At 58.3% G+C, this 54,565-nt stretch carries 60 protein-coding genes (2 of these 60 only partly in view); 31 read left to right on the top strand and 29 right to left on the bottom strand.

The features are described from left to right. From RUE5091_RS13090 to RUE5091_RS13100, 3 genes are all read right to left on the bottom strand, one after another. Nucleotides 1-57, bottom strand: partial view of a DnaJ family domain-containing protein gene (locus RUE5091_RS13090; protein WP_058282552.1) — the 5' end (the start) only. 276 nt of this gene lie to the left of the window's left edge; 57 of the gene's 333 nt are visible here — the first part of the coding sequence; it begins with the start codon at nucleotides 55-57; its stop codon lies off the left edge, out of view. A gap of 33 nt (nucleotides 58-90) precedes the next feature. Further along, nucleotides 91-1,254, bottom strand: coding sequence for a benzoate/H(+) symporter BenE family transporter (locus RUE5091_RS13095; RefSeq protein ID WP_058282381.1), 1,164 nt, complete (start codon nucleotides 1,252-1,254; stop codon nucleotides 91-93). Between the two features lie 131 nt (nucleotides 1,255-1,385). Next, entirely contained in the window at nucleotides 1,386-4,544 is a 3,159-nt protein-coding gene (locus tag RUE5091_RS13100) for a valine--tRNA ligase (protein WP_058282382.1), read from the bottom strand. Between the two features lie 141 nt (nucleotides 4,545-4,685). Here RUE5091_RS13100 and RUE5091_RS13105 point away from each other — a divergent pair, with 141 nt between their 5' ends. Together RUE5091_RS13105 and RUE5091_RS13110 are read left to right on the top strand one after the other, a co-directional pair. Next, complete coding sequence (locus RUE5091_RS13105; protein WP_058282383.1) at nucleotides 4,686-6,977, top strand: xanthine dehydrogenase family protein molybdopterin-binding subunit; 2,292 nt, start codon at nucleotides 4,686-4,688, stop codon at nucleotides 6,975-6,977. After that, on the top strand, nucleotides 6,955-8,031 hold the full coding sequence (locus RUE5091_RS13110; protein ID WP_058282553.1) for a T6SS phospholipase effector Tle1-like catalytic domain-containing protein: 1,077 nt from the start codon (nucleotides 6,955-6,957) through the stop codon (nucleotides 8,029-8,031). The genes RUE5091_RS13105 and RUE5091_RS13110 overlap by 23 nt, the downstream gene beginning before the upstream one ends. 1 nt (nucleotide 8,032) lies before the next feature. Here the strand turns inward: RUE5091_RS13110 and RUE5091_RS13115 are convergent, their stop codons facing one another. After that, nucleotides 8,033-8,677: an NUDIX hydrolase gene (locus tag RUE5091_RS13115; RefSeq protein ID WP_207383738.1), complete on the bottom strand. Its 645-nt coding sequence runs from the start codon at nucleotides 8,675-8,677 to the stop codon at nucleotides 8,033-8,035. A 5-nt stretch (nucleotides 8,678-8,682) separates the two neighbouring features. Then, entirely contained in the window at nucleotides 8,683-9,258 is a 576-nt protein-coding gene (locus RUE5091_RS13120; protein WP_058282555.1) for a GcrA family cell cycle regulator, read from the bottom strand. A gap of 126 nt (nucleotides 9,259-9,384) precedes the next feature. Here RUE5091_RS13120 and RUE5091_RS13125 point away from each other — a divergent pair, with 126 nt between their 5' ends. Beyond that, nucleotides 9,385-10,188: an ABC transporter permease gene (locus RUE5091_RS13125; RefSeq protein WP_058282556.1), complete on the top strand. Its 804-nt coding sequence runs from the start codon at nucleotides 9,385-9,387 to the stop codon at nucleotides 10,186-10,188. 52 nt (nucleotides 10,189-10,240) lie between these two features. Here the strand turns inward: RUE5091_RS13125 and RUE5091_RS13130 are convergent, their stop codons facing one another. Continuing rightward, nucleotides 10,241-11,122: a DMT family transporter gene (locus tag RUE5091_RS13130; protein ID WP_058282557.1), complete on the bottom strand. Its 882-nt coding sequence runs from the start codon at nucleotides 11,120-11,122 to the stop codon at nucleotides 10,241-10,243. A 293-nt stretch (nucleotides 11,123-11,415) separates the two neighbouring features. On the opposite strand from RUE5091_RS13130, the gene RUE5091_RS13135 reads away from it, so the two are divergent. Both RUE5091_RS13135 and argF read left to right on the top strand, forming a co-directional pair. Continuing rightward, nucleotides 11,416-12,603, top strand: a complete 1,188-nt coding sequence (locus tag RUE5091_RS13135; RefSeq protein WP_058282384.1) for an aspartate aminotransferase family protein — start codon at nucleotides 11,416-11,418, stop codon at nucleotides 12,601-12,603. Nucleotides 12,604-12,677: 74 nt separating this feature from the next. Continuing rightward, a complete protein-coding gene (argF, locus tag RUE5091_RS13140; protein WP_058282558.1) occupies nucleotides 12,678-13,604 on the top strand; it encodes an ornithine carbamoyltransferase in 927 nt (308 codons plus the stop codon). Here argF and RUE5091_RS13145 read toward each other — a convergent pair. Beyond that, on the bottom strand, nucleotides 13,601-14,197 hold the full coding sequence (locus RUE5091_RS13145) for a ferric reductase-like transmembrane domain-containing protein (protein ID WP_370732302.1): 597 nt from the start codon (nucleotides 14,195-14,197) through the stop codon (nucleotides 13,601-13,603). The two genes, argF and RUE5091_RS13145, sit on opposite strands and share 4 nt — an antisense overlap. Nucleotides 14,198-14,205: 8 nt before the next feature. Continuing rightward, nucleotides 14,206-14,694: a peptidase associated/transthyretin-like domain-containing protein gene (locus tag RUE5091_RS13150; RefSeq protein WP_058282386.1), complete on the bottom strand. Its 489-nt coding sequence runs from the start codon at nucleotides 14,692-14,694 to the stop codon at nucleotides 14,206-14,208. 345 nt (nucleotides 14,695-15,039) lie between these two features. Here RUE5091_RS13150 and RUE5091_RS13155 point away from each other — a divergent pair, with 345 nt between their 5' ends. Both RUE5091_RS13155 and RUE5091_RS13160 read left to right on the top strand, forming a co-directional pair. Continuing rightward, nucleotides 15,040-16,005 carry a pirin family protein gene (locus RUE5091_RS13155; RefSeq protein ID WP_058282387.1) on the top strand — a complete coding sequence of 322 codons (966 nt, stop codon included), beginning with the start codon at nucleotides 15,040-15,042 and terminating at the stop codon, nucleotides 16,003-16,005. Between the two features lie 66 nt (nucleotides 16,006-16,071). Continuing rightward, the gene (locus tag RUE5091_RS13160) at nucleotides 16,072-17,046 is read left to right on the top strand and encodes a 2-dehydropantoate 2-reductase (RefSeq protein ID WP_058282388.1); all 975 of its coding nucleotides are present in this window, start codon (nucleotides 16,072-16,074) and stop codon (nucleotides 17,044-17,046) included. 6 nt (nucleotides 17,047-17,052) lie between these two features. On the opposite strand, the gene RUE5091_RS13165 is transcribed toward RUE5091_RS13160, so the two are convergent. From RUE5091_RS13165 to hrpB, 3 genes are all read right to left on the bottom strand, one after another. Continuing rightward, nucleotides 17,053-18,531, bottom strand: coding sequence for an inorganic phosphate transporter (locus tag RUE5091_RS13165; RefSeq protein ID WP_058282389.1), 1,479 nt, complete (start codon nucleotides 18,529-18,531; stop codon nucleotides 17,053-17,055). A 94-nt stretch (nucleotides 18,532-18,625) separates the two neighbouring features. Further along, a complete protein-coding gene (locus RUE5091_RS13170; RefSeq protein ID WP_058282390.1) occupies nucleotides 18,626-19,084 on the bottom strand; it encodes an NUDIX hydrolase in 459 nt (152 codons plus the stop codon). 112 nt (nucleotides 19,085-19,196) lie between these two features. Beyond that, nucleotides 19,197-21,638, bottom strand: a complete 2,442-nt coding sequence (hrpB, locus tag RUE5091_RS13175; RefSeq protein ID WP_058282559.1) for an ATP-dependent helicase HrpB — start codon at nucleotides 21,636-21,638, stop codon at nucleotides 19,197-19,199. A gap of 130 nt (nucleotides 21,639-21,768) precedes the next feature. On the opposite strand from hrpB, the gene meaB reads away from it, so the two are divergent. From meaB to RUE5091_RS13205, 5 genes are all read left to right on the top strand, one after another. Next, nucleotides 21,769-22,746 (top strand): methylmalonyl Co-A mutase-associated GTPase MeaB, encoded by a 978-nt coding sequence (gene meaB, locus RUE5091_RS13180; RefSeq protein ID WP_058282391.1) that lies wholly within the window; start codon nucleotides 21,769-21,771, stop codon nucleotides 22,744-22,746. Nucleotides 22,747-22,858: 112 nt separating this feature from the next. Continuing rightward, a complete protein-coding gene (locus RUE5091_RS13185; protein WP_058282392.1) occupies nucleotides 22,859-24,043 on the top strand; it encodes a Hint domain-containing protein in 1,185 nt (394 codons plus the stop codon). A 119-nt stretch (nucleotides 24,044-24,162) separates the two neighbouring features. Beyond that, entirely contained in the window at nucleotides 24,163-24,450 is a 288-nt protein-coding gene (gene rpmB / locus RUE5091_RS13190) for a 50S ribosomal protein L28 (RefSeq protein ID WP_050603240.1), read from the top strand. A 400-nt stretch (nucleotides 24,451-24,850) separates the two neighbouring features. Continuing rightward, nucleotides 24,851-25,201, top strand: coding sequence for a hypothetical protein (locus RUE5091_RS13200; RefSeq protein ID WP_058282394.1), 351 nt, complete (start codon nucleotides 24,851-24,853; stop codon nucleotides 25,199-25,201). Between the two features lie 42 nt (nucleotides 25,202-25,243). Then, nucleotides 25,244-25,717 (top strand): copper chaperone PCu(A)C, encoded by a 474-nt coding sequence (locus RUE5091_RS13205; protein WP_058282395.1) that lies wholly within the window; start codon nucleotides 25,244-25,246, stop codon nucleotides 25,715-25,717. 87 nt (nucleotides 25,718-25,804) lie between these two features. Here RUE5091_RS13205 and RUE5091_RS13210 read toward each other — a convergent pair whose 3' ends face one another. Both RUE5091_RS13210 and RUE5091_RS13215 read right to left on the bottom strand, forming a co-directional pair. Then, nucleotides 25,805-26,413 carry an HdeD family acid-resistance protein gene (locus RUE5091_RS13210; protein ID WP_058282396.1) on the bottom strand — a complete coding sequence of 203 codons (609 nt, stop codon included), beginning with the start codon at nucleotides 26,411-26,413 and terminating at the stop codon, nucleotides 25,805-25,807. A gap of 60 nt (nucleotides 26,414-26,473) precedes the next feature. Beyond that, complete coding sequence (locus tag RUE5091_RS13215; protein WP_058282560.1) at nucleotides 26,474-27,169, bottom strand: NAD-dependent deacylase; 696 nt, start codon at nucleotides 27,167-27,169, stop codon at nucleotides 26,474-26,476. A 28-nt stretch (nucleotides 27,170-27,197) separates the two neighbouring features. On the opposite strand from RUE5091_RS13215, the gene RUE5091_RS13220 reads away from it, so the two are divergent. Continuing rightward, complete coding sequence (locus RUE5091_RS13220) at nucleotides 27,198-27,641, top strand: low molecular weight protein-tyrosine-phosphatase (RefSeq protein WP_058282397.1); 444 nt, start codon at nucleotides 27,198-27,200, stop codon at nucleotides 27,639-27,641. Here the strand turns inward: RUE5091_RS13220 and RUE5091_RS13225 are convergent. The 3 genes from RUE5091_RS13225 to RUE5091_RS13235 form a co-directional block, all read right to left on the bottom strand. Then, nucleotides 27,638-28,579 (bottom strand): LysR family transcriptional regulator, encoded by a 942-nt coding sequence (locus tag RUE5091_RS13225; RefSeq protein WP_058282398.1) that lies wholly within the window; start codon nucleotides 28,577-28,579, stop codon nucleotides 27,638-27,640. The genes RUE5091_RS13220 and RUE5091_RS13225 overlap by 4 nt on opposite strands. A 66-nt stretch (nucleotides 28,580-28,645) precedes the next feature. Then, nucleotides 28,646-28,954, bottom strand: a complete 309-nt coding sequence (locus RUE5091_RS13230; RefSeq protein WP_058282399.1) for a hypothetical protein — start codon at nucleotides 28,952-28,954, stop codon at nucleotides 28,646-28,648. Nucleotides 28,955-28,956: 2 nt separating this feature from the next. Further along, nucleotides 28,957-30,057 carry a Hint domain-containing protein gene (locus RUE5091_RS13235; protein WP_058282400.1) on the bottom strand — a complete coding sequence of 367 codons (1,101 nt, stop codon included), beginning with the start codon at nucleotides 30,055-30,057 and terminating at the stop codon, nucleotides 28,957-28,959. Between the two features lie 162 nt (nucleotides 30,058-30,219). Between RUE5091_RS13235 and lepA the strand changes: the two genes are divergently transcribed. The 6 genes from lepA to RUE5091_RS13265 all read left to right on the top strand — a co-directional run bounded on the left by lepA (nucleotide 30,220) and on the right by RUE5091_RS13265 (nucleotide 34,616). Then, nucleotides 30,220-32,019 carry a translation elongation factor 4 gene (lepA, locus tag RUE5091_RS13240; RefSeq protein ID WP_058282401.1) on the top strand — a complete coding sequence of 600 codons (1,800 nt, stop codon included), beginning with the start codon at nucleotides 30,220-30,222 and terminating at the stop codon, nucleotides 32,017-32,019. Beyond that, complete coding sequence (locus RUE5091_RS13245) at nucleotides 32,012-32,500, top strand: hypothetical protein (protein WP_058282402.1); 489 nt, start codon at nucleotides 32,012-32,014, stop codon at nucleotides 32,498-32,500. The genes lepA and RUE5091_RS13245 overlap by 8 nt, the downstream gene beginning before the upstream one ends. 232 nt (nucleotides 32,501-32,732) lie before the next feature. After that, the gene (locus RUE5091_RS13250) at nucleotides 32,733-32,975 is read left to right on the top strand and encodes a PA2433 domain-containing protein (RefSeq protein ID WP_058282561.1); all 243 of its coding nucleotides are present in this window, start codon (nucleotides 32,733-32,735) and stop codon (nucleotides 32,973-32,975) included. 196 nt (nucleotides 32,976-33,171) lie between these two features. After that, nucleotides 33,172-33,354 (top strand): hypothetical protein, encoded by a 183-nt coding sequence (locus RUE5091_RS13255; RefSeq protein ID WP_058282403.1) that lies wholly within the window; start codon nucleotides 33,172-33,174, stop codon nucleotides 33,352-33,354. 148 nt (nucleotides 33,355-33,502) lie between these two features. Beyond that, nucleotides 33,503-33,988 (top strand): hypothetical protein, encoded by a 486-nt coding sequence (locus tag RUE5091_RS13260; protein ID WP_058282404.1) that lies wholly within the window; start codon nucleotides 33,503-33,505, stop codon nucleotides 33,986-33,988. Between the two features lie 178 nt (nucleotides 33,989-34,166). Further along, nucleotides 34,167-34,616: a hypothetical protein gene (locus RUE5091_RS13265; protein WP_058282405.1), complete on the top strand. Its 450-nt coding sequence runs from the start codon at nucleotides 34,167-34,169 to the stop codon at nucleotides 34,614-34,616. A gap of 1,109 nt (nucleotides 34,617-35,725) precedes the next feature. On the opposite strand, the gene RUE5091_RS22670 is transcribed toward RUE5091_RS13265, so the two are convergent. From RUE5091_RS22670 to RUE5091_RS13285, 4 genes are all read right to left on the bottom strand, one after another. Then, nucleotides 35,726-35,863, bottom strand: a complete 138-nt coding sequence (locus RUE5091_RS22670; protein WP_082643663.1) for an entericidin A/B family lipoprotein — start codon at nucleotides 35,861-35,863, stop codon at nucleotides 35,726-35,728. A gap of 75 nt (nucleotides 35,864-35,938) precedes the next feature. Beyond that, on the bottom strand, nucleotides 35,939-36,733 hold the full coding sequence (locus tag RUE5091_RS13275; RefSeq protein ID WP_058282407.1) for an iron chelate uptake ABC transporter family permease subunit: 795 nt from the start codon (nucleotides 36,731-36,733) through the stop codon (nucleotides 35,939-35,941). Continuing rightward, complete coding sequence (locus RUE5091_RS13280) at nucleotides 36,733-37,482, bottom strand: ATP-binding cassette domain-containing protein (RefSeq protein WP_058282408.1); 750 nt, start codon at nucleotides 37,480-37,482, stop codon at nucleotides 36,733-36,735. Before RUE5091_RS13280 ends, RUE5091_RS13275 begins: the two co-directional genes overlap by 1 nt. After that, complete coding sequence (locus RUE5091_RS13285) at nucleotides 37,479-37,958, bottom strand: transcriptional repressor (RefSeq protein ID WP_058282409.1); 480 nt, start codon at nucleotides 37,956-37,958, stop codon at nucleotides 37,479-37,481. The genes RUE5091_RS13280 and RUE5091_RS13285 overlap by 4 nt, the downstream gene beginning before the upstream one ends. A gap of 93 nt (nucleotides 37,959-38,051) precedes the next feature. Here RUE5091_RS13285 and RUE5091_RS13290 point away from each other — a divergent pair, with 93 nt between their 5' ends. Then, a complete protein-coding gene (locus tag RUE5091_RS13290) occupies nucleotides 38,052-39,113 on the top strand; it encodes a zinc ABC transporter substrate-binding protein (RefSeq protein ID WP_058282410.1) in 1,062 nt (353 codons plus the stop codon). Between the two features lie 12 nt (nucleotides 39,114-39,125). On the opposite strand, the gene RUE5091_RS13295 is transcribed toward RUE5091_RS13290, so the two are convergent. Next, nucleotides 39,126-39,467, bottom strand: a complete 342-nt coding sequence (locus RUE5091_RS13295) for an ArsR/SmtB family transcription factor (RefSeq protein ID WP_058282411.1) — start codon at nucleotides 39,465-39,467, stop codon at nucleotides 39,126-39,128. 312 nt (nucleotides 39,468-39,779) lie between these two features. Here RUE5091_RS13295 and RUE5091_RS13300 point away from each other — a divergent pair, with 312 nt between their 5' ends. The 6 genes from RUE5091_RS13300 to RUE5091_RS13325 all read left to right on the top strand — a co-directional run bounded on the left by RUE5091_RS13300 (nucleotide 39,780) and on the right by RUE5091_RS13325 (nucleotide 43,529). After that, on the top strand, nucleotides 39,780-40,412 hold the full coding sequence (locus RUE5091_RS13300; RefSeq protein WP_058282412.1) for an ATP-dependent Clp protease proteolytic subunit: 633 nt from the start codon (nucleotides 39,780-39,782) through the stop codon (nucleotides 40,410-40,412). Between the two features lie 134 nt (nucleotides 40,413-40,546). Then, complete coding sequence (gene clpX / locus RUE5091_RS13305; protein ID WP_058282413.1) at nucleotides 40,547-41,812, top strand: ATP-dependent Clp protease ATP-binding subunit ClpX; 1,266 nt, start codon at nucleotides 40,547-40,549, stop codon at nucleotides 41,810-41,812. A gap of 61 nt (nucleotides 41,813-41,873) precedes the next feature. Further along, nucleotides 41,874-42,236: a RidA family protein gene (locus RUE5091_RS13310; protein ID WP_058282414.1), complete on the top strand. Its 363-nt coding sequence runs from the start codon at nucleotides 41,874-41,876 to the stop codon at nucleotides 42,234-42,236. 79 nt (nucleotides 42,237-42,315) lie between these two features. Beyond that, nucleotides 42,316-42,699 carry an NADH:ubiquinone oxidoreductase subunit NDUFA12 gene (locus RUE5091_RS13315; protein ID WP_058282415.1) on the top strand — a complete coding sequence of 128 codons (384 nt, stop codon included), beginning with the start codon at nucleotides 42,316-42,318 and terminating at the stop codon, nucleotides 42,697-42,699. 12 nt (nucleotides 42,700-42,711) lie between these two features. Then, a complete protein-coding gene (gene mlaD, locus RUE5091_RS13320) occupies nucleotides 42,712-43,164 on the top strand; it encodes an outer membrane lipid asymmetry maintenance protein MlaD (RefSeq protein ID WP_058282416.1) in 453 nt (150 codons plus the stop codon). Then, a complete protein-coding gene (locus RUE5091_RS13325) occupies nucleotides 43,161-43,529 on the top strand; it encodes a DUF2155 domain-containing protein (RefSeq protein ID WP_058282417.1) in 369 nt (122 codons plus the stop codon). The genes mlaD and RUE5091_RS13325 overlap by 4 nt, the downstream gene beginning before the upstream one ends. On the opposite strand, the gene aat is transcribed toward RUE5091_RS13325, so the two are convergent. The 4 genes from aat to RUE5091_RS13345 form a co-directional block, all read right to left on the bottom strand. Then, nucleotides 43,484-44,116, bottom strand: a complete 633-nt coding sequence (gene aat, locus RUE5091_RS13330) for a leucyl/phenylalanyl-tRNA--protein transferase (protein ID WP_058282418.1) — start codon at nucleotides 44,114-44,116, stop codon at nucleotides 43,484-43,486. The genes RUE5091_RS13325 and aat overlap by 46 nt on opposite strands. Nucleotides 44,117-44,163: 47 nt before the next feature. After that, complete coding sequence (gene accC, locus RUE5091_RS13335) at nucleotides 44,164-45,513, bottom strand: acetyl-CoA carboxylase biotin carboxylase subunit (RefSeq protein WP_058282419.1); 1,350 nt, start codon at nucleotides 45,511-45,513, stop codon at nucleotides 44,164-44,166. 9 nt (nucleotides 45,514-45,522) lie between these two features. Continuing rightward, the gene (gene accB / locus RUE5091_RS13340; RefSeq protein ID WP_058282420.1) at nucleotides 45,523-46,026 is read right to left on the bottom strand and encodes an acetyl-CoA carboxylase biotin carboxyl carrier protein; all 504 of its coding nucleotides are present in this window, start codon (nucleotides 46,024-46,026) and stop codon (nucleotides 45,523-45,525) included. 151 nt (nucleotides 46,027-46,177) lie between these two features. Continuing rightward, complete coding sequence (locus RUE5091_RS13345) at nucleotides 46,178-46,714, bottom strand: LuxR C-terminal-related transcriptional regulator (protein WP_058282421.1); 537 nt, start codon at nucleotides 46,712-46,714, stop codon at nucleotides 46,178-46,180. A 206-nt stretch (nucleotides 46,715-46,920) separates the two neighbouring features. On the opposite strand from RUE5091_RS13345, the gene RUE5091_RS13350 reads away from it, so the two are divergent. From RUE5091_RS13350 to RUE5091_RS13370, 5 genes are all read left to right on the top strand, one after another. Continuing rightward, complete coding sequence (locus tag RUE5091_RS13350) at nucleotides 46,921-48,216, top strand: helix-turn-helix transcriptional regulator (RefSeq protein ID WP_058282422.1); 1,296 nt, start codon at nucleotides 46,921-46,923, stop codon at nucleotides 48,214-48,216. A gap of 75 nt (nucleotides 48,217-48,291) precedes the next feature. Continuing rightward, complete coding sequence (locus tag RUE5091_RS13355) at nucleotides 48,292-48,672, top strand: response regulator transcription factor (RefSeq protein ID WP_058282423.1); 381 nt, start codon at nucleotides 48,292-48,294, stop codon at nucleotides 48,670-48,672. Next, on the top strand, nucleotides 48,669-48,983 hold the full coding sequence (locus RUE5091_RS13360) for a hypothetical protein (protein WP_058282424.1): 315 nt from the start codon (nucleotides 48,669-48,671) through the stop codon (nucleotides 48,981-48,983). The genes RUE5091_RS13355 and RUE5091_RS13360 overlap by 4 nt, the downstream gene beginning before the upstream one ends. Then, complete coding sequence (locus RUE5091_RS13365; protein WP_058282425.1) at nucleotides 48,971-51,649, top strand: sensor histidine kinase; 2,679 nt, start codon at nucleotides 48,971-48,973, stop codon at nucleotides 51,647-51,649. The genes RUE5091_RS13360 and RUE5091_RS13365 overlap by 13 nt, the downstream gene beginning before the upstream one ends. Before the next feature lie 76 nt (nucleotides 51,650-51,725). Then, nucleotides 51,726-52,832, top strand: a complete 1,107-nt coding sequence (locus tag RUE5091_RS13370; RefSeq protein WP_058282426.1) for a FliM/FliN family flagellar motor C-terminal domain-containing protein — start codon at nucleotides 51,726-51,728, stop codon at nucleotides 52,830-52,832. A 1-nt stretch (nucleotide 52,833) separates the two neighbouring features. Here the strand turns inward: RUE5091_RS13370 and RUE5091_RS13375 are convergent, their stop codons facing one another. The 4 genes in view from RUE5091_RS13375 to RUE5091_RS13390 are tightly spaced (at most 32 nt apart) and all read right to left on the bottom strand, a layout consistent with a single transcriptional unit that may run on beyond the window. Further along, nucleotides 52,834-53,265 (bottom strand): protein tyrosine phosphatase family protein, encoded by a 432-nt coding sequence (locus tag RUE5091_RS13375; RefSeq protein ID WP_058282427.1) that lies wholly within the window; start codon nucleotides 53,263-53,265, stop codon nucleotides 52,834-52,836. A 9-nt stretch (nucleotides 53,266-53,274) separates the two neighbouring features. Next, complete coding sequence (locus RUE5091_RS13380; protein ID WP_058282428.1) at nucleotides 53,275-53,706, bottom strand: DUF6691 family protein; 432 nt, start codon at nucleotides 53,704-53,706, stop codon at nucleotides 53,275-53,277. Then, complete coding sequence (locus RUE5091_RS13385; protein ID WP_058282429.1) at nucleotides 53,706-54,128, bottom strand: YeeE/YedE family protein; 423 nt, start codon at nucleotides 54,126-54,128, stop codon at nucleotides 53,706-53,708. Before RUE5091_RS13385 ends, RUE5091_RS13380 begins: the two co-directional genes overlap by 1 nt. A gap of 32 nt (nucleotides 54,129-54,160) precedes the next feature. Beyond that, nucleotides 54,161-54,565 carry the end of an MBL fold metallo-hydrolase gene (locus tag RUE5091_RS13390; protein WP_058282430.1) on the bottom strand. 459 nt of this gene lie beyond the right edge of the window, so only the last 405 of its 864 coding nucleotides appear in the window; the start codon falls outside the window, past its right edge; the stop codon is at nucleotides 54,161-54,163.

The raw sequence follows: 54,565 nt of genomic DNA on the forward strand, positions 1-54,565 counted from the left end.
TTCGGCCTGTGCCTTTTTGATCTGACGTTCGATCAGTTTTGCAAGCGATCCAAGCATGGTCAGACTATATCCCATCCCCAGTAAGTGCTGCTAGCGAATTCGGTTTGTGACCAGATATGCAATACCACCGGCCAACAGCCCCCAGACGGCAGCACCCAGTCCAAAGACCGAAATGCCCGATGCGGTGATAGCAAATGTCAGGATGGCGGCTTCTCTTTCTGCCGGAACATCAAGCGCCGCATGGGTGGCGTTGGCCAGTACTCCGATCAATGCAATCCCCGTGAGGGCACCCATCAACAGCGGGTCGGCATGCACCGCAAACCCGGTGATGGCTACGGCGAAGATGCCAAACAGGCAATAGAACACGCCGGCCATTACGGCGGACCAATAACGTTGGGCCGGATTCGGGTGGCTGTCCTCATTCGAACACATCGCGGCGGTGATCGCGGCAAGGCAGGTTGCTGGTGCTCCGAACGGCGCCGATAGGATGCTGGCTGCGCCGACCGATGAGAACAACCTGCCGGAAGCGGGCGTGTAGCCAAAGCTGCGCATCACTGCGATTCCGGGGATGTTCTGCGTGGCCATGGTGACGATAAATAGTGGCAGACCGATACCGACTGCTGAGGCCAGCGAGAAACTCGGCATAGTCCAGACCGGTGCGGCTACCAGATGGGTTGGCGTAACCGAGGCGTCACCTGCGTTCAAAACGACGACAATTGCCGCGGCGACGACCGCCGCCGGAACCGCAAACAGCCGGTTCAACCGCCCGGCAATGAACCAGGTCAGGATCACTGGCAAAGCCTGCCATGGCAGTTCAACGGCTGCCTTGAAGGGCAGAATGCACAGCGGCAGCAGAACGCCGCCAAGCATTGCCTGGGCCAGCGTTGTCGGGATGGCGGCCGCCAGCCGTCCAAGGGGCCGCCAGAGACCGGCTAGCACGGTTAGCGCGCCTGCACATAGGAACGCGCCGACCGCGTCAGAAAATCCGGCGGCGGGTGTTGCAGATACGGCCAGAAGGGCGACGCCGGGGGTCGACCACGCGACGCTGATGGGTTGGCGGTACCACAGGCTAAGACCGATGGCAGTCAGCCCCATGGCAATGGCCGCCATCATCAGGCCCGAAGCGGATTCCTGCGCCGAGGCCCCCATGGCCGCCAGTCCCTGCAATACGATAGGGAAAGAGCTGAAGAACCCGACAATGGCTACGACCAGCCCGGTCGAGACAGTTTGGATCGGAGGGAGTGCGCGTGCCATTTTGACCTCGGGGGGGTGGTAACCTGCACTTGCTAACAAGGGTCAGGCTTTGGGCGCAAGTGCTTTGGGTCAAAAGAAAACCCCAACGCCGGTTTGGCGATGGGGTCAAAATTCAGGTGTTCAAAAAAGGATCAGGCGATTTCGGCCAAACGGGCCAGTGCCTCGTTCAGCTTTGCCTCTTCCTCTTCGCGGGCAGCGAGGTTGGCCTTGGCCTCGGCGACAACCTCCTCCGGGGCCGAGGCCACGAATTTCGGGTTGTTCAGACGCCCGCGCAGGCCGCCGAGTTCCTTGGCCAGTTTGCCTTTGGCTTTCTCCAGCCGTTCCTTTTCTGCACCGATGTCGATGATATCAGCCAGTGGCAGGCCAAAGGTGGCACCGGGGGCGGCGATGGAAATCGTCCCTTTGGGCAGTTCATTTACCTTGGTCAGGCTGTCGATCCGCGCCAGACGTTTGATCAGCGCCTCGTTGGGATCCCACGCGGCCTGTCCATGGCCATCAATCTCGGTCACCAGCATCGGCACATAGAGGCCAGCCGGAACCCGCATTTGAGCACGGGCGGAACGCGTGTTTTCGATTACCGAGATCACCCAGTTCATCTCGCGATCCGCATCCGCATCAACCAGTTCAGTGCCGTAGTTGGGCCAGTCGGCATGCACGACCATTTTGGCGCGGTTGCCGGTCAGGCCCCAGAGTTCCTCGGTGATGAAAGGCATGATCGGGTGCAACAGGACCATGCACTGATCCAGAACCCAGCGCATGGTGGCGCGTGTCTCGGCCTGTGCCTCGGCGTCATCGCCCTGCAGCAGCGGTTTGGACAGTTCGACGTACCAGTCGCAGACCTTTCCCCAGACAAAGGCATAGAGCCCGTTGGCCGCGTCGTTGAAACGATAGCTTTCCAGTGCCGCGTCGACCTCGGCCCGGACGCGGGCGGTTTCGCCGATGATCCAGCGGTTGACCGCGGCCTTGGGTTTCAGGTCGGCCACGTCAAGTCGCGGCACGGCATCGGTGAAAACCTCGTTCATTTCGGCAAAGCGGACGGCATTCCAAAGTTTGGTGCCGAAGTTGCGATAGCCGGTGATACGCTCCTTGGACAGTTTCAACACACCGCCAATCGCTGCCATTGAGGCGTTGGTAAAGCGCAGCGCGTCGGCGCCGAATTCGTCCACGATTTCCAGCGGGTCGATGACGTTGCCGGTGGTCTTGGACATCTTCTTGCCCTTCTCGTCGCGGACGAGCTGGTGCAGGTAGACGGTGTGGAACGGGATCTCGTTCACTACGGCCAGTTGCATCATCATCATCCGGGCGACCCAGAAGAACAGGATGTCAAATCCGGTGATCAGTACGTCCGTGGGGAAGTAGCGTTTCAACTCCTCGGTCTGCTCGGGCCAACCCAGCGTGCCGATGGGCCAGAGGCCGGAAGAGAACCACGTGTCGAGCACGTCGGGATCGCGCCAGACCGGGTAGACCAGCTTGGTTGGGTCTTGTTCGACAGCATATTGAGCAAGGCCTTCAGCGAACTGATGGATCGCTTCCTGCTTGTCGGTGACTTCGATGACCGTCGCGTGGCTCAACGGGCTTGGAATGTTGGCGTTGTCATCGAAGAATTTTTCGGTAACGGCCTCAAGGTTTGCTGCGCACTCCATGACATTGCCACGGTGAAGCATGCCGCCTTCGTTCAGCAAACGACCCAATTCGACCAGATCAAGGTCGCCGTCGTTCTCTTCGTCGATGAAGTCATCGGCGGACAGATCGAGGCCATACCAAACCGGAATCTGATGCCCCCACCACAGCTGGCGCGAGATGCACCAGGGCTCGATGTTTTCCAGCCAGTGGTAATAGGTCTTTTCGCCCGACTCGGGGATGATCTTGACCGTGCCGTCCTTGACCGCATCCAGCGCAGGGCCGACGACCTTTTCGGCATCGACGAACCACTGGTCGGTGAACATCGGTTCGATGACGACTTTCGAGCGGTCGCCGAAGGGCTGCATGATCGGTTTGCTCTCGATCAGCGGCACCAGCTTGTCCGCGCCTTCATGTTCGGGTTTCAGAGCAGTCGAGCCCAGACGTGCGTCGTCGGCCCGACACATGACGGCCAGACCATCGGCAGTGATTTCTTCAACCACCTTCGCCCGCGCCTCGAACCGGTCGAGCCCGCGAAGGTGATCGGGGACGAGGTTGATCGCATCGATCTCGTTTTCAGTGAACTCACGTCCACGCGCATATTCCTGCGCCTTGCCCGCCTCATCGGCGTAGGGCGCGCCATCGGCCCGCATCGCGCCACGCGTATCCATCAGGCGGTACATCGGGATGCCGCCGCGCTTGGCCACCATGTTGTCGTTGAAGTCATGCGCGCCAGTAATTTTCACTGCGCCCGAGCCGAAATCGGGATCGGGGTAGTCATCGGTGATGATCGGAATCTGACGGCGATGCTCTTTCGGGCCAACCGGGATTTCGCAGAGTTTCCCGACGATTGGCGCGTAACGCTCATCTGAGGGGTGAACCGCAACCGCGCCGTCGCCTAGCATGGTTTCGGGCCGCGTGGTAGCGATTGAGATATAATCGCGCTCTTCCTCGAGAATGATGTTCCCGTCCTCGTCTTTTTCGACGTAGGTATAGGTCTCACCCCCGGCCAGCGGGTATTTGAAATGCCACATATGGCCCGCGACTTCGATATTCTCGACCTCAAGGTCCGAGATCGCGGTCTCAAAGTGCGGGTCCCAGTTGACCAGACGCTTACCGCGATAGATCAGGCTCTTCTCGTACATGTCGACGAAGACCTTGATGACGGCGTCATGAAAATTCGCAGAATTTTCGTGCCCCGTGCGCGGATCACCCGCCGCACCCGCCATAGTGAAGGCGTTGCGCGACCAGTCGCAGGAGGAGCCGAGGCGTTTCAACTGCTCGATGATCGTGCCGCCGTATTCGCCCTTCCATTCCCAGACTTTCTCAAGGAATTTCTCGCGGCCCAGTTCCCGGCGACCGGGCTGTTGGGTGGCGGCCAGCATCTTTTCCACCTGCATCTGCGTGGCGATACCGGCGTGGTCCTGTCCAGGCTGCCACAGCGTGTCGAAGCCACGCATGCGGTGCCAGCGGATCAGGATGTCCTGCAGCGTGTTGTTGAATGCGTGGCCCACATGCAGCGCGCCCGTCACGTTGGGCGGCGGGATCATGATGGTAAAGCTTTCTTCGCGCGATTTGTTCGCGCCTGCCTTGAAGGCTCCGGCCTGTTCCCAGGCCTCATAGATGCGGGCCTCGGCCTCAGCCGCGTTGAATGTCTTTTCCATCGCCATTGGATGCGTCCTGCGTCAACAAATTCGGGTCAGCGCCTGCAATAGCGAATGCGCAGGGGAAGGGGAAGGGTTTGTGCGTGATCTGGACAACGAACCGGTGCAGCCTAAAGTCGCCCCTACAGGCTGTGGCAAGAGGACCCAATGGACAAGTTCGGAAAAAGTCAGCCGGTGAAACGGACCGAGGATCATCGGTTTCTAACCGGGCAGGGGCAATACATTGATGACGCGGTGCCTGATGATGCACTTTTCGCTGCCTTCTTTCGCAGTCCGGTTGCGCATGGGCGGATCACCGCGCTGGATCTGGATGTTGCGCGTGAGGCTGAAGGCGTGCGGCTGGTTATGGCGCTGGACGATCTGACTGAGGCCGGGATCGACACGGTCTTGAACGCAGTTATTGTGTCGAACCGGGATGGCTCGAAAGCGGCAGCGCCGGATCGCCACATGCTGGCCAAAGACCGCGTGCGCTTTGTGGGTGAGCCGGTTGCGGTGGTGATCGCAGAAGCGCAGATGCAGGCCCGTGATGCGGCCGAACTGATCTGGATGGAAACCGACGACCTGCCCGCCAAGCTGAATCTGGACGCAGGCGGTGAGCCGCTGCACACTGAGGCCCCTGACAACCGCGCCTTTGACTGGGGTATGGGCGATGAGGCCGCGACCGAGGCCGCCTTTCAAGCCGCGGCGCATACAGTGCAACTGAACGTTGCGGACAATCGGGTGATCATCACGTCAATCGAACCGCGTGGGTGTCAGGCCAGTTGGTTCGAGGGACGGTTGCACTTTGCCTATGGTGGGCAGGGCGTCTGGGCCATGCGCGGGCAGTTGGCACAGAAACTGAAGCTGAAGTCCGATGCGATCCGCGTCACCACTCCGGATGTGGGCGGCGGATTTGGCATGAAGGTGATGCCTTATCCCGAATACTTCTGTGTCGCCGTTGCTGCAATGAAGCTGGGTGAGCCGGTTCACTGGATGTCGGACCGGTCCGAGGCGATGCTATCGGACCATCATGGTCGCGATTTGGCCTCGCTGGCGGAACTGGCCTTTGATACCGATTACAGGATCACCGCTTACCGGGTGAACAGCAAAGTGAACCTTGGCGCCCATAACAGCCATTTCGGGCAGGCCATCCAGACCAACCTGTTCAGCAAAGTGCTGATGGGTGCCTATGACGTGCAGACCACCTATCTGCGGGTTGAGGGGTTTTACACCAATACAACGCAGGTCGATGCTTATCGCGGTGCGGGCCGGCCCGAGGCGATCTATGTGCTGGAACGCGTCATGGACCGCGCCGCGCGGGAACTGGGTGTCGATCCGTGGGAACTGCGGCGCAAGAATTTCATCCGACCCGAAGCGTTTCCTTACAAATCCGCGACTGGTGAAATTTATGACGTCGGCGATTTCGACATGGTACTGAGCCGTGCGCGCGAACAGACGCAAGGGTTCGCCGCCCGTAAAGCCGCCGATGCCGAACGTGGTCGGTTCCGGGGGCAGGGGCTTTGTTACTATATCGAAAGTATTTTGGGTGACCCTTCCGAGAACGCAAAGATTGCTTTCTGCGAGGATGGCACCGTGAACCTCTATGTAGGCACTCAATCGAACGGACAGGGCCATGACACCGCCTATGAACAGTTTCTGTCGGACCAGCTTGGCGTCCCGATGAACCAGATTACCGTCATCCAAGGAGACAGCGATCAGCTTCCCAATGGCGGCGGAACCGGAGGGTCGCGATCCGTCACAGTCCAAAACACGGCCACACTGGCCACAATCGATGTCATGATCGCCGCATTCACGCCCTATCTGGCCGATAAGATGGGGGTCGAGGAGGCTGACGTGAGCTTTGATCACGAAACATTCCGCGCACCGGGGTCCAACCTGACGCCCACTTTGACCGAAGCGGCCGAGATGGCCCGCGCCGATGGTCGAACCGATCTTCTGCAACACGAGGCGCGCATTACGCTGGACGCACGCAGTTATCCGAATGGCGCACATGTTGCCGAAATCGTTATTGATTGTTTCACCGGCGAAACATGGGTCGACCGCTATACTGTTGTTGACGATTTCGGCAATCTTATCAACCCGATGCTGGCTGAAGGGCAGGTGCAAGGGGGCGTTGCGCAAGGTATAGGTCAAGCTCTGTCTGAACACGTTGTGCATGATGCCCAAGGGCAACTGCTCACGGCTTCGTTGATGGACTACGCCTTGCCCCGTGCGTCCGAGATACCCATGATAAAGTTTACCTCGGCACCGGTTCCGTCAACTTCGAACCCAATGGGTATGAAAGGATGCGGAGAGGCCGGCACCGTGGGCGCGCTGGCCGCTGTGGCGAACGCGGTGCAGGACGCGCTTTGGGAACATGGGGTGCGGCAGGCCGATATGCCGTTCACACCTCACAGAGTTTGGGAATTGCTGACGCATGTTTCTGTCGCGGCTAAGTAGAAAGGTACTGGGATGGCTCGGGCGGCCTTTGCGGTCCGAACATTCGGCCGAGGCGCTGCACCGCGAACCGATCAGCCATGTCATTATCCTTGACGGCACCATGTCGACGCTGGAACCGGGCTTTGAAACGCATGCAGGGCAAACGTTGAACCTGTGTCGCGAGATGGGTGCCAAGGTTTCGGTTTTTTATGAATCCGGCGTGCAGTGGGAAAGTTGGAAATCCTCGTTGGACGTGATGATGGGGCGGGGCATCAATCGGCAAATCCGCCGCGCCTATGGCTATCTGGCGTCACGCTACAAACCCGGCGACAAGATATTCTTCATTGGGTATTCGCGCGGCGCTTACGGCGTGCGCAGCCTTGCAGGCGTGATCGACATGATCGGCTTGCTCAAGGCGGAACACGCGACCGAACGCAATATCAAGCAGGCCTATCGCCATTATGAATGTACGCCTAACGGCGAAGCAGCCCGAGAATTCCGCCGCAAGTTCTGTCATGAAGAGATCGCGATCGAGATGATCGGCGTGTGGGATACAGTCAAGGCGTTGGGTCTGCGCCTGCCGCTTCTATGGCGTTGGGCTGAGGATAAGCACGCATTTCACAACCATGAACTTGGCCACGCGATCCGGCATGGTTATCACGCCATGGCGTTGGACGAGACGCGCGAGGTGTACACACCGATTTTGTGGAAATGTACGCCCGAGTTCAAAGGACATGTTGAACAGGTCTGGTTCCGTGGCACACATGGCGATGTGGGCGGGCAATTGAACGGATTCGAAGAGGCGCGCCCACTCAGCAATATTTCCCTGATCTGGATGCTGGATAAGGCCGAGCAGCACGGATTGCCGCTGCCCGACGGCTGGCGCGACCGGTTCCCGACCTCAACCGCTGCAACTTCGGTGGGGACTTGGCGTGGGTGGGGTAAAATATTCCTGCTGCGCAAGCATCGTAAAATCGGGACGGACCAGTCTGAGCATCTGCACATCTCGGTCGCTCCAGAGGAGTTGCCCGGCTGGGTGCCGATGCCGGATGTGCCTTCGCACCCGGCACAGTAGGTCAATCGAAATGGGTTTGAGGTTGACCCATTGAATGGGCTTGGAACGCTGCTGTGACATCGGCGTGGATATTTCGTACCAAAGATAATTCCGGCAATTTGTCTAGGGAAAAGAAGGCGGCGTCGCTGGTCTCGGCACCCCACTGCGGAGTGTCTGTACCGTCTTCGTCGCACAGGAAGAATAGTTTATTAAAATCTCGGGCATCCGGCGGATACGGATGCCGCGCCTTATGACGCAGAGCAAATAGGTGTTGTGCGCGGACCCTTAGCCCGGCTTCTTCCCAGACTTCACGTTCAATGTCTTCCGCCGGAGAACTGCCAATATCCGCAAATCCGCCCGGCATGGCCCACAACCCATCCAGTCGTTCTCGGACCAGAAGAATGCTGCCGCCCCGGATTACAGCGCCGCGAATGTCGATGCTGGGCGTGGCGTATCCGCCTGCATGATCCGAAATCAGACCTTCGATCCGCGACACGGGCACCCGCCCCAAATCGGCCAACATGGCTTGGGCCATACTTGCGATCTCGTCATAGCGTTCGCGATCAAAGGGGTCTTTGGTGAAATGCTGGCCGGTTTCGGCCAGCGCCAACAGGCGTTTTGCCCGGGTCAGCCAGGTATCCTCCAGTGTAGTCGGATCCTGGCGCATCCGCTTTATCGCCGCCGGTCGCGGCGCGAGCTCATCGGTTGGAAGGCCACGCCTACATGCGCCTCACAGTATGGTTTACCAGCCTCTGTCGGCAGGCCGCAGAACCAGAAATCCTCGGTCGCGGGGTCGCCGACGGGCCATTTGCAGGTTTTCTCGGTCAGTTCCATCAGCGTCAGCTTTTTGGCTTTCTTCTCGATTTCATTGACCTTGGCCAGTGCCTCGGGGCTGATTTCGTTGGCCGAAGGCTGCGGTGGCAGCGGCTGACCGGCCGGGATGATCTGGCGGCGGGCCGGCACAACGGGCTTGGCCTCAGCCGTAGGTGCAGCGGCCGGACGGGCCGGTTCGGTTTTGGGAGCCGGTTTCGGCTTGGCCTCGGCCTTGGGCGCAGGGGCCGGTTTTTCCTTGGGCTCGGCCTTGGCCGGGGATGCGCCGGTGGCGCGGTTCGACAGGCCCAGACGGTGCACCTTGCCGATCACGGCGTTGCGGGTTACCCCGCCCAATTCCTTGGCGATCTGGCTGGCCGACTGGCCTTCGCCCCACATCTTCTTCAGCAGTTCTACACGCTCGTCAGTCCAGGACATCATTTGCCTTTCAAAAGCGGAAAGCGGCCCCGGATTCGGGCCGCCTTGGGAAATCGTCTCAGCCCCCTATTCTAATCACTGCGCCCCGAGTTACAAGCAGTCTTCGAATCAGGTTGAGGTCATATGATGCAGATACCCCTTGAGCAGAACGAACACCGTTTCGGAGCGGTCAATTGGATGGGTCTTTATACGCTGGCCAAACGCGAGACTTTGCGCTTTCTGGCGGTCTGGACCCAGACCCTGCTGGCGCCGCTGGTAACTGCGGGTCTGTTTCTGCTGATCTTCAACATTGCCATTGGTCCCAGTCGGCCCGACGTGATGGGGGTGCCGTTTCTGACCTTTCTGGCGCCAGGCATCATGATGATGACCGTGATTCAGAACGCCTTTGCCAACACTTCGTCTTCGATGGTGATAGCCAAGGTGCAGGGCAATATCGTCGATACGCTGATGCCGCCGCTGTCTCCGCTGGAGATATTGCTGGGCTATCTGGCCGGTGGGATCGTGCGCGGTGTTCTGATTGCCTGCGTCGTCGCCATTGCGCTGGTGCTGGTGCTCGGGCTGGTGCCGCAAAACCCGTTGATTGCGCTGCTGTTTGTTATCCTCGGAGGTGCTTTCATGGCCGCGTTGGGTTTGTTCGCCGGAATATTCGCCAACAAATTTGATCAGATGGCGGCGATCACCAACTTCATCGTCACGCCATTGGCCTTCCTGTCGGGTACGTTCTATTCGGTCGAGGCGTTACCACCTGTTCTCAACCGCCTCAGCCATGTGAACCCGGTATTCTACCTGATTGATGGGTTGCGAAATGGCATGATCGGTGTATCTGATAGCTCGCCAGCACTGGGTTTCGCGGTTTGCAGTGGCACAACGCTGTTTGTCTGCGCAATAACTTGGCAGATGCTGCGAAAGGGCTACAGGTTGAAAGCGTAGCGCTAAGCAAGCGATGCCTGGTATTCGGCCAGACACTCCCGAACGCGTTTGGTTATGCGGTTCTGACGCGCGTCTCGCGCCAAACGAGGATCAATCCGCCTGTCAGGATGATCGCGGACCCTATCTGACTGACTATATCCGGGATCACGTCGAACACTGCGAAATCGTAAAAGGCGGCAAAAATCAGTGTGGCATAGCTGATTGGTGCTACAAAGGATGCATCCGCCCGCGCCATCCCGTTGACGAAACAGGCTTGCGCGCAGGCCATCAGCACCCCGATCGCCACAAGCGCGCCCCATTGTTCAGGTGTTGGCATCTGGAACACAAAGCTGACGGCAACCGAAGCAATAGTCAGCCCGAGTGCGTTGTTGATCAGCAGAATCTGGATTGGAATTTCGCGGCCTGAGAGCTTTTTGATGAATATCAGTTCCATCCCGATCACGGCTGCCGCAGTCAATGCCAGCAAGGCGGCAGGCTGAAAGCTAGCGGGTGTCGGGCGCAGCAGAATCAGTGCCCCGGTCAAGGCAACCGCCGCCGCTAACCATCGCCATGGGCCGACGCCTTCCTTCAACAGCGGAATCGCCAACACCATGGCAAAGACTGGGTTCAGAAAGGAAATTGCGGTGGCATCTGCAACCGGGATGAACGCGACCGATGCGAACATCAGCGTGATCCCCACCCAACCAAAGCTCGTCCGCCCGATATGCAGACCCCAATGCGGGCGGCTTAACCGAGGGCGCAACACGCCCACCGAACTGACGATCACCAGAAATGCGAACAAGAAGCGCCCGTGGCTGATCTGCATTGGATGCAGCGCCGGACCCAGCGTACCTGTCCCCAACGCTTTGGCCAGCAGAGTGGTGGCCGCGATAAAGGCGCTGGCGGTGACGATAAGCATAGCCGCAAGGGCGGGGTTTTGGCGCACGGGTGTCATGATTCCAGCGGTGCGCCACCGCGCGGTAAATGGCAAGCGATAAAAGCTGAGTTTCAAAGTGAAGTTTCCGATTTGTGAAATCCGGGGTTTTCAGACGCCTCGCACCCGGCTATACGGCCCCGCATGATCAAACACGCACATATCCTGCGACTGCGACGCCGACGCAATACTGCGTAACCGGCCAGTTTGATCCATTGCGCGTTGTAAATCCGCGCAAATCCCACCAAATCTGTTGACGAATCCGGCCTTCGTGTATCACTCACGGGGCTTAACCTAACGAAAAGGATGATCCGATGATCCCGTCCGTTCTGCCGACCTATAATCGCGCGCCCCTAACTTTCGTGAAGGGCGAAGGCACCTGGCTGACCGAGGCGGATGGCCGACGTTTCCTTGACCTTGGCGCTGGCATTGCGGTGAACGCATTGGGCCACGCGCATCCGGCGCTGGTCAACGCGCTGACTGAACAAGCGCACGCGCTGTGGCATGTCTCGAACCTGTACAACATCCCGCAGCAGCAAGCGTTGGCGGACAAGCTGGTTGAACATACCTTCGCCGATACGGTGTTCTTCACAAACTCGGGCACGGAATCCTGCGAACTGGCGGTGAAAATGGCCCGCAAGTATTTCTATGACAAAGACCAACCCGAGCGGGTTGAGATCATCACCTTTGATGGCTCGTTCCACGGCCGGTCCTCGGCTGGCATTGCGGCTGCGGGGTCCGAGAAGATGACCAAGGGCTTTGGCCCGCTGCTGCCCGGTTTTGTGCATGTTACATTCGGCGACCTGGATGGCGTCACCAATGCGATCACCGACAAGACCGCGGCGATCCTGATCGAACCGATCCAGGGTGAGGGCGGCATTCGCCCGGTGCCCGACGCGGAACTCAAAGCCCTGCGCCAGATATGCGACGACAATGGCCTGTTGTTGATCTTGGATGAGGTGCAGTGTGGCGTTGGCCGCACCGGCAAGCTGTTTGCCCATGAATGGGCCGGTATAACGCCTGACATCATGATGGTCGCCAAAGGAATCGGCGGCGGCTTCCCACTGGGTGCGATACTGGCCACTGAAGATGCCGCCAAAGGAATGACCGCAGGAACCCATGGGTCGACCTATGGCGGCAATCCGCTGGGCTGCGCTGTGGGTTGCGCGGTGATTGATCAGGTGGCAACTCCTGCTTTCCTCGAAGGCGTCAACCGAAAGGCAGGGATGCTGCGTCAGAAGCTTGAGGGTCTGATCGCTGACCACCCTGATGTGTTTGAAGAGGTGCGCGGCGCGGGCCTGATGCTGGGTCTGAAGTGCAAGGCGACAAACACGGATGTGGTCAACGCGGGTTATGACAACGAAGTCATCACCGTTCCAGCGGCAGACAACGTTATCCGTTTGCTTCCCCCCCTGACACTGACCGAGGATGACATTGCTCAGGCCATGATCCGCCTCGACAAGGCGGCGGCACAAGTCGAAGCCAGTCTCGAATCTGCCTAATCTTCAATTTTTCCAAATATTCCGGGAGTCCGGGGGTGGCACTCCCGGCAACCGACAGCCAAAAGCGAAACGATATGAACCATTTCCTCGATATCCACAAAACCGATGCAGGCGATCTGCGGACGATGATCAATCAGGCCGGTGAGATGAAGCAGGCCCGTCTGGGTTGCCCCAAGGCCGCGCTGGATGAAGACCAGCCGCTCAAGGATCGCATGGTCGCGCTGATCTTTGAAAAACCGTCGACCCGGACACGCGTGTCCTTTGATGTAGGCGTGCGCCAGATGGGCGGGCAGACCATGGTGCTCTCCGGCAAGGACATGCAGCTGGGCCATGGCGAAACCATCGCCGACACCGCTCGTGTCCTGTCGCGCTATGTCGACATGATCATGATCCGGACCTTTGATGAGACGATCCTGACCGAGATGGCCGAATACTCTGATGTACCGGTGATCAACGGTCTGACCGACCGCACCCACCCCTGTCAGATCATGGCCGACGTGCTGACGTTCGAGGAGCACCGCGGGCCGATCAAAGGTAAAAAGGTTGTCTGGACCGGCGACGGCAACAATGTTTGTGCCTCATTCCTGCATGCGGCGGGCCAGTTCGGATTCGACCTGACGTTCACCGGTCCCGCTCAGTTCGACCCCGAGGAAGAATTCATGGGCTTTGCCCGCCAGAAGGGTTCGAAAATCGTGGTTGAGCGTGATCCTTACAAAGCGGTTGAAGACGCAGACCTGATCGTGGCCGATACTTGGGTTTCGATGCACGATTCCCAGTCAGCCAAAGAGCGTCGGCACAATCTGTTGCGTCCCTATCAGGTGAATACAGAGCTGATGTCGCACGCCAAGCCGGATGCACTGTTTATGCACTGCCTGCCCGCGCATCGTGAGGAAGAGGCGACATCCGAGGTCATGGACGGCCCGAACTCGGTGATTTTCGACGAGGCTGAAAACCGCCTACACGCCCAAAAAGCGGTGATGCGCTGGTGTCTGGGCGTCTAACTGCGACGCCGGATATCCCACACACGCAATCTGGCGAGCGTCCGGACGCTCGCCAACAGAACCAGTATACAGAGGGCGGTTTTGGTCATGACCTCCATCGTGCCTTCGATCAGCATCGCGTGCACGACGCAGCCGACAATGGTCACAGTCGCCAACCCTGTGTGACCAAGCCTCCAAAGGCGATATCGCAGGGTAATACGCTGACGGAAGATACCCAGACAGGCGGCTGGGAAAGCGGTCCACATTGCGACGACACCCCAGGCTGAAAACGGGGTGGGTGAGACGAACAGTAAAGCATCTACAACGTCCGGCGGACTGGTGATCCATAAACCGCTCACATGAACAACAATGGCGACGATCAGGGATATACCGACCCGTCGATGCCAGCGCCGACTGGCCACAGGGGATAATCCCGGCAGGTCACGCCCGGCCAACAAGGGTTGCAGCAACAACAGCCCCATGCTCAGGACACCGGCGAACCCGGCCATGATGTAAGCCGGATCACGCCACGCCAATAAGGGGCTGTTTGCCGCCGCGATCAGCGGCACCGTCACAGCGACGATCAGAGCAGCCCAGATCAAAAGGTTACGGATCACGAATGTCAGGCGGGTTGCAGGATGAAATGCGCGGCAAGAGTTTTGTCTTTTGAACTTGCCATGATCGGACGCAGGAAGACCGTCTCAAATTCACCGCTGTCATAAGCCAGATGCCCGTGCGGCTGACCAAAGGCGGGTACAATCTGCGGCATCTCCAGCCGGAACTCACCATTGGCATCGGTCAGCGTCGCGCCATGGCTTTGTGGATCACGCTCGTGCCCTTCAGTCGTGTGGGCCCAGATCTGGATGCGCTGGCCGGGCAGGGGAGTACCATCCCCTGCGCGCCGTACAGTGCCGGTCATCCAGAACCCGCCGCCGCCGATCCGATCGACGATGGCTGCGCCGGGACGGTAATTGTTCGACCCACCGCGCATGGATGGTGTTGGTGCCAACTCGGCAGCGCGTGCTGGCAGTACCAGGCCAGAACCGCTCGTGACCAGCATAGCCGCGCCAAGGGCCATTGCCGAACGACGGGAAAAGCGTGAATTTGTCATGTCGGACCCTCCTGCAAGGTATCATCCATAGCAACCAGAATGCGCCGCAGCACAATGATAGCACAGTTCGGATCATTTCCGAGGCGACCTTCACCACCCTGTGATCACCCCGTGCAAGTAGGTTCCGTTTCAGGATGGGCAATTCAGTTGAGAGACGACCGGAGATGTAGCGGAAAGTATCATCGGCGCAGGATTTGGCCAAAGGCTACGCTCTGACGGACCTGCAAGGATATAACAAAACGTACATTGCGCACTTGTAGTGTGCGTTGATGCGAATATCCTGATGAAAATTACTGTGTATTCTGCACCGGTGACCTTATTCTTGTGGACCACAGGAAGGCAGTTATGAGTTGGAACCCGACCCAAAACCCCGAGTATCTGTCTGACAAAACGGCGCTGGAATCGTTGATCATCCCGCGCGCTCGCGACCTTGCTGGGTTCGAGGTGCGCCGGGCACTGCCTTCGGTCAAACGACAATTGGTCGGGCCGTTCATCTTTTTTGACCAGGTTGGCCCGGCCGAATTCCTTACCGGTGAAGGCATTGACGTCCGCCCGCATCCGCATATCGGTCTTGGAACGGTGACGTATCTCTATCAGGGAGAGTTTGAGCACCGCGACAGTCTTGGCACGCACCAGGTTATCTACCCCGGCGAGGTCAACTGGATGGTCGCCGGGCGAGGTGTTACCCATTCCGAACGAACCAGTCAAAAGACTCGCGACAAAAAAAAACACAGCCTGTTCGGTATCCAGACCTGGATCGCTTTGCCCGAGACGCACGAGGATATGGCTCCGGATTTCGAACATCACAAACAAGGTGCGCTGCCGCATATTCAGGATGGCGGCGTCAGCGCCCGGTTGATCCTTGGCTCGGCCTATGGTGAAACCAGCCCAGTCAGGATGCTGTCGGAAACCTTCTATCTGGACGTGCGGCTTGATCCCGGCGCATCGTTTCCGTTGCCGTACGATCACGAGGACCGAGGCGTCTATGTCACGCAAGGTTCGGTGGAAATTGCAGGCGATACCTTTGAAGACGGCCGCATGATGGTGTTCCGCCCCGGCGACAATCTTTCAGTCAAGGCTGGGATGCAGGGCGCACGTCTGATGCTGTTGGGCGGCGCGACCTTGAATGAAGAGCGCTATATCTGGTGGAACTTCGTATCGTCCTCAAAGGAAAAGATCGAGGCAGCCACCCGTGAATGGAAAAGAGCCGATTGGGCGCATGGTACATTCCATCTGCCGCCGGGCGACGATCAGGAATTCATGTCAATCTCGGCGGAGTTAGAGCGCACACGCCCACGGCGCGCGCGTTGACCAAGCGTCAGCGGGCCTTGCCCGTACGCTCATTCCCGGCGATCCTTTGCGCGGTGGAGGGTTGCCATGAAAATCGTGATCGCGGGTGCAGGTAGTATCGGATGCTATTGCGGGGCATTACTGGCGCATTCAGGGCATGACGTCACTTTGTGGGGCCGACAACGTATTCTGGGCCCGATCCGTGACAATGGGCTGACGGTTACGGATTTTTCGGGACTGAACCGGCATGTTGCCGCGCGGAACCTAGCTCTGGCTGAGGATGCAGGCTGTTTGACCGGTGCTGAGGTTGTCATCGTGACGGTCAAGACGGGCGCGACAGCAGAAATGGCTGCGCAGATCGCCAAACTCGCACCAGCCTCGACCCCCGTATTATCGTGGCAAAATGGTATGGAAAACGTACGTACCTTGCACAAAGCTCTACCAGAGCATGACGTGCGCGCCGGTATGGTGCCATTCAACGTTGTGCCTACCAAAGCGGCCAGTTTTCATCGCGCCACCTCTGGTGAGATTGTCATCCAGACCGGCCCCGGTGCCTTGGGTCGGACGCTGAGCAGTGCTGACATGCCGGTTGTCGAAAGCGCGGATATCGAGGCGGTTCAATGGGGCAAGCTGGTGATCAATCTGAATAATGCGCTGAATGCGTTGTCGGGACTGACGTTGAAAGAACAGCTGCTGGACCGGAACTGGCGTCGCCTGATGGCGGATCAGATGAACGAAGCTCTGACCGTTCTCACTGCCGCGGGTCACCGGGTTGCGTCGACCACGCCGTTGCCTGCCTGGATGACGCCATATGTCCTGCGACTGCCGACGCCGATCTTTACCCGGATCGCTGCACGGATGCTGACCATCGACCCCAGCGCGCGTACCTCGATGGCTTATGATCTGATGGAGGGTCGCCTGACCGAGATCGACAGTCTTCAAGGCGAGATCGTCCGTCTGGGTGCGCAGTACGGGATCGAGACACCGATCTGCGACAAGGTCAGAACATTGATCGAGCAATCACCCGTGGCTGCAACTTCTGTGGATCAGATTGTGTCATAGGCCGGTTTAGTTGAAGGCCGTCAAGATTACGAAAATTGTCGCCGACATCGCTGCTGCAGCAGGCACCGTAATCACCCAGGCAGCCACGATGGTCATGAAATGCGAACGGCGCACCAGCTTGCGACGGCGATGCTCTTCCCTGGCCAAACGCTGTTCCGTCGGGCGTTGCTGGTTTGACAGTTTCCAGCGACGGTCCGAATGCCATTCCCGATAGAAGCCAACCCCAAACACAGCCCCCACAGCGATATGCGTTGAACTGACCGGCAGACCAAGCCAACTTGCGACGATAACGGTGATGGCCGCAGATAGCGCCACGCAGAAGGCCCGCATCGGGTTCAGTTTGGTGATCTGGCTGCCCACCATCCGGATCAGTTTGGGGCCGAACAGAAACAGGCCGAACGAAATTCCAAAGGCCCCGATCACCATGACCCAGTTGGGGATTGAAACTTTCGAGGCAAAATCGCCGAATTCCGCTGCATGTACGATGGCGGCCAGCGGTCCCACCGCATTCGCCACGTCATTTGCGCCGTGTGCAAAGCTAAGGAATGTGGCCGAAATCACCAGTGGCAGGCCGAACAGTGTTTTCAGCGATTTGGTGCGGTTTTCCATCCCTTCGGATTTGCGTCGCACCCATGGCACGGTGATCGCCCAGACCAGCAGACCTGAGGCAAGACCGATCAGCAGCGCAATCTCAAGTTCGATCTTCACGATCCGTTTGAGGCCCTTGACCGCCAGGTAGGTAGCAAACGCTGCGGCCATAACCGCCACAAGGATCGGAAGCCACCGCCGTGCAGCCGCAATTTTATCGTCCTGATATTGAATCTTGGTTTTGATCAGGGCCAGAAACCCGGCTGCAATCACGCCGCCCAGAACCGGTGAAATCACCCAGCTTGCGGCAATCGCGCTCATCGTGCTCCAGTTTACGGCGCTCAGGCCTGCAGCAGCTATGCCTGCGCCCATCACACCGCCGACCACCGAGTGTGTTGTAGATACCGGTGCCCCAACCCAGGTTGCGAGGTTTACCCACAAGGCTGACGAAATCAGCGCGGCCATCATGGCCCAGATGAATACGTTGCTGGTCTGAACCGAGGCCGGGTCAATGATCCCTTTGGAAATTGTTGAAACGACATCTCCGCCAGCCAACAAAGCACCCGCACTTTCGGCGACAGCGGCGATTAGGATGGCGCCGCCCATAGTCAGGGCATTGGCACCAACGGCCGGCCCCATGTTGTTGGCCACGTCATTGGCGCCGATATTGATCGCCATATAAGCCCCGAAGGCTGCTGCTGCAGCGACGATCAAACCGCCATCTGCTTTGCCGAACAACACCGCAGCCGACAAACCCGCCAGCGCGATAAAGGCCAGTGAAATACCGGGGGCCAGCAAGGGGCGTGCCACATGCGCATTGGCATTCTCAACGCGTGAGATACGGTGAAGGTCGCTGTCCAGAGCCTGCCAGCGTGATTTCGAGGTCAAATTCGACATGATCTTTTTTCGATTAGCCAGTGCGTATCGGCACGCGGCTAGACGGTTTCCCCCTTCGGGACAACAGTTATGTTGTCAACTTTTTGCGAAACTATCACACTTGCAGCAGCAAATCGCGCAATTCCGGTTCATTGACGCGTTCTGCCGCTATCGAGGGTGAAACCCAAACCCGCTCGCGCTTGCCAGCTTCGGGAAAGTCATCCTCAAGGTCCTGCACATCAACACGATAGACATTGGTCAGAACGGAACAGGCGGTGCCATCTTTCAGGATCTTGTCATAGGTATACCGCCCAATCGGATCTTTTGAGGGGTTTGGCGCGCGAACTCCCGCTTCTTCCCACGCTTCCTGCAAGGCAGTTTCCGCACCGTCCATGCCATCGACCGGCCAGCCTTTGGGAATGATCCAGCGCCTGGTTTCTCGGCTGGTGATCAGCAGAACCTCTGGTCCATCCGGGGTCTCGCGGGTGCAAAGGGCTGCAAACTGCACCCGTTGCGGGCGCAGGAAAATAGGTCGGGCGACCTCATTCCAGATTTTTCGCAGCCATTTCGTCATTGGTTGATCGGTCCTGTTCCTTTCTTGCCTGAAGCGTTGCCACATAACAGTGAAACAAGGCTTATTCAAACAATTGCCTTGTTGGACGCTATCACGATTTTTTGGACCGCGGTCATTTCCGCCGTTTGGCGCGCAGGGTCGGGTCGGCTTGTGTCGGGTCTTCGGGCCAGGGGTGTTTGGGATATTGCGCACGCATATCCTTGCGAACGTCTGCGTAAGAGCCCGCCCAGAAACCGGGCAGATCTCGTGTGATCTGGATCGGACGTTGCGCCGGGGACAGCAGGGTGATTTTCAGCGCCTCGCCCCCCACCACAGGATGCCGCGTGACGCCGAACAGCTCTTGCAGACGCACTGAAATCTCGGGCACCGCGCCGCTATAATCTATTGGTACTTTACGGCCTAGCGGCGTTTCAAACGATCCGGGCGCGCGACGGTCCAGTTCTTGCGTCTGGGTCCAGTCCAACCGGGCACGCAGGGCAGGCAACAGGTCGAACCGCTTCCAGTCTTCGGCATTGCGCACACCTGAGAGCATGGGCAGCAACCAGTCCTCAAGCGTTTCTGTCAGCCCTTCTATAGTGAACTCAGGCAGATCCGCCCCTTCGGCCCGCACCAATTCGACCCGAGCGGCCAACCGTGCAGCCGCCCCATCCAGACGCAGCCCAAGGTCGCGCACGCCGTCCAGCATGGCCTGCGCCACCGCCTCATCGGGCACGTCCTTCCAAAGACGGTCGCTCAGAGTGATCGCGCCAAACCGTTCCTGTTTGCGGGCCACCACCCGCCGGTCGCGTTTGGACCATGCGCAACTGTCGACCCAGTTGATTTGCCCGGCAAACAGATCGCGGATTTCCCCTTCGCTGATCTGGGCGGCCATACGTACCCGAGCCTCGCGCGGGTTGCCGTCGGTGTCAGTGACCACCAGATAGCGCGCGGCGGCCAGCGTATCGCCGCTGTCCAGCACCACCCCTTTGCCACCCGACAGCACATAGCGCGGAACGTCGCCCTTGCGGCGTTGCCCAATCCGGTCGGGATAGGCCAGCGCGGCCATGGCGGCGGGGCTCAGATCACTGGCTGCGCCTTTGGAGCGAAGGCGTTTGGTTTCGGCCCTGATTCTGTCCACCGCGCCCGCATTCACCTGCCAGACCCGATTGCGTTGAAATGCGCGCATGCCGCGTAGCGCCTCCAGTCGCAGCAATAGGTCTACCGGCGCGCCTTTCAGCGGGTCGCGTTCGGCCATCAAGGCTGCCAAGGCGGCGGCATCGGGTCCACCGCGCACCAACATGTGGCCCAAGCGCGGGTGCAAGGGCAGGGCAGCCAAGGCGCGTCCGTGACCGGTAATCCGGCCTTTGGCATCCAATGCACCCAGCATCATCAGCAAGGCCTTTGACTCGGCCATCGTGCCTTCGGGCGGCGGTGTCAGAAAGGCAAGATCACCCGGTTCTGCGCCCCACAGTGCCAGTTCCAGTGCAAGTCCGGTCAGGTCCGCTGCCTCAATCTCGGCCGGAGGGTAGGCAGACAGCGCGCCTTCCTCACCCTTGGACCACAACCGATAACAGACGCCCTCGGCCACGCGACCGGCACGGCCTGTGCGCTGGGTGGCTTCGGCGCGGGTCACGCGTTCGGTCACCAGCCGGGACATGCCTGAACCGGGATCGAACCGGGCCCGCCGGGCTTGCCCCATATCGACCACGACCCGGATATCGGGGATGGTCAGTGAGGTTTCAGCAATCGACGTGGCCAACACCACTTTGCGACCCTGATCCACTGGCGCAATTGCGGCGCGCTGGGCGGCAAAAGGCATTGCCCCGAACAGGGGGCACAGTATGCAATCGCCCGGCAGGCGTTTGGACAAGACACCCTCAGCCCGGCGAATTTCGCCCTCACCGGGCAGGAACACCAAAACCCCGCCGCCGGATTTGCGCGTGTCCCGCTCGGCTTGAACCACCAGATCGACCAGAGCATCCAGCCGCCGTGCCTGCGCGCCCAAGGGCCGGTCCAGCCAGCACGTTTCGACCGGATAGCTGCGCCCTTCGGAAGTGACTAGAGGCGCTTCCATTAGTTGCCCGACCGGTTCGGCATCCAGCGTTGCCGACATGGCCAACAGGATCAGATCGTCTCGCAGGGCACCGGTGACTTCCAGACATAGGGCCAGCCCCAGATCGGCGTTCAGAGACCGTTCGTGGAATTCGTCGAAGATCACCACACCCACGCCGGGCAGATCTGGGTCCGATTGCAACATCCGGGTCAGGATGCCTTCGGTCACGACCTCGATCCGAGTTGTTTTTGAAACCTTCGCCTCGCCCCGCACCCGGTAGCCGACGGTTGCACCCACGCGCTGACCCAAAGTGTCGGCCATCCGTTCGGCAGCAGCCCGCGCGGCCAGCCTGCGCGGTTCAAGCATCACGATTTTGCCGCCGCTCAAGCCTGCCTCGAGTATCGCCATGGGTACGCGTGTCGTCTTACCCGCCCCCGGAGGGGCTTGCAGAACGGCGCGGCCAGTAGTCTTGAGGGCCGTAAGTAAATCAGGGATGGCGTCGTCGATGGGCAGTCGTGTCATGTGGGCTTTATCCGCCAACCGCCCGGCAAGGTCCAGTTCTGGCAGACTGCGGCAATTCTCATGGCGCTTGGCACTGGACAAACCCCGTTCGGCTGCGTCATCAAGACGAAAATCGGGTAGAGGGTCGCGCATGAATACCGCTGAGCTGGGTGATAGGATTTTGAACGGCGAACGCCGCGCACTTGCCCGCGCCATCACTCTGGTCGAAAGCGGCCGCGAGGATCACCGGACACAAGCAACCGAATTGTTGGGGCATCTGGCCAAATCCAACAGGCAATCGCTGCGTATCGGTCTGTCGGGTACGCCGGGGGTGGGCAAATCCACCTTTATCGAAAGCTTTGGCATGATGCTGATCGGACAGGGGCTGCGGGTGGCGGTACTGGCGGTCGATCCCAGTTCGTCCCGGTCGGGTGGTTCAATTCTGGGCGACAAGACCCGGATGGAGCGTTTGAGTCGCGAGAAAAACGCCTTTATCCGCCCATCCCCCAGCCAATCCCATCTGGGTGGCGTGGCCCGCCGTACGCGTGAGGCGATTGCCCTGTGCGAAGCCGCTGCATTCGACGTGGTGCTGATCGAAACCGTGGGTGTAGGCCAATCGGAAACCGTTGTGTCCGAGATGTCCGACCTGTTCCTGTTGCTGCTGGCCCCGGCGGGCGGCGACGAATTGCAGGGCGTTAAACGCGGCATCATGGAAATGGCCGATATTATCCTGATCAACAAGGCGGACGGAGATCTGAAACCCACCGCCATGCGGACCTGTGCTGACTATTCCGGGGCTTTGCGTCTGTTGCGCAGACGCCCGCAGGACCCCGAAGGGTTTCCCATGGCGATGACTGTCTCGGCGGTTGAAGAACATGGGCTGGACGATGCGTGGTCCCAAGTGCAATCGCTGACCCAATCACGGCGAGACAGCGGCCACTGGGACGCCAACCGTGCCGCTCAGGCGCAGTACTGGTTTGAACAGGAAGTCCGCGCTGCCCTTCTGGCCCAATTGTCGACAGCGCAGGCACGGGCTGAGATGGAGCAGCTGGGGGATCAGGTCCGCGCGGGTAGTCTGAGCCCTTCGGCGGCTGCGGAAACCATGCTGACGTCGTTGATCGCGCGGTAAATGACCTGCCGCGTCCCGGCATGAGCATAATTCCACTAAAAGTTGTGCGATAGACTGACGGTGGCCCAGAAACGTGATATTCTGGCCTCGTTGATTTATTGGACCTTCCGGAATGCCCCGAATTAATGGGACAAATAACGACGACGATATTGACGTCTCGGGTGACAGCGGGACGCTGAACGGGGTTCCGCAGGGGAGTCCGATCGACAATATCCGGGGGCGGGGGGGCGATGATGATATCGACGTCACCAACAGCACCATCATCAACAATGTTCTCGGCAATGCCGGAAGTGACACCATAACCGTTACCAACACTAGCATCGGCGGCCGTGTGGCCAGCGGTGCGGATGCGGATACGGTCGATATCAGCGGCTCGACCGTGGGCTCCATTCGGATGGGGGCAGGTGACGACACACTGAATTTCAGCAGCACCTCTGTCGGTGGCGATATTCGCGGCGGCTCTGGCACCGATACGCTGAATCTGCCGGTCGGGACTGTGATCAATGACAACGTCTTTGGTACAATCACGGTTGAGGATGGTGTCGGGTATTCCGTGTCCAGCGGCACCTTCACCTTGCCGTCCGGCATCGTGGTGACGTATTCGGCTTTTGAAAACGGCTCGGGGATGCCTTGCTTTACCAGCGATACCCGGATTCTGACCCGAAACGGAGAGCGCCCAATTCAGACATTGCGCACCGGCGATCTAATCCCAACCTTGGAAAACAGAGAGCAGCCTATTCGCTGGATCGGCCATCGCAGGTTTAGCCGGTCAGCATTGCAAACCAATCCGCGGTTGTGGCCTATACGCATATTAGCGGGGGCACTGGGCAACGGGCTGCCGAAACGTGATTTGCTGGTGTCGCGTCAGCACAGGATGCTGGTGCAATCAAAAATCGCCGAACGGATGTTTGACACGCCCGAAGTGTTGATCCCGGCAATCAAACTCACGGTACTGCCGGGTATTTTTGTCGATGAGACCGTGCCAGAGATCGAGTATTTTCACCTGCTGTTTGATGACCATCAGGTGATTTTTGCCGAAAACGCGCCGACCGAAAGCTTGTTCACGGGGATCGAGGCCCTGAAAGCCCTTGGTGCGGATGCCCGTCGAGAGATTTTTGAGATTTTTCCCGAACTGACCGAAATGAAGCTGACACCGCGGCCCGCCCGTTATATTCCGCGCGGGCGGCAGCAGGCGCATTTGCTGGAACGCCATCGCAAGAACAAAAAACCACTGTTGCAATCGCATATCCTACTGGGCAGTGAGGTTCGAACAAAGATTTCGCGCGATCCGTCTTGACCCTTCCAGCGATTCCCACTACACGCATCCAACCAGTTTTCGGGCGCGACTTCGGGTTGCGCCCCTTGTGATTTGGCCGTTGGCATCATGCCCGGTCTCCAGAAACAAAGGAAGAAACCATGTCGCGCCGTTGCGAACTGACCGGAAAAGGCCCGATGACTGGCAACAATGTCAGCCACGCCAAAAACAGAACTCGTCGTCGTTTTCTGCCGAACCTGAACGACGTTACCCTGCAGTCCGAAACCCTGGGCCGTGGCGTCAAGCTGCGTATCTCGGCGGCTGCACTGCGCTCGGTCGACCACCGCGGTGGTCTGGACGCGTTCCTGGCCAAAGCCAAGGACGAAGAGCTGTCGGCAAACGCGCTGAAAGTGAAAAAGGAAATCGCCAAGGCACAAGCTACGGCCTAAATCTTTTTCCTTCAAAGAATTCAACCCTGTACCGCAAGGTGCAGGGTTTTTTCTTGCGTAATCTGCTCCTGAAACGGAATTAAATATTCAGGAACGGTGATGTTGTTCACATACCCTGCGCCAAGACTGTTTTATGTTTAGTCATATTCATCTGGCGGAGTTTGCCCCCATGTCTTTGAAATTGTCTGATATCTTCTCCCTGTTGGCTGCCTTTTTTGGCAAGACGTTTGGGACATGCTTTCGGATGCAACGACAGGTGAACAGGTTGCATACGAGCCTGACCAAAGGGTCTGTCAAACGTCCCAGCGTGGACAGCTGACACGCATCCCGTAATCGCGGGTTTCAGGCGTACCGATTGCGCTTGAAGCCCGCTTTAAGTCCGGCCTATATCAGGCGCAGGATGAAACCCGTTCTGAACAGAATTCTGCCTTTTGTGCTTTCGCTGCTTGTCATTCTGACCGGGCAGGGGGTGGCTGCATCGCGGGGGATTGACAGGGCGGTGGGACAGATGGTGCTGTGCACCGGAACGGGCCCGGTGGTGGTCTACATGGACGCCGACGGTCAGCCGGCGCAGCCCCCGCATTTCTGCCCTGAATACGCATTGACCCTGTTGGGGGCGATTGCCGTTTCGGCGCCCGAACTGCCCGTTGCGCCGGATCGGGTTCAGCCTGCACCATTGCGTAAAGCATCCAATCTGATTGCCCTGCCGGTTCCCTACAGACCGGCACGTGCGCCTCCGGTTGTGATCTGAAGCCACACTTTCTTTCAGACACTTAAATCAAGGAGAGGCGCAATGTCCCTCAAATCCAATCTTCTGGCGACGCTGGCTGCTGCAACTCTGGCCACATCTGCATTTGCACAGGACACGATTGCCGTTGATGACGCATATGCGCGGTCCGCAGGAAAAACAGCAAAAGCCGGTGCGGCCTTTATGATGATCGAAAATACGGGCGAGACCGACGACCGGTTGATCGGCGTGGAATCAGAAGCGTCCGCACGTGTTGAACTGCACACCCACCAGATTGATGACAACGGCGTGGCCAGGATGATTCATGTCGAAGAAGGATTTGTCATCCCGGCGGGCGAGACCCACATGCTGAAACGCGGTGGTGATCATGTGATGTTTATGGGGCTGACTGCCCCGTTCGAGCAAGGCGCGACCGTGCCAGTGACGCTGATCTTCGAGAAGGCTGGAGAGGTCGAAATCGAAGTGCCGGTTGATCTGGAGCGTCAGGACGCCGGCGGCCACGGAACACATTCGAACTGAGGCCTCGCCTGTCTTCAAGCCGCTTTGCGGCCTTCATCCATGCGTCAGGTCGGGCTTTGCCCGGCCTGTTTCCGTTTACAGAGGCCGTCAGCGATTGACCGTGCGCATTGCCACCCGGTCATGGGCGCGTTTGAACCGGGCGGTCAACCAGAACATCACCGCTGAGAAGGCCAGCGCCCCGAACGCAATCGCCCACCCCAGCGCCACCATCCCGCTGCCGGGCCAGAAGATCAGCACCAATCCGATCAGCAGCGCTATGATCCCGGAATTGCGCACCGAGGGCGCATCGGGATGTTGATCCGACATTTGCCTCCATGCCATCAACGAGCCAACGCCAATGATTAGGGCCCACGCGCCCAACAAGAAGAAGGTCAGCCGTGCGACGCCTTCGGGCCAAATGAGCAGAACCAGACCGATAAGCAGAGCACCGACGCCGACGCCTCCGATCAGCCCACGCCGACCGAAGCCGAGTAAGGTCAGGCCGCCGTCGACGATCAGCAGCAGGCCGAGAAGACGCAGCAGCAAAGAAATGCTGCCTGTCGGCCAGAACAGCGCCGCGATTCCCAATGCTCCTGCGAAGATGCCGCGCAACAGGAAAGTCCACCACAGGCCCGCGAGTTGATCGCCCAAAGCATCGCGGCCGTCCAACGTGCCATTCTCAAGGATTTCCTCGCGCGGTGATTGGGGGTCTGTCATGATGCTCTCCGGGCTTGTTAGGCCTTCACTATAAACGAAAATTTCCGCCGATGTCTGCTGTCATCTGGGACTAAAAAAGCCATTGACCCAACGCGGGACCGTTTCTGTTGCGGGGCCGAGAATGACCTTATCAAAACTGGAGGCTCCGGTTGAGGGTTCAAGGTTCAGTTCGACCGTGCGTGCGCCGGATTGCAAGGCTTCGTGCACGAATGCAGCGGCGGGATAGACCTGACCCGAGGTGCCGATGGCCGCAAACAACGTCGCCTGGGACAGATGGTCATAGATTGCGTCCATGTGATAGGGCATCTCACCAAACCAGACCACGTCTGGGCGTGCGGTTGGCGCTGCACAGGCGGGACACGGCTCGCCCACTGCCATTTCGGGTGGCGAGGCCCAACGGTGATTGCACGCCCGGCACAAGGCCCCAGCCAACGTGCCGTGCATGTGGATGACGCGTTCGGCACCGCTGGCCTCGTGCAGACTGTCGACGTTTTGAGTGACGATCACTACCTCGCCGGTAAAGTCTTTTTGCAGTCGAGCCAATGCGGTATGCGCGGCATTGGGTTGGGCCTTGGCGGCCTGCATGCGCCGGGCGTTGTAGAACTGGTGAACCAGAGCAGGATCGCGGGCAAAGCCTTCTGGTGTGGCGACGTCCTCGATCCGGTGTTGCGCCCAAAGCCCGCCCTCATCGCGAAACGTCCCCAGCCCGCTTTCGGCAGAAATTCCTGCCCCTGTCAGTATGACGATCTTTTCCATCCTTGCCCCGCGCGTTACACCTTGGCTCATGACCCACCGTATCCTCTTTGTTTGTCTGGGCAATATCTGCCGTTCCCCCGCCGCCGAAGGCGTGTTTCGCGCCCGCGCGCCGCATGACACCACCGACAGTGCCGGAACTTCGGGCTGGCATATTGGCGATCCGCCTTATGGGCCGATGCAGGCAGCAGCACAGGCACGCGAAATTGACCTCAGCGATCTGCGGGCGCGGCAATTCGTGGCCGAGGATTTCGATCGGTTCGATCTGATCATCGGCATGGACGCTGAAAATATCGCGAATATCGAGACGTTGAGACCCTCAGGGAGCACCACAGCAGTGCGGTTGCTAACCGATTTCGCGCCGGAAACGGGCGCCGATCATGTCCCGGATCCTTACTATACCCGTGATTTTGACGGAGCGCTGGATCTGATCGAAGCCGCCGTTGAAGGGCTTCACGCGCATCTGCAGGCCTAGCCCATCACCTTTAGACGGTCCGTCAGCCATGGCAGTTGCACCAACGCCGGGTCGACGATCTGGTTGCGCATCAGTCGGCGCATCATGCCTGCAACTTCTCGCGGAACCTGATCGGACCAGTCAGTGCGGGTGAACAGGGAAATCGTGCGCGAGAACTCTCCGAACGGGGCGGGGTGGACGGCCAGCGCATCGTGAAATCGTGTCGCCCGCATATAGCCTAGCGGTGTGGTGATCGCCCAGCCCAGCCCGCGTGCGACCATGGCCATCAGGGCAAGATGCGAGCCGATCTCGAACCGGTCCTCGTAGTCCAGCTGTTGTCTGGCCAGATGCGACTCGATCTGGCGGCTTATCAGCTGCTCGCGGGCGTAGCGCAGAAAGGGCAGTTCCTGCATGGCGTTGTCGACGCCTTTGGGCGTCACCAAGATAAACGGATCGCGCACCAGTGGGTATTCGACCACGCCCTCAAGTACTTCGCCGGAATGGGCCGAGACCACTAGATGCAGGCGCTGCGCCTCAAGTTCGGCAAATAGGTCCAGGCTTGGCAAGGTGATCAGCTTGAACCGTGAGCGCGTCAGGCTGTCGGCCAGCAGTGTGGCAAGGCGCGGCGTTAGGTCGTTGTCGAAATCGTCGATCAGGCCGATGGAGAGGGTGGTCAGATGCCCCAGATCCATTACCGTCAGCTCGCCTTGGGCCATCTGCAGTTCGGCCAAAACGGCCTCGGTCCGCGCCAAAAAGCTGCGCCCTGCTTGCGTCAGCCGCATCGGGCGGCGCCCGTGATCCACCAATTCGGTGCCAAGAGCGTTTTCCAGGTTGCGCAATTGCTGCGACACCGAGGGCTGGCTGAGCCCCGTGATCTCGGCGGCCTGCGCCACCGATCCCGTCCGCGCCAAGGCTTCGAACACTTCGAGCCCGCGCAGGGTCAGCCCTTTCATTACCATCTGATACACCTTTCGCTGCGCCTTTTCTGAGGCGCAGTGTAGGTCAGGTCAAGGTTTCAGAGTAACTTAGCTGCAGATCGCCTGCGCCATCTGGCCAAAGTTCTGATACCGATCCCAAAGCGCATCATCGCGTGCGGTCTGAGACATCTTCAGCTCTTGGGCCTGATGTGGGTCGCGGAACCATTTTGCCACGGTTTTCTGATCACTGTTGGTCAGCGCCTGATCGGCCACGCGCTGAATGCAACTGCACCGCGCCCTCGTCGCCGCCGACCGGTCTGATGCCAGACATGCCTGTCTAATTTGCGCCGCGTCCACGATCGGAGCCACCGCCGTCAGCGACGTCGCGCAAAATGCGATTAAGAGGAACTTTTTCATGCTCATGCCTCGTTATTGCCTGCCCGGACGGATCTTGTGCCCCTCTCGGTCTGCGCGGGAGTATGAATCAAACGGGACTCCGGATCAATGGACAAGATTTCCCGCATCAAAAATCCCGCTTCCCTTCTATTAAGCGCCAATCTTGCCGTTTTTGTGGCTGTAGAAGCCACCCCAGCCAGATCGCGAAAAAATAGGGCATCCAGATCGCTGCTGCTCGTCACAGGGGACGCCAAAAGGCTTTCTGAGGCCGCTCCGTTTGCATCGATCACATTATGCTGATCCAACAGCAGGTGATAGAAATGGGCTGTTTTCTTATCCGACATCCGGGCGATCCCTGCGTCGACCAGACTGAGGGCGGGCACAAAGACTTCGGGTACGCCAAAATGCAACTCGGCCATCGGGTGAGTGATCAGTAGCCTGTGTTGTTGGGACACCATCAGAGGTGCAAAATTCGCCAAGGCTTCGCAGGGGATTTCGACCATTTTGAACCGACCGGTCGCAATCACGCTCTGCGAACCGACCCAGCGTACTGGTTGGCCCCCTTCGTCCTGCGTCCAAATGGCGTCGCCGGGGTTGAGGCCCTCAATCGGCACGTATCCAGTGTCGGTTCGTATCAGTGTTCCGCGGCAATAGCAGATTGGAGTGACATAATCGACGGCTGCAAAACTGGGTCCTTCCTGTGTGTCCACCACAGTCAGTTCCACCCCGGCAGGCGGAAACTCCCCGGGGCCGCCGATAAAGGCGATGCCTTCGACGGTCGCGAAGGACGGGTTCGAATTGTTCACGTTGAACGCGACAGCTTGCCAGGTATTTGTACCATCGGTCAGCGTGATGCCATATTCGGCTTCAACCCGCGTACCATCCGCAAACAACGCCCCATCAATTGTCTGATCGCCGTCCAGACGTTGATTGCCGTCATTGTCGGAAAAGTTGGCGTCGCTTCCCGCATCGGTAATGAACACTTCGGTTGCCGAGCGCGAGTCAATGGTAATAGTCTCGCCGATCAGGTGTATACCTGTACCCTGAGTGAGGCCGTCCAACCCCTGCGCCACCGAAATTGATAGCTGACTTTCCCCGAGAACAAATATCGAATAATCGGCCATGTGCTACACCGCTCTTTCAATGGCGTTTTGATCTGTTGCTAGCAAATTCGCCGCAAGACCTCAAATAACGGTAAACTTGGTCCTTAATAAGACACACAGGAGATCTGATCACAGCGCTTCCCGGCTTGACGAAGGGACATTCTCCGGACATATCCCCAACTCATGACAGACCTCGCTCATATCCGCAATTTCTCCATCGTCGCGCACATCGACCATGGCAAATCCACACTTGCTGACCGGCTCATCCAAGAGACCGGAACGGTCAAGGATCGCGACATGAAAGAACAGCTGCTCGACAGCATGGATATCGAGCGCGAGCGCGGCATCACCATAAAGGCCAACACGGTTCGCATCGACTATACCGCCGACAATGGCGAGAAATACGTGCTGAACCTAATCGACACTCCCGGCCACGTAGACTTTGCCTATGAGGTCTCTCGGTCCATGCGCGCGGTCGAGGGCTCTCTGCTGGTGGTGGACTCGACCCAAGGGGTCGAGGCGCAGACGCTGGCGAATGTCTATCAGGCCATCGACGCCGATCATGAGATCGTGCCGGTGCTGAACAAGATCGACCTGCCTGCGTCCGACTGTGACCGCGTGGCCGAACAGATCGAGGATGTTATCGGTATCGACGCGACCGACGCCATTCAGGTCAGCGCCAAGACGGGGCAGGGCATCCACGAGACGCTGGAAGCAATCGTGAAGCAACTACCAGCCCCGCTGGGCAATCTGGACGCACCGCTCAAGGCAATGCTGGTGGATTCGTGGTACGACGCCTATCTCGGCGTCATCGTTCTGGTCCGCATCATGGACGGCACGCTGAAAAAGGGGATGCGGATCAAGTTCATGTCGAACAACACCCTGCACCACGTCGACCGCGTCGGCGTTTTCCGCCCCGAGATGGAGATGGTCGACTCCTTGGGCCCCGGTGAGATCGGCTTTCTCACCGCCTCGATCAAACAGGTCCGCGACACCCGCGTCGGCGACACGATCACCAATGACCGCAACGGCACTGAAGAGGCGCTGACGGGCTTCAAACCCGCGCAGCCGGTGGTGTTCTGCGGCCTCTTCCCCGTCGACAGTTCCGAATTCGAAGATCTGCGCGACGCGATCGACAAACTGGCGCTGAATGACGCCAGCTTCAGTTTTGAAATGGAAACCTCTGCCGCGCTGGGCTTTGGCTTCCGCTGCGGTTTCCTGGGCCTTCTGCACCTTGAGGTCATCCGCGACCGCATCGAACGCGAATATGATATCGAGCTGATCACCACCGCGCCTTCGGTGATCTACAACGTCTACATGAAAGACGGCGAGATGATCGAACTGCACAACCCCGCCGACATGCCCGACCCGTCGAAGGTCGATCATATCGAGGAACCGCGCATCAAGGCGACCATTCTAGTGCCCGACGAATATCTCGGCGACGTGCTGAAACTGTGTCAGGACCGCCGCGGCATCCAGCTGGACCTGACCTATGCGGGCAGCCGCGCCATGGTCGTCTATGACCTGCCGCTGAACGAGGTCGTCTTTGACTTCTACGACCGCCTGAAATCGGTGACCAAGGGCTATGCCTCGTTTGACTATCAGATGACCGGCTATACCGAGGACAATCTGGTCAAGATGTCGGTGCTGGTGAATGACGAGCCCGTCGATGCGCTGTCGACCATGGTTCACCGCGACCGGGCCGAGATGCGGGGCCGGGCGATGTGCGAAAAGCTCAAAGACCTGATCCCGCGCCACATGTTCAAAATCCCGATCCAGGCCGCCATCGGAGGCAAGGTTATCGCCCGCGAGACCCTGTCCGCCCTACGCAAGGACGTTACCGCCAAATGCTACGGAGGCGACGCCACGCGGAAGCGCAAACTGCTGGACAAGCAGAAGGCAGGTAAAAAGAAGATGCGCCAGTTCGGAAAGGTCGACATTCCGCAGGAGGCGTTTATTTCTGCGTTGAAGATGGATGGTTGACAATTGCCTTGAGACAATCAGATTTGGTCCAGGTAAATTGCGGCGGTTCGTAGCTTCATTCGCGATCTCTTTTGTGTTTGCAGTTGCCAACTTAAGCGATGGTTATGCGATTGCTCAGACAGTGTGTGAGCCTTTAGGCGACCCCTTTCACAAACTCGAACAAATGAAGTCGGTGTTTGCCCAAGGCGACTATGTTAACTTCTTCGAGTTGACCGACGAGTTTAGTCCCAAGGAACCAACGGAAACTGAAAGTATTTCACAAGCAATGAAAGATGCGTTTCCATCAGGGTTCGGTGCTTGCTCGACACTTTTGTCAGAACAAAAGTCACCCAAGATGAGAAACGAGATCATCTTTTTTGAAGCGGTTTCTGGAGACGGAGTGTTCGTTGCTTGGAGCGCCTTCTATTACAGGGAGCGTTGGGTAGTTGCAAAGTACTCGGTGTCTACAGATTTTGAGACAGCGAGGTGGGCTTCCGGCTAGCAGGGAGCGATTGTTTCATCATTCAAGAATGGATGCTAGGCCTATCCATTCTGGTGGCGGTGGGTGGAAGCGGTTGGCGTAGCCAACTGCGTACCCACACAGTGGGGTGGGAGAGCGACCGAAGCCGCTCAGCCATCCCTCGCCGATCCGCTGCATCGGATGCTGACGCCCTCCGGGCCTGACCCGTTTCATGGTATTCTCAGCACACCAAAAAAAACGGGAGGATGAATCAATGAAACATCTGCCTCTGGCCGCTGCCTTCTGCCTGCTCGCCGCGCCCGCCTTTGCCGGGCAATGCCCCGCCGACATTGCCGCCATTGATGCGGCTCTGGCTGCGGGTCCTGAGCTGTCTGATGAACAGATCGCAAAGGTCGAAACATGGCGCGACGAGGGTGCCGCGCTGCACGATGCGGGCGATCATGATGCCTCGGTTGCAACTCTGGCCCAGGCTAAGGAACTGCTTGGCCTGAACTGACACAATATTACCGAACCCGGTTTGGTAAACGGGCGGCGCGTTTGCGCCTCCCCTCGGATCGCTCGCGGCCCTTAGCGCTGTTGATCGACCGTCGATATTGCACCTCGGATCACCGTACATTCTGACCCAGATCAAGGACCACTCTTGGTCTCGATTCTAGTCTCCACGAAAACACACTGGCAAAAAAGAGGCCTCTATGTCGCCCCTGACGCTGATCCTTCACATCTTCCTTAGTTCCACCTTCGCCGGGTCCGCTGTGGTTGCGGTTCTGGCCATGGGGTACGCATCATCGTGGACAACCATCCTGATCGCCGCTGTCGTTGGGTTTGTGGCGGCGTTCCCGGTCTCGTATCTGGTGGCGCGGAAACTCGAAGGCTGACCCTTACCCTGCGGTCGTTAAAAAAGACGCAGGGCCTGATTTAGACGCTCACATCGCAATCTGTTATTGTGTCCGCGGGGGACCGCGTTTGGGCGGCTATATTCTTCGGGTGCCTGCAACGCCTGACCCTCAGAAATGAGAGGTTATTATGCACAAATTCTTAACGGCGACCGCAGCCACAGTTCTGACCCTCGGCTTGTCTGTAGGCTTGGCTCAGGCCGAGACCTATGACGCCGCAGCCAAGGGCACGGGGGTGAATGCGAACCAGGTCTATGGCATTTCGGACGGGAACGCCGTGGTCAAAACGCAGACCGACTATGACAGTTTCGAAGTCGCCGCCGGGCACCCTCTGGAGGGGGCAACGGGCACGTGTTTCGGTGCTGTTCTGGTCAATGGCGCTGCGGTCTCAGGCACCGGGAATTGCGTGTTTGACACCACATCAGGCGAAAAGGCGGTGATGACCTGGACGGCAACTGGCCTTGGAGCGGATGGGGCTTTGACGGGAGAATGGACAGTCTCGGGCGGGTCAGGCAATTGGGCCAGCGCCACTGGGGGCGGGACGTTTTCGTCGCTGACTGATCCTGATACCAAGAAATTCGTGAATACGATCTCTGGCAGTTTCACGATCGAATAGATTAGTTTTCACAATAATTTAAGGCGGGGGTGCGTGGATTGATGCGCCCCCGTTCGCTGTTGTTGTCTGAGGGTTCCATGAACCATTTATGAAGCTTCCCTAAGGTAAGTTGTAACTGGATCGTGCACTCCCAATCTGTTGAGCAGGCCAGCATCGGCCCGACAGAAGGAGAGAGCCTATGACCAGATACATGACTGCCGGAGCAGCCGCTTTGGCCACGACCCTCACTCTTGGAACGGCCGCGCTGGCCGACACTGCGCCTGATCTGCGCGGCACCTGGTTGGGCTCGTACACAACTGTTTCCCCGTCTCATGTCCAACGCGGTGAAGAGCCGCGGTTCAATCAGGCGGAATGGATGCTGGATATTCAGATCCAGGAGGAAAACGTCTTTTGGGGCCCCAGCAAATGGCGGCGCGACGGTGATACCGAGTGGAACGAGTACGAGGCCACCGGCACCATTAGTCTGGATGGTTCGGGGAATATCGGGATCGTTGAGACTTCACCGCTGGTCATTGGTACGAATGCGTTGATCGATGCCCGGTTTGAAGACGGAAAGATCTATGCGGATTTCCGTAGCCTGCGTAACGGAACGACATACAGCACCGTTCTGGAACGTCAGGTGAACTGAAACGTCTCCGGCCCGATCGGTCTGTAGGGGGTACTGGCTGCGATTTGTCGCGGCACTTGGAAGGTAATCCCGGTCGGGTCGGAGCGTTTCTCATGAAGCGGAACCATGGTCTCCACTGGGAGGGGAGGGGTCGGGCGGTGTTTGCGCTGCCTGCGACAGGGTCCGGATTGGTCGGTACTGAAATGCGGCGTTCCCCGGTACAGACTACCCGTACTTCGCGATCCTTCAGCGCGATGTCGCAGAACAAGGGCATGGACGCCCGACCCATACTCCGCCTAATGCGCCCTGCCAGATTCGGGCAGCGATTCCTGATAATCTGCGTCCTCCGGTCAAAATATACCGCTGATTTCTTCATTTTTTTGGCGGAAAAGCCTTTGCGGGTGCAGAAAGATGATGAAAATGAGTTGCTATCGACTGTTTTAACTTTTCCATCTTCAAGTCTGTGCGTCTTCGTATTTTCCAGAGTTATCCACATAATTTTCCCGGCAGATATCAACATCTTATCCCCGTTTATTTTTCATGCTGCAGTGCTATTTTCTTGTCCGAAACGAGCCCGGATGTAACAGTTTGTTTACCGCAACGGTTCTTAGGAGCCAGGGTGGGGCGCAAAGACCAGGGGGTCAGAGCGATGAGGCTAGATTTTAGGATTTAACTTCACTGCAATGGCTTACCGGTGGGCGATTGGCTGATGTGGATGCCGTATTCAGATCAGATAATCGCTCTCTCAGAAGGTCGGCGCATGCCGTGTGAGCCGTAAGGCGCTGCATGGCGGCTTTGGTCCTTTACTGGGCTAAGGCAACTGGCTCGGGGCGTTCCTCGGACGTGCCGACCCGGCAAGGCGTCAGGAGTATCCGCAAGGATGCATGCATGGACCGCGTCTGCGCACCTGACGCCTTTTCCTTTTGCCGGACATTGATTTGAAACAGGCTGCCACTCTATCCCTTGTCAAAAAGGGAACGGGGTTCTTGTGCGCACACAAGAACCCCGTCGGGTTGTCAGAAATGCAATGCCGCGTCTATGCACCTGTGAACCAGAGCTTACTTTGGATCAACATTGGATTCAACTATATGTTGGGGTTTGTGCGTAAGATAGGCAATAAATGGGGTGTTCTACAGGTTCTCCTGAACATCTGTGGCCGCGCCCTGAATCGCGTCACCGGCCTTTTCAATGTCTTTGCCAGCGCCCTTTGCGGTTTCGCAGGCGGTGAGGGTGAACAGGGCCAGCCCAATCAGAATTGCACGGGTCATCGGTGTCTCCATTTGTGTCCGTCATATGTTGCGTAGCAGTTTTTCCCGAACGGAACCAGAGCTTTGGAGACCGTTCTAATCCTTGCGGATCATGGGGCCAATCAGAGCGGTTGCAACAAAGAAGATGGCGGCTGCGCAAACGATGCTGGGCCCGGCCGGCGTGTCGGCCAGATAGGCACCCCACAGCCCGCCCAATGCGGCCAGAGTTCCGATGACCGCCGCACAATACGCCATGGCCTCGGGTGTTTTGACCAACGACCGTGCACCTGCTGCCGGGATTACCAGCAAAGCGGCGATCAACAGAACACCAACTACCTTGATAGCAACCGCGACGACCAGAGCCATGGCAAGGGTCAACCACATCTCTTCCCTTTTGGGGTCGATTCCTGACGCATAGGCGAGGTCTGGGTTCAAAGTGGCCACCAACAGGGCGGACCATCTCCAGGTCATCAGGCCCAGGATCAACGCACCTCCGATCCAGATGGTCGCCAGATCGCTTTTGGTGACGGCAAGGATGTCGCCGAACAGAAAGGCATTCAGGTCCAACCTGACATCCGCCAGCAGGGACACGGTTACCAGTCCTGCAGCCAGGGCGGTGTGGGCGATGACACCCAGCAAAGTGTCCATTGCAAAACCCTTGCCACGCAACAGTGTCACGGTCAGGCCCATTGCCAGAGCCGCAGCGACAATGGCAGGCAGGAAGGGCAGCGAAAAGGCCAATGCAAGCGCAACACCCAGAACTGCTGCGTGGGCAGTTGCCTCGCCCAGATAGGCCATGCGACGCCAGACTACGAAACATCCCAGAGGGGCCGCGGCAATCGCAACGCCGACCCCCGCCAGGGCAGCGCGAACCATAAAATCGTCCAGCATCAGTGGGTCTTGTCCTGCGCGTGATGGTGATCGTGATGATGGGAATGACTGTGCCTGTGTTGGTATAGGGCCATAGTGCCCTTGGTGCCGCTGCCGAACAAAGCCCGGTATTCCGGCGCGTCAGCAACGGTGTTGGGCGAGCCTTCGCAGCAGATATGACCGTTCAGGCACAGCACACGGTCCGAGGCCGCCATGACCACATGCAAATCATGGCTGACCATCACGATCGCACAGCCCAGATCGCGACGAACCTGCTCAATCCGCTCGTAAAAAGCTGCCGCTCCGGGCTGATCAAGCCCTTGGGTCGCCTCGTCCAACAACAAAAGCTGCGGGCTTTCCAATAGCGCGCGCGCCAGCAGCACACGCTGAAACTGCCCGCCGGATAGTTTTGTCATCTGCCTTTCGCGCAGGTCTGGGACCCCGGCAATGTCCAGCGCTTTGACGGCATCGCGGGCGGGGATGCGTTTGGGAAGGCCCAGAAATCGCTGTACTGTCATTGGCAAGGCTGCATCCAGCGCCAGTTTCTGCGGTACGTAGCCGATGCGCAGACCCGTCGCGCGCTTTACAGTGCCTTGGGCAGGGGACACAGCGCCGATCATTGCGCGCAGAAGGGTGGATTTTCCCGATCCGTTAGGTCCGACAATGGTGACAATCTCACCTTCGGAAACCGAGGCGTTCACATGTTCAAGAATGGTTCTTCCATCCACGCGAATGGACATATCTTTCAGCGAAATCAGCGTTTTCGTCATGGTAGTTCCCCAACACATTCGGGGCACAGGCCTTCGGCTTCGACTACCACCCGCTCGATCTGAAAACCCGACGTACTTGCCGCAGCACCCAATCGTCCCTGAGTCAACTCGGTCTCGGTTTCGGCAACTGCCTTGCAGGAGCGGCAGATCAAGAAGGCCGGGACGTGATCGTGGGTCGGGTGGGCGCAGGCGGCATAGGCATTCAGCTGCTCGATACGGTGAACGAACCCGTTCTGTACCAAAAAGTCCAGCGCACGGTACGCCACAGGCGGTTGCGAGCCCAACCCTTCGGCGGACAGAATACCGAGGATATCGTAAGCCCCCATTGCCCTATGTTTTTCCAGAAGAATCTCAAGCACTCGACGTCTGACCGGGGTGAATTGCAAGCGTCGCGTTTTGCACTTGGCTTCGGCCTGGGCCAGAGCGGTATGAACGCAATGCGTATGGTCGTGCTGTCTGAATCCAACTGTGCTCATGAGGGCGCTCCGGGTATTTTGGTCTTGATATGTTATAACACCAAGCTTATCAAGCGTTTGAAAAATGTAATAACATATCATCTTGGAGTTCACATGTTACGTTCCGCCCTATGTGTGATCGGTGCCGGTCTGGCTGGTCAGGTCGCTGCCGAAGCCCCGATTGTTGCGACCGATATTGCCCCAGTTCATTCCTTGGTCGCGCGTGTCATGGTGGGCGTTGGCGAGCCGGATCTGATCATTCCGCCGGTTGCTTCGCCACACAATCACGCGATGCGCCCTTCGGAAGCACGCGCGCTGCAATCCGCGCATGTAGTGTTCTGGGTCGGAGAAGAATTGACGCCCTGGATGGTCAAGCCGCTGAGTGCATTATCCGGGGATGCGCAGCTTGTGACTTTACTTGATGTGGACGGAACGGTTTTACACGATTTTCGCGATGTCGCCGAAGATGATCATCATGATCACGACGATGATCACGCCAAACATGATGACCATTCTGAACATGCCGACCATGATGACCATAGCAGTCACGTCGATCATGACGATCATGCCGAAGACAAGCACGATGACCATGCAGACTACGAAGAGCATGCTGAAAAAGATCATGCAGGCCATGATGATCACGGTCACGACCATGACGGAATTGATCCCCATGCCTGGCTGGATCCCGAAAACGCTCGGGTTTGGGTGCAGGTGATCGCTGAAACTTTGGCCGCCGCTGATCCGGATAACGCTCAGCAGTATCGCGACAATGCGCAGGCCGCGGACGTAGAGCTGGTTGAATTACAGGCGGAATTGATCGCCGATTTAAATGGCATGCAGGCGCGCCGCTTTATCACCTTCCATGATGCTTATCAGTATTTCGAAAAGCGCTTTGGCCTCGAAACCTCGGGGTCAGTCAGTCTGGGTGACGCTTCTGCGCCGGGGCCGGCCCGTCTTGCCGCCGTGCAAAACAAAGTGACCGAAGATCAAATTGTCTGTGCCTTCGCGGAGCCGCAATACGACACGCGTCTGGTGAAAACCGCAATCGAGCGAACAGGTGCGACGATCTACGAACTGGACCCGATCGGTGTGGCCATCAATCCCGGCGCGGATCAGTATACCCGGTTGCTGCGCGCATTGGTCGACGGCTATCAGGCCTGTGCACAAGGATCGTAAAAGGCTGACGGTTCAGCCTTTTTCCTCGTTGCAGAACATGTCGTAGACAAGTTCAAGCATGCGACGCGGGCGGTCATCCGCCAGACGATAATAGATCGCCTTGCCCTCGCGGCGGGGCGTTACCAAGCCTTCCAGGCGCAGACGGGACAATTGCTGGGATACGGCGGCCTGACGGGCGGATAGAAGCTCTTCCAACTCGGTCACAGATTTTTCGCCAGAAACCAAGTGACATAGGATCATCAATCGCCCCTCATGGCTGATGGCTTTTAGGAAATTTGACGCGCGCGCCGCATTGGTAACCATCTTGTCAAACGACTGGGGGGGCATGTCTGGCGAAAGCTGGGGAAGGGCCATCGTGTGTTTCCTTTACTACCCGTAAACCGGGCGGGTGTTGGTCTGAGTGTGTTCGCATACGTGATGCGGTTGGTTACTTATTTTGATCATGTATTTCCATATGCACGGATCAAAATGATGTGATGTGAATGCCGCAAAATTTGATGTCGCCCTCTGGCGGCGGTTTTGAAGACGGCGCGTTTGGACATCAAAACACGGCGATAGTGGGCGAAGTATCCGGTGCCCCTTGCAGCCCCCCGATGGCGACACTAAGACTCGGGTAACGTTTCTTCGGGTAATGTCCCGATCCATAGCAAAGCAGGCAGGTTCAGAATGTTCGATCCAGTTGATACCTATATGAATACGCTCGTCCCGATGGTGGTCGAACAGACCAGCCGTGGCGAACGCGCCTACGATATTTTCTCACGCCTTCTGAAAGAGCGGATCATTTTCATCAACGGTCCGATCCATGACGGGATGAGCCATCTGGTCGTGGCCCAGCTGCTTCACCTTGAGGCTGAAAACCCCAGCAAAGAGATCTCGATCTACATCAACTCGCCTGGCGGTGTGGTGACCAGCGGTTTGTCGATTTATGACACAATGCAGTACATCAAGCCAAAATGTTCAACATTGGTCATCGGTCAGGCGGCCTCGATGGGGTCGGTTTTGCTGGCCGGTGGTGAAAAGGGAATGCGTTTCTCGCTGCCCAACAGCCGCATCATGGTGCACCAGCCCAGCGGCGGATATCAGGGTCAGGCCAGCGACATCATGATTCACGCAGCCGAGACGCAGAAATTGAAGGATCGCCTTTATGACATATACGTGCGTCATACCGGCCAGACCAAAAAGGCGGTTGAAAAAGCGCTTGATCGTGACAATTTCATGAGCCCGGAAGAGGCGAAGGATTGGGGTCATATCGACGAAATCGTCGAAAACCGCGCCAAAATGGACGGCGACGAGGCCTGAGTTTAAGCCTCTGTACCGGTGGTGCGGAGGCGCATTTTGAGATTGTAGCCGTCTCGGTGCTGGCCTAAGCTGCACCAACAGGTGGCAAGCGCGGTTCCGGACGGGCCGCAGGGACGAAGCCCGAAAGGTAGAACATGGCGACGAATTCAGGCGGTGACGGCAAGAACACGCTCTACTGCAGCTTCTGCGGCAAGAGCCAGCATGAGGTGCGCAAGCTGATTGCTGGGCCGACCGTATTTATCTGCGATGAATGCGTCGAACTGTGCATGGACATCATCCGCGAGGAAACCAAGGCCAGCGGGCTGAAATCCTCAGATGGGGTGCCGACGCCGAAAGATATCTGCGAAGTTCTGGACGATTATGTGATCGGTCAGGCCACGGCCAAACGCGTTCTGTCGGTTGCGGTTCACAACCACTACAAGCGTTTGAATCATGCCCAAAAAGCGGGCAGCGATATCGAACTGGCGAAATCCAACATTCTGCTGATCGGCCCGACCGGTTGCGGCAAGACCTTGCTGGCGCAGACGCTGGCGCGGATTCTGGATGTGCCGTTCACTATGGCGGATGCCACCACACTGACCGAGGCCGGTTATGTGGGCGAGGACGTCGAGAATATCATTCTCAAGCTGCTGCAAGCCAGCGAATATAACGTCGAACGCGCGCAGCGCGGCATCGTTTATATCGACGAGGTCGACAAGATCACGCGCAAATCCGAAAACCCCTCGATCACGCGCGACGTGTCGGGTGAGGGCGTTCAGCAGGCGCTGCTGAAGCTGATGGAAGGCACCGTGGCCAGTGTGCCGCCTCAGGGTGGTCGCAAACATCCGCAGCAGGAATTCCTGCAGGTGGACACCACAAACATCCTGTTCATCTGCGGTGGCGCGTTTGCGGGCCTGGACAAGATCATCGCACAGCGCGGCAAGGGTTCGGCCATGGGCTTTGGTGCCGATGTGCGGGACAATGACGAACGCGGTGTGGGCGAGATTTTTAAGGATCTGGAGCCCGAAGACCTGCTGAAATTCGGTCTGATCCCAGAATTTGTCGGCCGTTTGCCGGTTCTGGCGACGCTGGAAGATCTGGATGAGGACGCGCTGGTCACCATCCTGACAAAGCCTAAGAACGCTTTGGTCAAGCAATACCAGCGCCTGTTCGAACTGGAAGATGCCGAACTGGCCTTTACTGATGATGCGCTGAAATCAATCGCCAAGAAGGCCATCGAACGCAAGACCGGTGCGCGCGGGCTGCGCTCGATCCTCGAAGATATCTTGTTGGATACGATGTTCGAATTGCCCGGCATGAAAAACGTGACCGAGGTTGTGGTCAATGAAGAGGCGGTGTCGTCCGACAAGCAGCCGTTGATCATCTACGCGGATGCGGCGGAATCGGCCTCGGCCGGATAGACTCAAAGCGATTTACAAACACGGCGCGGCTTGGACCGCGCCGTTTTTTTGTGGGGGTTTTATGACGATCAAGCGTATCTCTTCGGGCGGAGAATTTGAGGCCAAAATAGGCTATTGCCGTGCGGTGGTGGCCGGGGGTTGGGTGCATGTTGCCGGAACGGTCGGGCAGGGCGATGACGTGACCCAACAATGCCGTTCAGCACTGTTCACAATCGAAAATGCCCTGACCGAGGCTGGGGCCAGTTTTGCTGATGTTGTTCGCGTAACTTACATGCTGCCGGATCGTGCGGAATTTGAACCCTGCTGGCCGATTTTGAGAGAGTATTTCGGAGATAATCCCCCGGCCACATCCATGATCGAATGCGGTTTGATTGACCCGAAATTCCGGATCGAGATCGAAGTAACGGCTTATTTGCCGGAATAGTGAGCGCAGTCCTAGTGACACTGGACCTTGGCGTGCCTTTGGTCCATATCTGCGGGGACAGAAATACCGGAGGCAGCCGATGGGAATCCTGAACACGCTATTGCGGGCCGTAACCTGGTGGAACGGGGCCACTCTGAACACGCAGATCTACACCGCGCGCAAGGGCGTCAAGGTCGGTGAGGATGACGAAGGCAATGTGTTTTATCAGAACGCCGACGACAGCAAACGCTGGGTGATTTTCAACGGTGAGGCCGAGGCCAGCCGGATCGACCCCGATTGGCACGGCTGGTTGCACCGCACCTGGGATGAGCCGCCAACCGACAAGCCATTACAGCACAAATCCTGGGAAAAACCCCATCAAGAGAACCTGACGGGCACCGCGCTGGCATATACACCCGCGGGGTCTCTGCGCCGACAAGACCCGGTCGAGCGCACGGATTACGAGGCCTGGAGCCCGGAATAAACGAGGCGAGCAATGTCGACTTATAACGTGACCGAAGTTCTTGTCGGTGGAGCCGTGCTGGCCTGCGCCGTTGCCTTTGGCGTCTATGCGAGCCAGTCCACCGGTCTGTCGCAAGGCGGTGAAGGTTATCAGCTGGAGGCCTCCTTCCGGTCGCTGGAAGGTGTCGGAGTGGGCACAGATGTGCGTCTGGCCGGGGTTAAGATCGGCACTGTGACGGGCGTTACTCTGAACGCTGACACCTATCGCGCGGACACAACCTTTACGATCCGGGACGGCATTCTGGTGCCCGATGACAGCGCCATCGTGATCTCTTCCGAAGGGCTTTTGGGGGGCAATTTTGTTGAGGTTATGCCCGGTGGTTCGCCATTCTATTTCGAACCGGGTGATCAGGTCGAAGATACCCAAGGCGCGGTCAGCCTGATCTCGTTGCTGGTCAAATTCGTAGCCGGGGATGGCGGCGAATGAGGAGTTTCCTGCTAATCGCGGCTCTGCTGGTGGCCACGGGAGCAATGGCGCAGCAAAAGGTTCAGTCTGGTCCCGGGGCGATCCTTCGAGGCTTGGACAAAGTCAATGGCCAAACTGTCGATGTCGAAATGCAAAACGGTCAGGCCGGAGAAATTTTTGGTCTGGATGTCGCACTGGCAGATTGCCGTTATCCTGCCGAAAACCCGACCGGTGATGCGTTTGCCTATCTGACAATCTGGGAAAAGGGCAAGTCGGATCAGTTGTTTGACGGCTGGATGATTGCAACGTCTCCGGCATTGAACGCGCTGGATCATTCACGCTATGACGTCTGGGTGATCCGCTGTATCACACCCTCGGGCGACTGATCCAAGGGGGCGGTGAAATCCGCACTGGCGTTCAGGGCCTCGTCCAATTCCTGTCGGTATTGCGCGCGCGGAATTTCGATCGCGCCCAAAGACGCCAAATGTGCGGTCAGAAACTGGGTGTCGAATAGTCGAAACTCGGTCTGGCGCAGTCGATCCACCAAATAGGCCAGCGCGATTTTGGACGCATCTGTCCGGCGCGAGAACATGCTTTCCCCAAAGAACGCAGCTCCTAATGTGACGCCGTAAACACCTCCAACCAATTGGTCCTTGTCCCAAATCTCCAGAGAATGTGCAAAGCCAGTTTGGTGGATTTGCAGGTACAGCTCACGCAGTTCAGAGTTGATCCAGGTGTCGGCGCGGTCTGCACAGCCGTCGACCACCCCGTTAAAGTCCTGATCTATGGTGACAGTGAATCCGCAATTTCGGATTCGGCGCGCCAAGCTGCGCGAGACGTGGAACCCATCCAATGGAAAGATGCCACGAAACTTGGGATCGACCCAGAACAGCTCGGCGGCATCGCGGTGTTCGGCCATCGGGAAAATGCCGATGGAATAACCGTGCAGTAATAGTTCCGGGGAAAGACTCATGCAGAATGCTCGAAGGGCGAAGGGGAAAAACCCTTCGCCCCAGTATGTTAATCGGCCATATGCTCGGCCAGCCAACGCTCCAACCAGTGGATGTTGTAGGTACCGCTGTGAATATCAGGCTCTTGCAGCAGCTCGTGGAAGAGGGGCACAGTGGTGTCGATGCCATCCACGATCAGCTCGCCCAACGCACGCTCCAGACGGGCCAGCGCCTCGGCCCGGTCGCGGCCCTGTACGATCAGCTTGGCAATCAGCGAGTCGTAATAAGGTGGGATCGAGTAGCCATCATAAAGCGCTGAGTCCATCCGGACGCCCAGACCGCCGGGCGCGTGATAGGCCGTGATCTTACCCGGGCAGGGCGAGAAGTTGGGCAGCTTTTCAGCGTTGATCCGAACCTCGATGGCGTGGCCGTTGATCTCCAGATCATCCTGACCGAACGACATGTCTTCGCCCGCGGCGACAAGAATTTGTTCGCGGACCAGATCGACGCCAAAGATGCCTTCGGTGACCGGGTGTTCCACCTGAAGACGGGTGTTCATTTCGATGAAATAGAACTCGCCGTTTTCGTAAAGGAACTCAATGGTGCCCGCGCCGATATAGTTGATCTTGGCCACGGCGTCGGCGCAGACTTTACCGATTTTGGCGCGTTCTTCCGGGGTGATGCAGGGGCCGGGGGCCTCTTCGAACACTTTTTGGTGGCGACGCTGCAGCGAACAGTCGCGTTCGCCCAGATGGACGGCCTTGCCTTTACCATCGCCAAAGACTTGAATTTCGATATGGCGCGGCGTGGTCAGGTATTTCTCGATATAGACCTCGTCATTGCCAAAGGCGGCTTTGCCTTCGGCCCGCGCGGTCATGAAGGCGCTTTCCATCTCATCGGCGTTCATCGCGACCTTCATGCCGCGTCCACCGCCACCCGCGGTGGCTTTGATGATGACGGGATAGCCGAATTCCTCACCGATACGCTTGGCGTCGGCCAGCGTCGGAACACCACCGTCAGAACCGGGAACGCAAGGAACACCCAGTTCCTTCATCGTGTCCTTGGCGGTGATCTTGTCGCCCATTATGCGGATATGTTCCGCGGTGGGGCCAATGAAGGTGATGCCGTGGTCTTCGACAATCTGCACAAACTCTGCATTCTCGGACAGGAAGCCATAGCCAGGGTGGATCGCCTGCGCACCCGTGATTTCACAGGCCGAGATAATCGCGGGCACCGACAGATAGCTTTGCGGGCTGGGGGGCGGGCCGATACACACCGATTCGTCCGCCATGCGAACATGCATCGCGTCACTGTCGGCGGTGGAGTGGACGGCGACCGTCTTAATCCCCATTTCGCGCGCGGCGCGGATAACGCGCAGGGCGATCTCGCCTCGGTTGGCAATCAGGATTTTGTCGAACATGGGCCCGCCTTACTCAACGATGACCAGAGGGGTGCCGAATTCCACAGCGTCGCCATCACCCACAAGAATACGCTTGATGGTGCCCGACTTGGGGGCGTGGATGTGGTTCATGGTTTTCATCGCTTCGACGATCAGCAGTGTATCGCCTTCGGACACCGATGCGCCGACCGAGATGAATGAGGGGGCGCCCGGTTCGGGCTGCATGTAGACGGTGCCAACCATAGGCGAGGTCACGGCACCGGGATGGCTGGCCGGATCTTCTTGCGCTGCGGGCGCTTCGGCTGCTGCAGGCGCGGTGGCAGGGGCAGCTAGGGGCGCGGCTGGGGCTGCGGCCGGAACGGCGACCTGAACCGGAGCGGCGGCAACATGGTTCATGCGGCTGACGCGCACGTTCAGGCTGTCTTCTTCGCCATATTCGCGTTTGACCTGCAGTTCGGTCAGATCGTTATCGCGCAGCAATTCGGCCAGTGCCTTGATGAATGCCACATCCGCTTCGTGTTTGGTGTCTGTCATGAGTGTCCTCGACGGTTCCCCTTTGGCCCGTCTGTTCCTGCGGGCTTTGGTCTGATTACGCAGCGTTATAAGCCAAGCGCCCTGTCATGAAAAGTGCAGTCTCGGCCTAGCAGATAAGGGTTGTACCCAAGTTTTCGCGGGGGGGAAGGGGTTACAGCGGCATTCCTGAAAGTTTCGCTACCAACTCGGGTAGTTTACGTGCCCCGAATTTCTCAAGCAGGCGGGCGCGGTAGGCTTCGATCGTGCGATAGCTAAGCCCCAGCTCGACCCCAATCTCCTTTGCCGAAAGGCCGCGGCAGGACATGATAGCAACCTCGCGTTCGCGCGCAGTGAGTTCGACCAGCGGACGTTCTTCCGAGATGTCGGAAAAGCTCCAGATACCGTGGCGGAACGGGTCGTCCGGTGTCAGCGAGCGTCCACGGGCACGGCACCAGAACAAATCACTGTTGCGTCGCCGCATGACCCGTTCGTCTGTGTAATACCCGGTATCACGCATCACCTGAAGGCTGCGCGCGCCAATCCGTTCCCAGTCAGCGACCGAGGGGTACAAATCCAACAAGGGCATGTTGCGATAATCCGCAACCTCGCCTCCGAAGGTGCGGGCAAACTGTAAATTGCAGCGCCGGATCACCCGGTTTTCCAATTCAACCAAGCCGATTGGCGCATATTCAAAGGCAGGGTCACTCATCCGGCTATCGTGCCGGGATTCCAGTGAAATGAGAAGGGGCCGCGCGCAGATTTTGGTTTTGGCAGTCGTCTGGCGTGGTGGTCAGCTTTGTCAAAGCTGTAAAAGCTCTTTGAAAAATGACATGTAACCAATAGAAATACAAAAATAGTTCTGAAAATTACTCAGAAACATAACCAGATGATTTCGCTTTGGGAGGGGGCGATGCTATGCGCGATACGCTGACAGGCAGCCGTATTCGGGAAAGACGCCAGATTGCGGGCATGCGTCAGGCTGAACTGGCGCGGCAGGTCGGGATATCTGCGTCTTATCTGAACCTGATCGAACACAACCGCCGCCGGATTGGTGGCAAGTTGCTGGTCGATATTGCGGCCACATTAGCGGTGGAGCCTTCGGTTTTGACGCAGGGGATCGAGGCGACTTTGATCGCGGCGTTGCGCGAGGCCGCGGCTGATGCTGTTGGTCAGCAGGCTGAACTGGACGGGTTAGAGGAGTTTGCGGGCCGGTTTCCCGGATGGGCGGGCGTGCTGGCGCAAATGCATCAGCGTGTGGTGTCGTTGGAGCGCGCGGTAGAAACCCTGTCCGACAGACTGACCCATGACCCCCATCTGGCGGCATCGATGCACGAGGTCCTGTCGACCGCCGCCGCGATTCGGTCCACCGCCGCCATTCTGGCTGATACGCAGGAACTCGAACCTGAATGGCGGGACCGGTTCCACAGCAACCTGCATCAGGATGCTGAACGTTTGGCGGAAAGCTCGAAGTCGTTGGTGGCTTATTTGGATGAAAGCGATTCTGCCGGTGATCATCGCGGCGTGCCGTTGGAAGATGTCGAGGCGTTTTTCGACGCCAACGGGCACCATTTTCCACAGATTGAACAGGGTGGGGACGGCGCGGATATTGATCTGAGTGAATTGGATTCGGCGGCTGCAAAATCCCTGACGCAGGATTTTCTCGGAATCTATGGCACGGACGCGCGGGCGATGCCGCTGGAGGATGTGCAAGCTGCTCTGGCCGAAGCTGCGCTGGACCCGCTGCAGCTTGCATCCCGGTTTTCGGTCGATCTTGCGACAGTGCTGCGTCGGTTGGCGGCCCTGCCGGAAGGGTATCTGGGCCGTCCGACGGGCTTGGTGGTATGTGATGCGTCCGGCAGCATTCTGTTCAGCAAATCTGTCCCCGGCTTTGCCATGCCGCGCTTTGGCGAAGCCTGCCCCCTTTGGCCCTTGTTTCAGGCCTTGAACCGACCTTTGGTGCCTATCCGGCAACGCATCGTACAGCTAGGCCGGGCGGCGGCTGTTTTCGATTGTTATGCTTATGCTTGGCCGCAATCCGCATCAGGGTATGATGAAGGGCCTGTTTATCGCTCGGTGATGCTGGTGCGTTCGGTCGAAGATGTGGCGCAGAATGAGCAGGCCGTGGCACAGGTTGGGCCCAGTTGCAGGGTTTGTCCGCACAGCGACTGCACGTCGCGGCGTGAACCGTCAATTCTGAGCGAAGGTTTTTGACAGTTTCCTGACACTGCGCGTAAGCTGGCGGCGACGGGTCAGCAAGTCTGTGATCCGTCACGGGGAGGACAGATAATGAGCCGTAAGGTTCTGTTAATTGAGGATGAGCCCAACATCGCCGAGGCCATTCGGTTTTTGCTGACGCGTGAAGGTTGGCAAGTACAAACCCATGGCGAAGGTGCGGATGCGTTGCAGGTTATTCAAGGGGCAAGCCCGGATCTGGTCATTCTGGACGTCATGTTGCCTGGCAAAAGCGGGATGGAGATCCTGCGCGACCTACGCGAACTGGAGGATTTGCAAGGCCTACCGGTTCTGATGTTGACCGCACGCGGCCAATCCCGTGATCGCGAGATGGCAGAAAACGCAGGTGTCAGCCGGTTCATGACCAAGCCGTTTTCCAATACCGAGATGTTGACGGCAGTACGCGACCTGCATGCGCAGGCGACACAATCATGAGCACCGGCGAAGACCGACCGCCTTCAGGTGTCCGGCCTTCGCTGTTTCTTGAACGGCAGAGCTATCGCCGACGCAGGTTGTCGGATGCCGCGCGTCTATTGCCCTTTTTTGGGGCGGCGCTGCTGGCAATTCCGCTTTTGTGGCCTGACGCGTCGGGCGCACAGGAAGGGGTGCCTCTGTCGTCGGCGATCTTTTACATCTTTGCCTGCTGGGCGGGTCTGATTTTGGCCAGTCTGGTCTTTGGCTTTGCCGCCCGGCGTATGGCAAAACATGACGATTCCGAGCCCGAGACGGACCGATGGCCACGCTGAACGTCCTGATTCTGGTCTGCCTCGCCTATGTCGTGCTGCTGTTTGGCGTAGCCTTTGCCGCCGACCGGATGGCGGCAGCGGGGCGGGGGGCGTGGCTGCGGTCTCCGCTGATCTACACGTTGTCGCTGTCGATCTATTGCACGGCCTGGACGTTCTATGGCGCCGTGGGCAATGCCGCGCGTTCGGGGTTGGAATTTGTAACGATCTATCTTGGGCCAACGCTGGTGATGGTCAGCTGGTGGTGGGGCCTGCGCAAACTAGTACGGGTCGGGCGAAGCCAGCGGGTAACGTCAATCGCTGACCTAATTTCCTCGCGCTATGGCAAGTCCAACACACTGGCGATCTGCGTGACCATTCTGGCCGTGTTGGGTGGCACCCCTTATATCGCGCTACAATTGCAATCCATCACCCTGTCGTTTTCGATCTTTGCCGAGGCCGACCCCTCGGGCCTGTACCGCGAAGGGTCCAGCGTCTTTTGGGTGGCAGCGGGGCTGGCCGTCTTTGCCATCCTCTTCGGGACACGGAACCTGGATGCCAATGAACGGCACCACGGGGTTGTGACAGCCATCGCATTGGAATCCGTGGTGAAACTGTTCGCGTTGCTTGCAGTTGGCGCATTTGTGGTCTGGGGGGTCGCAGGGGGCGTGGGCCCGATGATGGATCGGATCGACGCCTCTGAGATCGGTCAGTGGCACGTGGATGCGGGGCGTTGGACCACGTTTATTTTCCTCTCTGCGGCGGCCTTTATCTGCCTGCCGCGCATGTTTCAGGTCATGGTGGTCGAAAACGCGGATGAAGGGCATCTGAGGACCGCCGCCTGGGCCTTTCCGTTGTATCTGCTGTTGATGAGCCTTTTTGTAGTGCCGATTGCGGTTGTTGGTCTGGACTTGATGCCCGAAGGGTCAAACCCCGATCTGTTTGTCCTGACCGTGCCCTTGTCGCAGGGTAATGACTGGTTGGCGATGCTGTCCTTTATCGGTGGATTTTCCTCGGCCACGTCGATGGTCATCGTCACCGCAATGGCATTGTCAACTATGGTCTCGAACCATTTGGTCATGCCGATCTGGTTAAGCACACAGGAGGGCTCCGGTTCGGTTTCGGGCGATGTCCGGAATGTCGTTCTGATGGCGCGCAGAGTGTCGATCGCGGTGATCATGGCATTGGGCTTCTTCTACTATCGCTTATCCGGCGGCGGGGCGGCATTGGCGTCAATCGGGTTGGTGGCCTTTGCAGGGATTTCCCAAATTCTGCCAGCACTGGTTGGCGGTCTGTTCTGGCGCGGGGCAACGCGAACCGGTGCGCTGGTGGGGCTTACGGTGGGCTTCTTACTTTGGATTTACACATTGCTGCTGCCGGGGATGGGCGGTACGCTGATCTCTGACTCGGTCTTGCAAAATGGCCCGTTCGCCTGGGGCTGGCTGCGCCCGCAGGCCCTGTTCGGGATCGAAGGTATGGACCCGATGGTGCACACCGTAATGTGGTCTCTGTCCCTGAATACTGTGGCGTTTTGCGTCGCGTCGCTTCTGAGTTTTCCCAGCCCGTTGGAACGCCTGCAGGGCGCACAATTCGTTAACGTCTTTGATCATTCGGTTGCACCGCGCGGCTGGACTGGTTCGGTGGCGCAGAGCGAAGACCTGATGATCATGACCCAGCGAATTCTGGGTGCAGGCCCCGCGCAAGATTTCTTTCAGGCCGAGGTCGAGCAACAAGGCGGTCGTTCCAATCTGCCAGAACCTACGCCCGCTTTTTTGGAACGTCTGGAACGGGAACTGAGCGGTTCCGTCGGTGCCGCCACAGCGCACGCGATGATCGGACAGATTGTCGGGGGATCATCTGTCTCGGTCGAGGATCTTTTGGCCGTCGCCGATGAATCCGCCCAGATGCTGGAATACTCCAGCCAGCTCGAGGTGAAATCCGCTGAATTGTCCCGCACCGCGCGGCAACTGCGCGAGGCCAATACCAAACTGACGCAAATCTCGGAACAGAAGGACAGCTTCCTTAGCCAAGTCAGTCATGAATTGCGCACCCCTATGACCTCGATCCGTGCCTTTTCCGAGATCATGCGCGACACCGACGGGCTGAGCGCCGAGGAACAGACACGCTATGCCGCAATTATTCATGACGAAGCCCTGCGTCTGACGCGGTTGCTGGACGATCTGTTAGACTTAAGCGTGTTGGAAAGCGGACAGGTCAGCCTGAATGTGGGCGGTGATACGCTTCGCTCGGTTCTGGATCGGGCTGTGTCCAGCGCGTTGGCCGGAACCGGCCAGACTCTGACGGTTCGGCGTTCGAAGGCGTCCGAGCGCATCCCGTTGCAAACCGATCTGGACCGGTTGGGGCAGGTTTTCATCAACCTAATTTCCAACGCTCAGAAATATTGCGATGCCGAAGAGCCCGAACTGACGATCTCGGCCCATGATGTTGGCGGGCAGGTGGTGATTGATTTTGCGGATAATGGCAGCGGCATCCCGCCCGAGGCACGGTCGATGGTGTTTGAGAAATTTGCCCGTGTAGGTGTCGACAAAGCGGGTGGTGCGGGGTTGGGTTTGGCGATCTGTCGCGAGATCATGCAGCGTCTGGGTGGTGAAATAACTTATTTGCCCGGTCAGGGCGGGGCGGCCTTCCGCGTTCGGTTGCCATTGGCCTATCGGCAGGCCGCACAGTGATGCGATTGTAAAGACATTCGTAACCAGCGCCGGGTTAGATCGGGTGTGAGACACAGCAACACACAGCGGTTTTAGCATGACGCAAACGGTCAGCGCAGCTTTGGCGCGCAAGCTATCAGCAGGGCAGGAGGAACAGAGCGACAAGCCGCGTTCGATCTTGCGTGCGTTGCGACTCGCCTTCGCTCGTGCGGCCGGGGACAGGTTGCAGTTACCGTTGACGGTCATTGGCGCTAAACAATCTAACCGAACACCAGACATGTTGGCGGGACCGGTTGGAGAAGACTGGTTACTGCTGCAGTTTGTAAACGGTGACGGGGGTTCTGCTGCAGTCTGCATGGATCTGGGCACCGTTTCGGCTATCGTTCAGGTGCAAACGATTGGCGAGGTGATGGCTGACGACCCTGCACCCCGCGCATTCACGCATACGGACGGGGCCATGGTGGCCCCTTTGGTTGAACAGGTTTTGGTGCGCGCTACAGAACTGGTGGATGTGCCTGTCGATCAGGTCAGCCTGACAGGGTATGAATTTACCTCGCGCCTGTCCGATCTGCGTACAATGTCGCTGGCGATGACCGAAGATACGTATCGGGTGTTCGATCTTACTGTTGAACTGGGTGGTGGCTTGCGACAGGGTCAGATTTCCGTCTTCCTGCCTGATAACCCAGTCAAGGATGAGGACGATATCGCACTAGAAGACGCTGGCCCAAACCTCGAACAGGCTTCGGGTGTCTTGCGGGCAGAGCTGAACACGGTGATCTGTCGCATGACGTTGCCATTGGCGTCACTGTCTCATCTTGTCGTAGGTGACCTGCTACCTCTGATGGGATCACGACTGGATCGTGCCGAGGTCCTGACGATTGACCGCATGCGCACAGCGATTGGCCGCTTAGGGCAGTGTGGTGGAATGCGTGCGGTACGCCTGAACGAATACGCGCCGCTTACCGCGCTGACCCAGTCCGAAGCAGAAGAGTTTCTGGAGGCCCGACGGTCTGTGGTGCCCCATCACGAACCGGACATGACCGCGCAGCCGGAGATGTCACAGATGCCTGTCCCGTTCGACCCAATCGCGCCAGGCGATATCGAAACGAAAATGAATTTCGCCGATTCAGATCAAATGGTTGCCGAGATTTCGCAGCTTGCCGGATTATCGACGGCGACCACCGACCCCAACAATTCAGGCTAGCTCAGTCAGTACCGCCGCGGATCTGCTCAAGGATCGGGCGCAGGTTGTCCAGCGTGTAGCCTGCCTTAGTGGTGGCGTTCAGGATGTCGTTCGCACTCATCCGGTCGCACTGACCCAATGCCCAGACCACGGAACATCGCGTGCCCGATGCGCAATAGGCCAGAACCGGGCCGCTGCAGCTTTCAGCCAACTCGCGTTGCATGGCTACATTTTCCGGCGTCATGGTCTGGTGGGTCAGTTCCAGAACCTCGTATTCCATGCCCGCCGCGCGCACCGCTTCGCCGATTGCATCCGACTGCATGTTCGCTGGAACCTCAACATTGGGACGGTTGCAGATCACTTTGACAAAACCGGCATCGGCGATGGCTGGAACGTCCTCGACCGAGATTTGCGGTGAGACGGCGTAGCGGGGGGTAATCGGGCGAATCTCCATGGCAATTGATTAGGCTGCGTTGGCGGCTCTGTCCAGTTGCGCACCAAGAGTAGGGGCCGCAACCATGCCGGCAATCATGGCAATCAGGAACACAAATCCGCCGATCCCACCGTAGCTGAGCGACGCTAGGGCAGGCCCGGGGCACAATCCCGCCAGCCCCCAGCCCATACCAAACAGAACCGAGCCAAAGATCAGACGACGGCCCAAATCGGGCGCGGATTTTTGCGGAAAATACCCTCCGTTCAGTGGTCGACGGTTTGCTGTCAACCGCCATGCGACCAGCATGGGAACGATTGCGCCCCCCATTACAAAGGCGAGTGTCGGGTCCCATTGTCCGAACACATCCAGCCAGCCCTGCACTTTGGTCGTGTCGGTCATGCCCGAGATTAGCAGGCCGGTTCCGAACAACGCCCCCGCCAAAAGTGAGATCAGAAAACGCATCAGATCAGGCCCCAGACATGGCGCAGCAGGGCAACAGTTATGCCTCCGGCCATGATGTAGACGATGGTCGCGACGATCCCGCGCAAAGAAAACCGGGATATTCCGCAAACACCGTGCCCCGACGTGCACCCGTTTGCGATGCGCGTTCCCAGCCCCACCAACAATCCGGCGATGATCACAACGGTGATATTGCTGGTTAGGTGAGTCTGGACCTCAGGCAAAAGTAGGGGCCGCAGCAGCAAAGGTATTCCGATCACTCCGGCTAAAAATGCCAGCCGTTCAAGTGAGCGATCACTGCCATCGACCAAACCACCCAGAATACCGCTGGCCCCCATGATGCGCCCGTTGCCCAGCAGATAAACGGCTGCGCCCAGACCAATCAGAAGACCTCCGCCGAGGCCCCATATCCATTCAGGTTGCATTGTTGTTCCTTTGCCTGGCTGCGGCCAGCACCTCAGAGTTTATTCAGGGGCAGTTTCAGGAAAACGTCGCCATCTTCATCTGGTGGCGGCATCTGACCTGCGCGCATATTGACCTGCAGCGAGGGAAGGATCAGGCGGGGCATGGGCAGGTTTGCGTCACGGGCGTCGCGCATTTCAACGAATTCTTCGACCGAACGCCCCTGACCAATGTGAACGTTCAGCGCCTTTTGCTCGCCAACGGTTGTTTCCCAGGCGTATTCATCACGCCCCGGGGCCATATAGTCGTGCCCGACAAAGACGCGCGTCTGATCCGGTAGTGCCAGTATCTTCTGGATGGATTCGTACAGCGTTGCGGATGATCCACCCGGGAAATCGCAGCGGGCTGTGCCGAAATCGGGCATAAACAGGGTATCACCGACAAAAGCAGCGTCACCTAT

Origin of the sequence: Ruegeria denitrificans (assembly GCF_001458295.1) — a bacterium.
Lineage (GTDB): Bacteria > Pseudomonadota > Alphaproteobacteria > Rhodobacterales > Rhodobacteraceae > Ruegeria > Ruegeria denitrificans.

Coding starts and splice junctions, on each gene's coding strand:
- RUE5091_RS13170 (WP_058282390.1), bottom strand. CDS start 19,084: ATGACGAAATGGCTGCGAAAAATCTGGAATGAGGTCGCCCGACCTATT.
- RUE5091_RS13385 (WP_058282429.1), bottom strand. CDS start 54,128: ATGCAACCTGAATGGATATGGGGCCTCGGCGGAGGTCTTCTGATTGGT.
- RUE5091_RS13185 (WP_058282392.1), top strand. CDS start 22,859: ATGCCCCGAATTAATGGGACAAATAACGACGACGATATTGACGTCTCG.
- RUE5091_RS13290 (WP_058282410.1), top strand. CDS start 38,052: ATGTTACGTTCCGCCCTATGTGTGATCGGTGCCGGTCTGGCTGGTCAG.
- meaB (WP_058282391.1), top strand. CDS start 21,769: ATGAATACCGCTGAGCTGGGTGATAGGATTTTGAACGGCGAACGCCGC.
- RUE5091_RS13275 (WP_058282407.1), bottom strand. CDS start 36,733: ATGCTGGACGATTTTATGGTTCGCGCTGCCCTGGCGGGGGTCGGCGTT.
- accB (WP_058282420.1), bottom strand. CDS start 46,026: ATGACAGACACCAAACACGAAGCGGATGTGGCATTCATCAAGGCACTG.
- lepA (WP_058282401.1), top strand. CDS start 30,220: ATGACAGACCTCGCTCATATCCGCAATTTCTCCATCGTCGCGCACATC.
- RUE5091_RS13265 (WP_058282405.1), top strand. CDS start 34,167: ATGACCAGATACATGACTGCCGGAGCAGCCGCTTTGGCCACGACCCTC.
- RUE5091_RS13315 (WP_058282415.1), top strand. CDS start 42,316: ATGGGAATCCTGAACACGCTATTGCGGGCCGTAACCTGGTGGAACGGG.
- RUE5091_RS13150 (WP_058282386.1), bottom strand. CDS start 14,694: ATGACAAATTCACGCTTTTCCCGTCGTTCGGCAATGGCCCTTGGCGCG.
- RUE5091_RS13115 (WP_207383738.1), bottom strand. CDS start 8,677: ATGCGCCAGGATCCGACTACACTGGAGGATACCTGGCTGACCCGGGCA.
- RUE5091_RS13220 (WP_058282397.1), top strand. CDS start 27,198: ATGACCCACCGTATCCTCTTTGTTTGTCTGGGCAATATCTGCCGTTCC.
- RUE5091_RS13380 (WP_058282428.1), bottom strand. CDS start 53,706: ATGCGTTTTCTGATCTCACTTTTGGCGGGGGCGTTGTTCGGAACCGGC.
- RUE5091_RS13130 (WP_058282557.1), bottom strand. CDS start 11,122: ATGACACCCGTGCGCCAAAACCCCGCCCTTGCGGCTATGCTTATCGTC.
- RUE5091_RS13260 (WP_058282404.1), top strand. CDS start 33,503: ATGCACAAATTCTTAACGGCGACCGCAGCCACAGTTCTGACCCTCGGC.
- RUE5091_RS13375 (WP_058282427.1), bottom strand. CDS start 53,265: ATGGAGATTCGCCCGATTACCCCCCGCTACGCCGTCTCACCGCAAATC.
- RUE5091_RS13255 (WP_058282403.1), top strand. CDS start 33,172: ATGTCGCCCCTGACGCTGATCCTTCACATCTTCCTTAGTTCCACCTTC.
- RUE5091_RS13310 (WP_058282414.1), top strand. CDS start 41,874: ATGACGATCAAGCGTATCTCTTCGGGCGGAGAATTTGAGGCCAAAATA.
- accC (WP_058282419.1), bottom strand. CDS start 45,513: ATGTTCGACAAAATCCTGATTGCCAACCGAGGCGAGATCGCCCTGCGC.
- RUE5091_RS13225 (WP_058282398.1), bottom strand. CDS start 28,579: ATGGTAATGAAAGGGCTGACCCTGCGCGGGCTCGAAGTGTTCGAAGCC.
- RUE5091_RS13095 (WP_058282381.1), bottom strand. CDS start 1,254: ATGGCACGCGCACTCCCTCCGATCCAAACTGTCTCGACCGGGCTGGTC.
- RUE5091_RS13100 (WP_058282382.1), bottom strand. CDS start 4,544: ATGGCGATGGAAAAGACATTCAACGCGGCTGAGGCCGAGGCCCGCATC.
- RUE5091_RS13230 (WP_058282399.1), bottom strand. CDS start 28,954: ATGAAAAAGTTCCTCTTAATCGCATTTTGCGCGACGTCGCTGACGGCG.
- RUE5091_RS13370 (WP_058282426.1), top strand. CDS start 51,726: ATGACGCAAACGGTCAGCGCAGCTTTGGCGCGCAAGCTATCAGCAGGG.
- argF (WP_058282558.1), top strand. CDS start 12,678: ATGAACCATTTCCTCGATATCCACAAAACCGATGCAGGCGATCTGCGG.
- RUE5091_RS13205 (WP_058282395.1), top strand. CDS start 25,244: ATGTCCCTCAAATCCAATCTTCTGGCGACGCTGGCTGCTGCAACTCTG.
- RUE5091_RS13325 (WP_058282417.1), top strand. CDS start 43,161: ATGAGGAGTTTCCTGCTAATCGCGGCTCTGCTGGTGGCCACGGGAGCA.
- RUE5091_RS13200 (WP_058282394.1), top strand. CDS start 24,851: ATGAAACCCGTTCTGAACAGAATTCTGCCTTTTGTGCTTTCGCTGCTT.
- RUE5091_RS13125 (WP_058282556.1), top strand. CDS start 9,385: ATGCAGATACCCCTTGAGCAGAACGAACACCGTTTCGGAGCGGTCAAT.
- aat (WP_058282418.1), bottom strand. CDS start 44,116: ATGAGTCTTTCCCCGGAACTATTACTGCACGGTTATTCCATCGGCATT.
- RUE5091_RS13245 (WP_058282402.1), top strand. CDS start 32,012: ATGGTTGACAATTGCCTTGAGACAATCAGATTTGGTCCAGGTAAATTG.
- RUE5091_RS13295 (WP_058282411.1), bottom strand. CDS start 39,467: ATGGCCCTTCCCCAGCTTTCGCCAGACATGCCCCCCCAGTCGTTTGAC.
- rpmB (WP_050603240.1), top strand. CDS start 24,163: ATGTCGCGCCGTTGCGAACTGACCGGAAAAGGCCCGATGACTGGCAAC.
- RUE5091_RS13300 (WP_058282412.1), top strand. CDS start 39,780: ATGTTCGATCCAGTTGATACCTATATGAATACGCTCGTCCCGATGGTG.
- RUE5091_RS13105 (WP_058282383.1), top strand. CDS start 4,686: ATGGACAAGTTCGGAAAAAGTCAGCCGGTGAAACGGACCGAGGATCAT.
- RUE5091_RS13110 (WP_058282553.1), top strand. CDS start 6,955: ATGTTTCTGTCGCGGCTAAGTAGAAAGGTACTGGGATGGCTCGGGCGG.
- RUE5091_RS13155 (WP_058282387.1), top strand. CDS start 15,040: ATGAGTTGGAACCCGACCCAAAACCCCGAGTATCTGTCTGACAAAACG.
- RUE5091_RS13210 (WP_058282396.1), bottom strand. CDS start 26,413: ATGACAGACCCCCAATCACCGCGCGAGGAAATCCTTGAGAATGGCACG.
- RUE5091_RS13345 (WP_058282421.1), bottom strand. CDS start 46,714: ATGAGTGACCCTGCCTTTGAATATGCGCCAATCGGCTTGGTTGAATTG.
- RUE5091_RS13135 (WP_058282384.1), top strand. CDS start 11,416: ATGATCCCGTCCGTTCTGCCGACCTATAATCGCGCGCCCCTAACTTTC.
- mlaD (WP_058282416.1), top strand. CDS start 42,712: ATGTCGACTTATAACGTGACCGAAGTTCTTGTCGGTGGAGCCGTGCTG.
- RUE5091_RS13235 (WP_058282400.1), bottom strand. CDS start 30,057: ATGGCCGATTATTCGATATTTGTTCTCGGGGAAAGTCAGCTATCAATT.
- RUE5091_RS13215 (WP_058282560.1), bottom strand. CDS start 27,169: ATGGAAAAGATCGTCATACTGACAGGGGCAGGAATTTCTGCCGAAAGC.
- hrpB (WP_058282559.1), bottom strand. CDS start 21,638: ATGACACGACTGCCCATCGACGACGCCATCCCTGATTTACTTACGGCC.
- RUE5091_RS13355 (WP_058282423.1), top strand. CDS start 48,292: ATGAGCCGTAAGGTTCTGTTAATTGAGGATGAGCCCAACATCGCCGAG.
- RUE5091_RS13285 (WP_058282409.1), bottom strand. CDS start 37,958: ATGAGCACAGTTGGATTCAGACAGCACGACCATACGCATTGCGTTCAT.
- RUE5091_RS13250 (WP_058282561.1), top strand. CDS start 32,733: ATGAAACATCTGCCTCTGGCCGCTGCCTTCTGCCTGCTCGCCGCGCCC.
- RUE5091_RS13280 (WP_058282408.1), bottom strand. CDS start 37,482: ATGACGAAAACGCTGATTTCGCTGAAAGATATGTCCATTCGCGTGGAT.
- RUE5091_RS13165 (WP_058282389.1), bottom strand. CDS start 18,531: ATGTCGAATTTGACCTCGAAATCACGCTGGCAGGCTCTGGACAGCGAC.
- RUE5091_RS13365 (WP_058282425.1), top strand. CDS start 48,971: ATGGCCACGCTGAACGTCCTGATTCTGGTCTGCCTCGCCTATGTCGTG.
- RUE5091_RS13120 (WP_058282555.1), bottom strand. CDS start 9,258: ATGTCCTGGACTGACGAGCGTGTAGAACTGCTGAAGAAGATGTGGGGC.
- RUE5091_RS13360 (WP_058282424.1), top strand. CDS start 48,669: ATGAGCACCGGCGAAGACCGACCGCCTTCAGGTGTCCGGCCTTCGCTG.
- RUE5091_RS13160 (WP_058282388.1), top strand. CDS start 16,072: ATGAAAATCGTGATCGCGGGTGCAGGTAGTATCGGATGCTATTGCGGG.
- RUE5091_RS13350 (WP_058282422.1), top strand. CDS start 46,921: ATGCGCGATACGCTGACAGGCAGCCGTATTCGGGAAAGACGCCAGATT.
- RUE5091_RS22670 (WP_082643663.1), bottom strand. CDS start 35,863: ATGACCCGTGCAATTCTGATTGGGCTGGCCCTGTTCACCCTCACCGCC.
- clpX (WP_058282413.1), top strand. CDS start 40,547: ATGGCGACGAATTCAGGCGGTGACGGCAAGAACACGCTCTACTGCAGC.